Source organism: Paenibacillus sp. RS8 (assembly GCF_041956825.1).
In the GTDB taxonomy this organism is placed as follows: Bacteria; Bacillota; Bacilli; order Paenibacillales; family Paenibacillaceae; genus Paenibacillus_AQ.
This window is the reverse complement of record NZ_CP168131.1, coordinates 1,146,507-1,204,177: the sequence shown is the minus strand read 5'-3', so window position 1 is coordinate 1,204,177 and position 57,671 is coordinate 1,146,507. Positions and strand designations below refer to the sequence as shown.

Sequence of the window (57,671 nt, the reverse complement as noted above, 5' to 3'; positions counted from 1 at the left end):
CTTATCCATATACCGGATACGGGCGGTGAGAGCTCTCTTTCCAGTGGCTATCATAGCGCTGGTGTATTGGGAGGGACAGCATGAGCTGAAGCAGGTCCATTTAGGACTTATCATGCGTGAATTAAGAAGATTACCTACGTCCGCTGTCTTGCAAATGATCGGATTCGCACTTCTCGCAGTAGCTGTCATGAGTGCCTATGATTATTTGATTCGGGCACATTTCCGTTTAAAAGTAGGGCTCTGGGACACCTTCCGTTATGGCTGGATTGCTAATACGTTTAATAATTTGATTGGTTTTGCGGGTCTGGCTGGAGTAGGTTTACGGACGTTGATGTATAAAAAAAGCGGTGTGCCAACTTCCGTCCTAACGCCGGCAATCGTATTTCTTTCGCCGCTAATGATAACCGGGTTATCTTTACTTTCTTGGGCAAATATCTTTGGCCTGCTGCCGGCAACGGCATTGCTCGAAGAGCATCATTGGTTAGTATTTGCGGTATGGGGTATGGCGCTTTATTTGCCGTTTTTCGTGTTTGTACAGCGCTCGTCGCTTTATGCAAAGTGGATTAACCGGGGAAAGGGCAGAACGCCATGGCTTACAGTTGTTGCCTCTGTGGGTGCTTCCTTTCTAGAATGGAGTTTTGCCGGGGTAACCTTTTGGACAATCAGTAGCCATCTCTTGCACGATGTGCATTTTCCAGTCATATTCGGCATCTTTACAATAGCGGCTATTGCGGGCATCTTGAGTATGGCACCTGGCGGTATCGGTGCTTTTGACCTTATCGCATTGCTGGGTCTTACGCAGCTTGGATTCAAAAGTGATCAGGCTATGGCAGTGCTTGTCGTTTTTAGATTGTTCTATTATCTCATTCCGTGGTTGATCGGATTGGTGCTTGCTGCATTGGAGTTTGGTTTGCAAGGAAAAAAGGGACAAGATCGTTCAGCCCCCGGGTTTGAACCCTCTCTTAACATATGGCAAAAGATATGGGGTTGGCCAGGGCAGTATACTTTTCTGAGCGATCTTGGTGTGTGGGCTCTAGGCAAGCTTGTACTAGCTAGCGGGCTTATTCTCTTACTATCAACAGCTACACCTGGATTGTTGTATAGGCTGAAGATTACAGAGGAAATATTGTCATTCCCGATCATGCAGCTTTCACATCATTTATCTGTACTTATTGGTTTTATGCTCATTTTGTTGTCGCGAGGTATTACATTAAGGGTCCGTAGCGCATACATTTGGACCAGTGCTCTACTATTTTCTGGGTCTATATTTGCGGTAGCTAAAGGCTTTGATTATGAAGAGGCGCTGTTTCTGCTTCTCGTTGCACTCATTCTTTGGATCTCCAGATCCCGGTTCTACCGGATTAGTGCTCCCGTTAGCAGACAGAGTACGATCTGGTGGCTTGCTCTTACTTCGGTAATTGCCCTAAGCTACTATCTATTGGGAAGCCATGTACATCGCGGTTTTCTGAAGCATCTCCCACCCGGTGTGCAGCCAGAGTGGCTGCAACGGCATAGTGATGTTGCATTTACGGCTGTAGGGGGGCTGGCTTTCTCTTGGATCATTCTTACTTTACTGATCACTCTCAGACCTCACCGTAAGCCAGAGGAGCTATTCGGAAACTTTGATATGGCAAGGCTGGAACGTTTTCTAGGGGAGTTTCAAGGCAATCCCTTAACTCATATGTTATTTTTGGGTGATAAAAGCTTCTTCTGGGCACAAGACGGCAAAGTGCTGCTCGCTTTCGCCAGAGTTAGGGATAAACTTGTCGTCCTTGGTGATCCATTGGGAGATAGAAGCCTCATGAATGAGGCGATCAGTGAATTTAGGCAAGCTGCGGATAAATACGGTCTGGTAGTAGTTTTTTATCAGGCTACACCTGAATTTTTATCGATCTATCATGAGCAGGGATATCACTTTTTCAAGCTGGGGGAAGAGGCGTTGGTAACGCTCGATACCTTCACGCTCAGTGGCAAGAAGAACAGTGATTTGCGCAGCGTATGCAACCGGTTTGAACGGGAAGGATATACTTTTGAAGTTGCAGAGGTACCGCACAATGAAGATTTATTTAAAGAGCTGAGATCCGTTTCAGATGAATGGCTGAATGGGCGCACCGAAAAAGGGTATTCGCTGGGCTGGTTTAACAAGCCCTATCTACAGCTGGCTCCGATCGCGCTGCTGCGGAATACCAAAGGGACGATACTGGCATTTGCCTCTATTGCATATGGGTATGATCAGGGCATGACCCTATCGATTGATCTGATGCGCCATCGAAAGAATGTGCCGAACGGAACGATGGATTACTTATTTGTCCGTTTGCTAGAATGGGCGAAATCTAAGGGATATCATCGATTTAATCTAGGTAATGCGCCTCTGTCTAGTGTAGGCGAGAATGCTGGGGCCTTGAAAGAGGAGAAGCTGGCTCATCTCGTATTTAAAAGAGGGGGGCATTGGTACGGCTTTGTCGGACTTCGCCGATACAAAGAAAAGTTCAGTCCGGAGTGGGAACCGCGTTACCTGGCTTATCCGGCTTCCATTGCGTTGCCGATCTTGACGCTGGATCTGGTGAGATTAGTATCCCGCCATCCAAAGGCGGAGGAATAGAGGGAGACGAGGGTGAAGTCTCTGTGTACATTGAAGCCACTAAAGAAGAGGAGGGCGTCTCAAAGTAGTTTTAGCTACTTGGGGACGGCCCTTTTTTTGTGTTGAAGGTTAATTGAAGTTTCAAATGATGGTTTGAGTGAAACACCAATTCAATAATTAGGGAATTCCTCCCTGAAATTCTTAGATTACTGGTCATTAGATTTACAATTAGGGAAAATATACCTAAAATTCATCTGATTTGGTGGAATTTCAAGCAATCACCCTAATTTTCAGGGAGGAATTCCCTAATTTCGTTAATTATAAGCGAATATCGAATATTATCAGGGAGCTTTTCCCTAATTAGTGGCTAAACCCACTCCGCTCACCGCAAAAACGCCTACTGCACATCCCCGCGGTCATTTTACGTCCCCGCAGCACATTTCCAACGCACATTCCTGCTCCATATCCTCATCATCGTCTGCCATCATCACCCAATCTGAAGAGGTTTAATGGCTAAGTGAGATCCTTACTTGGACTATTCCATAAAATAGATGAGGCTGCCCCGTAAGCAGCATTCACTACTTTCGAGAGCAGCCTCATCTATTTTGAGCAGCACAACCTTTATTTTTCGTCGACTTCTGCATCAGGCAGGGCCCAGACAGATACGCTGCCACCGTTGACCGGGAAGGTCGCCCAGCCCTCTTTTTCAATCGTTATGGTCGCCTTGTGATTATGAGTAAAGTCTACCCATACTTCACCGGCGCGTTGTTCCCCTACGAACATTCTTTTCTGACCGTTCTCACCGTTACTGATCACAACCGCGCATCCAGAGTTTTCAATCTCCTTCACGCCTAGACGTGTCCAACCAATCGTGTTCGGGTGATCGAAATAATCCTTCTGTTCCCCATAAGCCTTGTGATAGCGGGTGTACAGAAGTGGATCAATCGCCGCTTTTTTGCCTGCCACAGGTGTAGGTCCCTCGATCCCATAATAATCTCCATAAAAGACCACAGGATATCCATCGCGTCGCAGCAGGATAAGCGCATAAGCACTTTGCTTGAACCAATCATCTACCCACGATTCGAGAGCCTCATGGGGCTGAGAATCATGATTGTCCACGAACGTTACGGCATTGGTAGGATGGGTCTGCACTAGTGTGTCGTCTAGGATTTTGGTTAAATCAAAGTTTCTACCCCCCAAGGAAGCTGAATGCAGCTTGTAGTGAAGGGAGACATCGAAGAGGTCGATCTTATAGTCGACGGTATTTAGAAATTGCCGGCAGGATTCTAAATCCGAATTCCAGAATTCGCCCACGATATAGAAATCCTTCTCACATTTATTAAACATTTCGACCGCGAATTCTTTCACAAACTCATGGTTGATATGCTTGATGGCATCTAAACGAAAGCCGCTGCAGTGGAGCGTGTCCACCAGCCATTTTCCCCATTGGATCATTTCTTTTTTGACTTCTGGATGACTGTAATCAATATTTGCGAACATTAGATAATCGTAGTTGCCGAACTCGTCGTCAACATTCTGGTTCCATGTTTTATTCTCGCCTACGATACGGAATACACCTGTTCGCCCCGATTTGGCGTCAAAGTCAGTGCCGTTAAAATGATTGTGATTCCATTTAAAGGAAGAGTGTTCATCACCGCGGCCGGGGAAGGTGAATTTAGTCCAGCCCTCTATCTCGAAAGGCTTGGAGATTTCTTTCATCCGGTCATTAGGGTCGACCTCGATCACCTGGAAGACTTCCTTTTCGTCCGCTCCTGCCTTGTGATTCATGACCAAATCAACGTACACGGAAATCCCATTTTTTTGACATTCTGAAATGGCTTCAATTAGGGCTTGTTTGGTGCCATATTTGGTGCGTACCGTACCTTTTTGGTCATATTCACCCAGATCGTATAGATCATACACGCCATAGCCTGTATCGTCGGCGGAGACGGCCTTTGTCACAGGAGGTACCCAAACAGAATCAATGCCTACGGCTTTTAGTGCGGAAGCTGTTTCTTTCAGGCGATCCCAGTGTTTCCCATCCGCAGCAACATGCCATTCAAAAAATTGCATCATTGTATGGTTCCTCATTATTTCTTGCGCCTCCATATCCATAAAGCGAATTTTTTCTTCACTCTGATTAGATTTTCAGATAACTCTTATTAAACTTAAAAACAGACTATGAAAAATAAGGCAGGCTGATGAATGCGGCGGGGAGGTAAAAAGATGCGATTTATATAGGTTTGAAAAGTGTAATTTCTGATCTCTGGGAAAGATGGACGGCGTTACGCCCGTTTCGTTTGGCACTGTACAGGGCATGGTCGGCCTCTGACAGCAGCTCTTCCAGAGTATCTTCTGGGCTTAAGGCCTCTACGACTCCGAAACTGGCGGTCACATGAATAGGGCCGATCATGGTATGTAATGTACTATACTCGATATCCGCACGGATGGTATCACAGAGCAATGCGGCTTGCTTTAAGGATGTGCCCGGAAGACAGATCACAAATTCCTCACCGCCATAACGGCCGAAGATGTCACCTTCCCGCAGATGTCTGCTGCATACCTCAACAATGTGCTGAAGGGCTTGATCTCCATATTGATGTCCGAATCGATCATTAATACTTTTGAAGAAGTCTACATCCAGCAGAATAATTGATAATGAACTCCGATCGCTTGCGGACTGAATTAGAAGCCCTCGACTCAGCTCCAAAAAATAGGTACGGTTATAAATCCCCGTCAGACTGTCCATCGTTGCCAATTGACGCAGCTTATCTTGAAGCAGTATTCGTTCAGTTACGTCAATCAGCATGATCATTTGTCCTGCTAAGTATCCCCCTTGTTTCTGTACGGGAGAGGATCGAATTTGATAGTAACAAATCTCGTCTCCTTTGTTCCAAGCTACTTCCCGTTCTTCGCGTAGCAGCGGCTCTGCATCCATAACATAGGACAAGGCATCTTTACCTGCATTGAGAAACAGTTGTGCCAGCGGTTTGCCAATCGCTGAGGAATTAAGTCCTTCTATCATATCCGCGGCTGCGCGATTGTAATCGACGAGCATGTCCGAACGATCGGTGACAAGCACCCCGTCTCGCATACTTTCGAACAAATTCTCACGAGCAATAGGTGCGGCTGTTAACATGCCTCTTGATAGGATAGCCCAGATATATAGGGTGGAGGTGATGCTCATAATGATCGGAACGGGATCCATGCCGTAAGGAGTCAGGCCCATCAAATATAAAAAAGAGCCTAACGTTGGGAGGCTTAGTCCAATTAGAATGGTAACGATTTGTCTGCGGTATACCCGTTTCATCCGATTCCACTGCCATAACATGAGGCAGATGGCTGCCAGTAGACAGCCAAAGGTAAAGCTGCCGTGAACGATATACCAAGGACCCATTACTACATCAACGAGTGGGGAGGGGGTGTTGTCTCGCAAATAAATGGACTTATAGAAGAGATGGTGATAATCATTGGTCCACACCATCAGTGTTGTGATGAACGGTATGATGTACAGCGCTGCTCGCATGCCCTTTTTAAATAGACTTTCCAGTCCCACGAAATGCATTACCATGATAAGGCTAGCCGGCGCTATAAAAGGCATCCCCAGATACTCTACCTTAATCCAAAAACTCATTTCCTCCAGTGTTTTTCCCGACAGCTCTAGCGCGAAGCCGAAGGTATAAATCGCGGAAGTGCAGGAGCTTATAACAAAGGCTCTGATTCCTAAGAAATCAGTTTTCTTATAATAGGCGAAAAGGGCTAGTAAGACACTCAGAACACCTGATATAGCCACAATAACAATATAATTCGAAATTACAGATCCCATGGGTCTATTGTCTCCTACTGAGGAAAGATATGGATAAATATTACCACATATCTACAAATATTTAAAAATCACTTTAATGCAAAACTTTAAAAATGTCCCCTAGACAAAATGACGTAATTTAGCGGGAGCTATTTTACTAATTGTCTAGTGTGAGTCTAGTGAACAGCGTGTAACATGTTAGTTAATACTACGTGAGAGAAGATTTAGACTCAAAAATCTCTGTTATGAGTAAGGTTAATTAACATTCAGTGCATAGCTTATTTTGATAAGGGGGGCTGGGGATGTCATTGCTCGCGACAAATATTCCTGAGATTCAGCTGGAAAATGTTGAAATGCGTTATAGGACGGAAGCTGCGGAAGTGCTTGCGCTGCATCAGGTGAGTCTTGATATTGCAAAGGGGGAATTCGTCTCACTGCTCGGACCTTCCGGATGCGGTAAAACAACGCTTTTAAGACTGATGGCCGATCTGATCGCGCCAACAGGTGGGAATATTGTAGTAGCTGGGAAAAGCGCTAGAGAAGCAAGGCTGGCGCAGAAATATGGGATTGTTTTTCAAAGTCCTGTGCTATATGACTGGCGGAAGGTGAAGCATAACATCACATTACCGCTGGAGTTGATGGGAGTCAAAAAGTCGATCCGTGAGGAGAAGGCGTTAGAGCTTCTTGACCTAGTGGGCTTACAGAGCTTCGCAGATAAATACCCTTGGCAGCTTAGTGGGGGGATGCAGCAACGTGTAGCGATTGCCAGAGCCCTATCGATGGAGCCGGAAATTCTGCTTATGGATGAACCGTTCTCTGCACTGGATGAGTTTACACGTGAGCGTCTGAACGAAGAGCTGTTATCCGTCTGGAGCAAGGTGCAGAACACAATTGTCTTCGTAACCCATAGTATTCCTGAATCGATATTCCTCTCTGATCGGGTGTTCGTTCTGTCCCCACATCCGGGTCGCTTGTCCGCCGTGGTTGATATTCCCCTGCCGCGTCCGCGTACAGCGGAAATGAGAAACAGCCCCGAATTTTTCGAACTGATCGCGCGTATTCGCGACAGCTTCGAAGGGGTGTAGGGATGAAAGGGGGCAGTATCTTTGTACGAGGTCGCCTGCTGCCGTTGTTTGTCTGGATATTTGGTTTGCTGCTGGTCTGGGAAGGAACTTCATGGATGTTGCTCCATGTGGTGGAGACGCCGCTAGCTCAGTCCAAGTTGCCTTACGTTCATGAGGTGCTGTCCACGCTGTGGAAGTATAGTGGCACACTTCTGAAGGAGGGGGCTGCCACCTTTGGAAATGCGGGTGTTGGCTTCCTGATAGGTGCGGTGGCTGGTGCCTCGCTGGCAGTTCTGATGAGCTTATCGAAGACGATAGAGCAGTTAACATTTCCTTACGCTATCGCCTCGCAGATGATTCCGATCCTGGGGTTGGCACCGATCATCTATGGGATTGTGAGAGATGAGCAGACTTCGCGGATTATTATCTCGGGTTATATTACATTCTTTCCGGTGGCTCTCAATATGCTGCGTGGCTTGCGAAGTGTAGACCCTTCCGCGCTGGAATTAATGCATTCTTATGCTGCGAAGCCTTGGGCTGTGTACTGGAAGCTAAAATTTCCGGCAGCTTTGCCTGGGTTGTTCGGAGGACTCAAGATTGCTGCTCCACTTGCTGTTACGGGTGCGATTCTTGTGGAGCTTATGGGTGCTCAGCATGGCATTGGCGTGATTATGCTACGTAATCTCTATTATGGAAGCTCTCATACCTACATGTTCTGGTCTACGGTGATTGTAGGCGCCTTGCTTGGAATCGTGAGCTACTGGTTGATCAATCTGATCGAGCGTTTGGTGGCGCCGTGGCAACCTGAATTTCGACCGAAAGGGGGGGACCGCTAATGGAAACGGGCTCCGTTCGGGAGGCTTCATTTATTGGCTCTACTAGTACAGAGATAACCCAACCGGCATTAACGGCTACACAGAAAAATGCTGCGACAAGCTCGCACCCTATGGTGGTTGCGAAACATAAAGGTGGCTCGCGTGGGCTAAAGAAGGCGTTTAGTGCAGGGGTGTTACTGCCTGTATTGGCGGGTGTGTTGTTTCTTGGGCTATGGGAGTTTGAATTTTTTCATAAGATCTTTGATTTGAAAAAATATCAGCTGCCGCTACCCACAGCAATTGCCGAGACGATGAAGGATAATTTCAGCTTGTTGTTGTCCTATACCGGATACACCCTTGCTGAGGCGGTGCTGGGAATGTTGGTTGGTTCAGCTATCGGTTTCTTGATTGCTTTAGCAGCTACAGCTTGGCCGCGTTGGGGTAGTGGAAGCTTAACGCTAGTTGCTGCACTGAACGCTGTGCCTATCGTCGCCCTCGCGCCCATTATGAATCTTTGGTTCGGAGATGGGATTGGTTCAAGAATTGCCATTGTTACGGCAACGACGATGGCTGCGATGGCAATTAACGCCTATAAGGGCATGGCTGCGATTGATCCGCTGGCGCTGGATCTGATGCATTCCTATGCGGCTGGTAAACCTGCAGTGTTCCGTTATCTGCGGATTCAGAACAGTCTACCTTATGTGTTTACGGCGCTGAAGATCAACGCAACGGCTAGTATGATTGGGGCGATTGTTGGAGAATTCTTTTTCTCCTCCAAAGGGCTTGGGTATTTGCTCTCCAATTCCATTAAAGTCGCCAAAATGCCGCTGGGCTGGTCGTGTATCGTTCTGGCCGCAATTGCCGGCGTGCTTTTCTATTTAGTGGTTGAGCGGCTTGAGAAAGTGTTCATTAAGTGGCATCCTTCGCAACGTAAATGAGCTCTATAACATCATTACATCCGGTCCTAGTGGGAAGGGAAAAGAGAAACCGCCCACGGCTGTATGCATAAAACGCACCACGATGATTGTCCATACTGTGCCGTCTTGAGATATAAGGAGCTATAAGTTTCACACTATACATCTTCCTTATATTTCTCGCTTAAACGCTCATCGTCCTTGTAAGGACGCCGAAGGTGTTTATGCTTGTTACAAACAAAATTACGGTAGGGGGAGTTCGATTGATGAACGGGAAAAAACGCAAATTTCGTGGTGGATTGTTGGCGGTAGTGATGATGTTGGTAGTTTCTTTAATGGCAGGGTGTGGGGGCAACAATAATAATTCGGCCACTGAGGCAACTACTGCACCTGAGGCTTCAACAGCTCCTGAGGCAAGTGCAACTACCGAACCGGCGGCTGATCCGGTTACAGTGAAATTGCAGTTGAAATGGGTGCCGCAGGCACAGTTTGCAGGGTATTTTGTGGCGCAGGATAAAGGATATTACAAGGAGGAAGGACTGGATGTAGAGATCATGCCTGGTGGCCCGGATATTGTTCCGGAGCAGCAAGTGGCAGGCGGCTCTGCGGATATCGGTGTTGGCTGGGTAGCCAGCTTGCTTCCGAGTCTTGAACAGGGGATGCCACTCGTGCAAATCGCCCAGATCTACCAAAAGAGTGGACTTGTCCTAGTCTCCAAGAAATCTGCAGGCATCAACTCCCCGGCTGATCTTAAGGGTAAAAAGGTCGGCAACTGGATGGGGGGGAACGAATTTGAATTATTGGCCCTATTTGATAAATACAAGTTTGATCCGAACAAAGATCTAAGCTTTACGAAGCAAGGGTTCACAATGGATCAGTTCTTAGGTGACCAAATCGATGCAGCCTCGGCAATGACTTACAACGAGTATCAAGTTGTGCTGGAGTCGGGCATAAAAGCGGAAGATCTGAATGTCATCGATATGAACACGGAAGGTGTTGCGATGCTTGAGGATAACTTGTTCGCCAATAAAGAATGGCTTGCGGAGAACAAAGAGACTGCGGCGAAGTTTGTTCGTGCCTCATTGAAAGGCTGGAAGGATGCCATTGCCGATCCTGCGGCGGCAGTAGACAGTGTAATGAAGCAAGCGGAAGACGGCAGTACAACGAAGGAGCATCAGTTGACGATGATGACTGAGGTTGCCAAACTGATTCTCCCTGAGGGCTTCGATAGCTCCAAGATGGGGTATACCGATGCGGTTGCATTCCAGCAAACGGCTGATATTTCGCAGAAGTTCGGTGTCATTAAAGAGCCTGCTAAAGTGGATGAAGCTTACACGAACGAAATCGTAGAAATGGCAGCAAAATAACCAGTTGAGCTCAAGTGTTATAGTAGATGACCGCCTGATTTGGCGGTCATCTATTGTAATCAGCAGTCCATCAGTGCATCTGAAGCAGAGAAAGAGGTGCGAGCTATGTCTCTCCTAGTAACGCAGGTTGAAAGAGTTAAGAATTATGTGAATGGAGCTTGGGTAGAATCTTTATCCGGACTGGAAGAAGAGGTATACAATCCCGCGACTGGTGAAGTGATTGCCTATGTGCCTATATCAAGCAAAGAAGAGCTTAGTATGGCGGTCGAGGCTGCGGCTACGGCATTTCAAACGTGGAAAAGAGTCGCTGTGCCGCGTCGTGCACGTTACTTTTTTCAATATCAACAGCTATTGGTAGAACATTGGAATGAGCTGGCGGAGCTGATTACGCTGGAGAACGGCAAGAGTCTGGAAGAGGCGCAAGGCGAGGTGCAGCGCGGCATTGAATGTGTGGAATTTGCCGCAGGCATCCCCACGTTGATGATGGGCAGCCAGCTTCCGGATATCGCTACGGGAATTGAATCCGGGATGTACCGCTATCCGCTAGGCGTTATCGGTGGGATTGCTCCTTTCAATTTTCCGATGATGGTCCCTTGCTGGATGTTTCCGCTCGCCATTGCTTGCGGCAATACCTTTGTGTTGAAGCCTTCTGAGCGTACGCCGCTGCTGGTTAATCGGTTAGCTGAACTGTTTGCTGAAGCGGGCTTTCCGCCAGGCGTGCTGAATGTCGTTCATGGGGCGCATGAGGTTGTGAACGGGCTGCTGGCGCATGAAGAAGTGAAGGGGATTTCGTTCGTGGGTTCCCAGCCGGTAGCGGAATATGTGTACAAAACTGGGACGGCGCAGGGAAAGCGGGTGCAGGCACTGGCTGGAGCCAAGAATCATTCGATTGTGCTACCTGATGCGGAGCTGGATAATGCGGTGAAGAATATTATCGCGGCAGCCTTTGGTTCTGCAGGTGAGCGGTGTATGGCTTGCTCGGTTGTGGTAGTTCATGAGGATATCGCTGAAGAACTGGTTAGTCGTCTAGTGGCAGCTTCGGATGAATTAAAGATCGGCAATGGCGCCGAGGCTGGAGTGTTTCTAGGTCCTGTGATCCGTCAATCCAATAAGGATCGAACGCTACATTATATTGAGACTGGCGAGGCTGAACAAGCTGAGCTTGTGCGGGATGGGCGGAAAGATGCTGCGACCGGCGATGCTGGTTATTTTATCGGACCCACAATATTTGATCATGTGCAGCCGGGAATGACCATCTGGAAGGATGAAATTTTTGCGCCGGTATTGTCAGTGATCCGTGTAAAGAGTCTAAGTGAGGCTATTTCAGTAACGAATCTATCTCCGTTTGCGAACGGGGCATGTATTTACACAGATAGTGCAAAAGCGATCCGCGAGTTCCGGGAAGAAATTGATGCAGGGATGCTAGGCGTCAATCTGGGTGTGCCTGCGCCGATGGCCTTTTTCCCCTTCTCGGGTTATAAGAAATCGTTCTATGGAGACCTGCATGCCAATGGGCGTGATGGGGTGGAATTCTATACGCGCAAAAAGATGATTACTGCCCGTTATTAATGAGAATGGAATGTTGAGAGGAGAAGAGTTATGCAGAGTCTGGGGAATGATAGCGAGCTTGCGGTGAACAAGGATCAGAAATATTTGTGGCACAATATTACACCTTATAGTGAGAAGAACCCGCCTATGATAGCCGCTTCGGCGAGTGGGTCATGGATTACGGATATTCAGGGCAATCGATTTTTGGATGGAATGTCTGGTCTGTGGTGCGTAAATGTTGGGTATGGCCGCAAGGAATTGGCAGAAGCTGCATACAACCAATTGCTGACCCTGCCCTATTTTCCTCTGACACAAAGTCATCTCCCGGCGATTGCGCTGGCGGAGAAGCTAAATGAGTGGCTTGGAGACGAGTACGTGATCTTCTTTTCCAATAGTGGGTCAGAGGCCAACGAGGCTGCTTTCAAAATGGCCCGCCAATATCAGCAGCAAATCGGCCAGCATTATCGCCATAAATTCATTGCGCGTTATCGTGGATATCATGGCAGTTCGCTTGGCGCGTTGTCCGCAACAGGTCAGGCGCAGCGCAAATATAAATATGAACCGCTGACGGGTGGGTTCTTACATGTAGCTCCCCCGGACAGCTACCGCCGCCCGGCAGGGAGGTCTGTAGAAGAATTTAACCTCCAGTGTGCACAGTCCATTGAGGACATGATTATTTGGGAAGGTGTGGAGACAGTAGCGGCGGTAATCATGGAGCCAGTGATTACTGGTGGCGGTGTAATTGTGCCGCATCAGGTCTATCTGGATCGAGTGCAGGAAATTTGTCGTGAGCATGGAGTGCTGCTCATTATCGATGAGGTCATATGCGGATTTGGCCGTTCCGGACAGAAATTCGGACACCACAATTACAACGTGAAGCCGGACATTGTTACGATGGCTAAGGGGCTGACTAGTGCTTACCTTCCCTTATCTGCCACTGCTGTGCGTAAAGAGATCTACGAGGCGTTCAAAGATAATAGTGATGATTACGGTCATTTTCGTCATGTGAATACCTTTGGTGGTAATCCTGCCTCTTGTGCACTGGCGCTTCGTAATCTAGAGATTATTGAGCAGGAGATGCTGGTGGAGCGTGCAGAGCTTTTGGGCAAAAGACTTAACGCTGCATTCAGCGATTTGCTGGATCACAAGCTTGTGGGTGATGTCCGCAGTTTTGGTTTGGTGACAGGGATTGAACTGGTTGAAGACAAAATTAGCAAGAAGCCGGTTGAGCTGAATATCGTTAAAGGCATCATTGCTGAATGCAAATCCAAGGGACTTATTATCGGTAAGAATGGCGATACAGTAGCCGGGTTCAATAATGTGCTTACCTTCGCTCCTCCGTTATCCTCGACGGATGAAGATGTAGCGTTCATTATCGATACGTTTAAATCTGTACTGAACGGGGGCTGGGCAAAGTAATTTTGTCCGGGTACAGGAATTGATAGGCGCGTAGAGCGACCTGAATGGAGATTCGGTTCTCTGGCTGCATGAAGTCCTCCCCTAACAACTCTGTTATTTTGTCGAGACGATAATACAGTGACTGCCTGACGATAAATAAATTTCGCGCGGCAATCTGTTTGGAACCATCATGATCCAGATAGACACGCAGAGTGAGGAGTAGTTCACTGCCCTTAGTTTGGTCGTGGTCAATCAGCGGACCCAGATAGCTGCGGATGAAATTTTGTAATGTCTTTCCGTCATTTAGGCTAAGCAGTAGCTGGAATACGCCAAGTTCTTCGTAGAAGAGCAGTGACTTTTGGTAACAAGAGTATAACGACAAAGCCTGCAGCGCTTCTTGATATCCGGTAAAGGCTTGTTTTAGGCGCTTATGCGATTTGCTGACTCCGATGACCAGCTGTAAATCCTTTAGCTTCTCGTCGGAGCGGATGTGTTGAAGGGATTCGAGTGCTTGTTGAAGTCGCATTTTTCCAGGCATTTTCGATTGAATGTCGAGTGCGATGACGGTGAGGCGATTGTTCTTGAGTGTGATCAGCGGACGTAGGGAATATTTTTCGAAAATGGAACGCAGGATGAGCGAAAGGTGGAAGGTGATGGATTCCCATTCGTTCTCTGAGCTGTTCCATTTTACGTCTCTGGGGTTCTTGATCTCGATAAGGCATACGCGGTAAGGGAGCTCATTGACTACGTTGAAGCTCGTTCCGATCAGTCCCTTTAGGCGGTTATCATCCTCTATACGTCCGTTGATCAGCTCGTCGACCCATAGATTTTCTGAAAAAAGCTTACGCTCCTCCATATACCGAGTACGCAGCAGCTCCTGGGCGATGGACAGAGAGGCGGAATCCAGCAGCAGGCAGTCAAATTCCTGTGGCTTGTGATTGCATACCATCAGGATGTAAGCCCAGGTCTGATCCAGCGCGCCCACAGGTTTAACGGCGATCGTCTTTTGCCCGTATTCTCGGGTGTAAGGAGCGGTGTCTGGTTGAATGCCTTCCATTTCGTCACTGAAGGCGGTGAAGAAATCCAGCAGAGGTGCTTGCTCTTCGGGAGAAAGCGCCGGGAAGAATAAGGGCTTGCCTTGCAGCTGCATATAGACGATTTGTGTGCGGGTGCTTTTACATAATAATTGCAGCACCTTCACTGTTCCTTGTGAGGTCAATGTCAGACGATGAAATTCACGAGAGATGCTTTCGAGTTCTTGCAGCATCCGGTGATGCCGATTGATGATGATGGAGTGGAGGTCCAGAGTGATATCTACGAAGCGGACCGTTCGGGTGAAAATGATCAGCGGGAAGTCATTTGTGTTGGCTAAGTCGATCATTTCTTGCGGGATGGTGCTGAAGTAAGTGCCTAGTTCAATACATAGGCAAGCTGCATTCTTATCAATTAAATTCTGCATAAATTCCAAGGAGGAGGACAGATCGACACTTGCACCAATCCCCGTAGTCAAAATCATTTCTTCTCCATGAATCAGGGTATCGAAATTGGCACTTTCCAGTACATGTACCCAACGAATCGCACGGCTTAAGCCGCTCTTACCGCCGATGACTTCGGCTTCTCCGAATAGTGGTCTTTTTAAAGCGTCACGAATGGTTAATACAAGCTCCCAATCCATAGTTATTCCCCCTCGCGGTTCTGTGCGCCACCCTCTGTTTAGGTCTTGCTATTCTCAGCCTATTCTCACACGTAAAAAATACGGTTTTGAAATTAGACAAAGTGTCTAATGCAACAAAAATTCGAAATGACTATAGTTTGATTAACAGATGTTAGTATATATAACTCGATCAGGGAGAAAGTGAAGGTTTTTTTTCTGTTAATGCTTATATTACTACATTAATTCTAGGATGTAAGTAAAATATTCAGACAAAAGTTGAATTAATGTTATATTATATAACACAAATAAGAAAAAATATCCATAAGGAGGGACTAGTGATGGAGCATTCTTCTCCGTTAACAGCATTTACACCTGATATGTTCATGCGCAATTTCGCCGAGGCTGAGCCGCCTCTGACCCATAAGGGTGCCATGGATGAGGCCAATCGCTGTCTATATTGCTACGATGCCCCTTGTATAAAAGCTTGTCCGACCAGTATTAATATTCCCTCTTTTATTAAACGGATCGCTACTGACAATTTGAAGGGCTCAGCACAGACGATTATGGATTCCAATCCTGTGGGTGCCAGCTGTGCTCGTGTTTGTCCTACGGATGAACTGTGCGAAGGAGCTTGTGTGTTAAATGATGCTTCGGCACCGATCCAAATTGGACTGTTGCAGCGTTATGCGACAGATTGGGCGATGAATAGCGGAGTTCAATTATTTAAAGCAGGTATTCCTAATGGGAAAAAAGTAGCTGTAATCGGCGGTGGTCCTGCCGGATTGTCAGCGGCTAGGGAGCTTGCTCGTGAAGGTTGTGCTGTAGTGATTTACGAGGCGAAAGAGCTGGCAGGTGGACTGGATACGCATGGGATTGTGTCGTTTCGGCTTCCGCAGGCTATATCGCTTTGGGAAGTGGAGCAGGTAGAGAAGCTGGGTGTGGAAATACGTACAGGTGTAAAAGTTGGAGTAGATGTCTCTGTAGAAGAGTTGAAGTCGAACTATGATGCCATCGTTTTGGCAGCGGGTATGGGTTATGTACCTCCGATAGGGATTGAAGGTGAAAAATTGGCTGGCGTATATGATGCCATTGCACTTGTAGAATCGACTAAGACCGGCATCCCTCTGCTAGAGCTGATGGGTCAGCGGGTTGCTGTCATTGGTGCAGGCAATACAGCTATTGATGCAGCTACATGCTCAGTACGACTTGGAGCCGCTAATGTAAAAATGGTCTACCGCCGGACTCGCGAAGAGATGACGGCTTATGACTTTGAATATGAATTTGCGAAGCAGGAAGGTGTAGAGTTTAGCTGGCTCACCTTACCGAAACGTATCGTGGGGGATGAGCTTGGGAATGTAACCGCACTGGAATGTGTGCAGATGAAGCTGACGGATGAGCTAGGCAAGGATGGACGTCCAGTGCCTATCCCTATAGCGGGTTCTGAATTCTTGATTCCTGTAGATGCGGTTGTAATTGCTATTGGTCAAAAGCGTCGCCTGGATCTAATAGATTCCTTAGGCCTTGTGCATGACCGCGGCGTTGTGAGGGTAGATGAGGCTACTTGCCAAACCTCCGATCCGCAAATTTATGCCGCTGGTGATATCATATTTGGCTCAGGTAAAGGTGAGGCGATGGTGGTATCTGCTGCGCAGCAGGGGAAGGACGCAGCCTATGCAATTGTGAAACAGTTCTCAGACCAGCAGGAGGTTGTCGTTAGATCTGCGGGTTGAGCTTAGAAATCAAATTGGATTTTTACAAGACAGGGAGGGAACATCAATGGCAGATTTAAGTATTAATCTCGCAGGAATCCAATCACCCAATCCGTTCTGGCTGGCCTCTGCGCCGCCTACGAATACAGGCTATCAAGTGCAAAGGGCCTTCGAAGCAGGTTGGGGCGGGGCAGTGTGGAAGACGCTCGGTGATCCGATTATTAATACCTCTTCGCGTTTTGCGGCAGTGAATTTCAACGGGCAACGTGTTGCGGGCTTTAATAATATCGAATTGATCACCGACCGTCCGCTTGAGGTCAATCTGAAGGAGATTTATGAAACGAAGAAGAGATTTCCGAATCACGCTATTATTGCCTCCCTGATGGTAGAACCTTCGCAGCATAAGTGGCATGAGATTGTTAAGCGGGTAGAAGATGTCGGCGTAGACGGTCTGGAGCTTAACTTTGGTTGTCCACACGGGATGGCTGAGCGTGGGATGGGCGCGGCTTCGGGGCAGCAGCCTGATCTGGTGCAGGCGCAGACCACTTGGGTAAAAGAGGTGGCGACCACTCCGGTGATTGTGAAGCTGACGCCCAACATTACGGATATCACTGTCGTTGCCCGTCATGCGGTTAAGGGTGGGGCGGATGCGATTAGTATGATCAACACCATCAACAGTCTTGCAGGGGTAGATATTCATAGCTGGAATACGATTCCGAACGTTGGGGGCCAGGGTGCGCATGGCGGCTATTGCGGTCCGGCTGTGAAGCCAATTGCGCTTAGTATGGTGGCTGAGTGCGCTCGTGACCGTGGGGTAGGTATTCCTATTTCAGGCATTGGGGGGATTTCAACCTGGCAGGATGTTGTTGAATTTATGCTAATGGGCGCTACGGGCATTCAAGTGTGTACAGCGGTCATGCATCATGGCTTCCGGATTGTGGAAGAAATGATCGATGGGCTGAACAACTATTTAGATGACAAAGGGTTGGCTTCCGTAACAGAGCTAATCGGAAAATCGGTATCCAGATACTCCAACTGGGGAGATCTGGATCTCAATTATAAGGTCGTTGCACGCATTAATGAAGAGAATTGTATTAACTGTAATAAATGCCATATTGCCTGCGAGGATGCTTCACATCAATGTATTGATATGTTAACGAATGCAGATGGGAAAGCTATTCTACAGGTGCGCGAGGAAGACTGTGTAGGCTGTAATCTTTGTTCTATTGTCTGTCCAGCAGACGGGGCGATTGATATGGTTCCAGTGGACACTGGGGCTGCGCCTTTAACCTGGAATCAACGCCAGAAAGTGATCAGTAGTTTGAACGGCTCCTATTCGGAAGCGGAGGTGGTGTAAGGATGAAGAAAATTATTAAGAATGGAATCATCGTTACCGCAGCGGATACTTATACAGGCGATGTGGCTATTGAAAATGGTGTTATTACAGCGATTGGTCTCCATTTGGAGTCTTCAGGTGCGGAGATTATAGATGCCTCTGGGTGTTATGTATTTCCTGGCGGTATTGATCCGCATACACATTTGGATATGCCTTTTGGCGGTACAGTTACAGCGGATGATTTCGAGACGGGAACCATTGCGGCTGCATATGGCGGAACGACTACAGTTATTGATTTTTGCTTAACGACCAAAGGACAACCGCTACAGCAAGCCGTAGATACATGGCATCATAAGTCGCAGGATAAAGCGGTTATTGATTATAGCTTCCACCTTATGGTTTCAGAATTAAACGATAAGGTGCTTGGTGAGCTTCCTGAAATTATTGAGAAAGAAGGCATTACCTCGCTCAAGGTATTTATGGCTTATAAGAATACTTTTCAGGCAGATGACGGCACACTTTTTAAGACGCTGCAAGCCGCGAAAAAAGAAGGTGCGCTTGTGATGGTGCATGCGGAGAATGGGGATGTCATTGAATACCTGGTGGAGCAGGCTTTAGCCGCTGGCAATACCGACCCGATCTTTCATGCGCTGACCCGCCCGCCGGAGCTGGAAGGTGAAGCCACAGGACGCGCGGCTTATTTAACCGAACTGACGGATTCACAGCTGTATGTTGTACATGTGACCTGTGCGGAAGCCGCTTGGAAGATTGCTGAAGCGCGTAAAAAGGGACTGCGTGTCTACGGCGAGACTTGTCCACAGTATTTAGTGCTGGATCAGACGGCGCTGGAAAAGCCTAATTTCGAAGGCGCTAAATACGTGTGGTCTCCGCCGCTGCGTGAGCAGTGGAATCAGGATGTGCTATGGGATGCGCTGTGGAGCGGCAGCTTGCAGACGATTGGCTCGGATCAATGCTCCTTTGATTTCAAAGGACAAAAGGATCTGGGACTTGGTGATTTCTCCAAAATCCCGAACGGTGGACCGACCATCGAGGACCGGTTTACGATTCTCTATTCGGAAGGGGTGCAGAAAGGCCGGATCTCGTTGAACAAATTCGTAGACATCATTTCGACCTCCAGTGCCAAGCTGTTTGGATTGTATCCGCAAAAAGGCACAGTAGCGGTAGGTAGCGACGCTGACTTAGTCATCTTTGATCCTTCTGTAGAAAGAATACTTTCTGCGGACACGCATCATATGAACGTCGATTATAATGCGTTTGAGGGGTTTGATGTAAAGGGAGAGCCTGTTTCCGTCCTCAGTCGAGGTGAGTTTGTAATTCGAGATAAGCAATTTGTCGGCAAGGCCGGTTCGGGAAAATATTTAAAACGCAAGCGTTTTGCAGCGGAGGCCGCTCTTCCGTCTAAGGCGGAAATTAGCGGAGGTGTAGTCTAATGTCTGCCTATGCGGAATATGCCAAAGAACAGCAAGAGATCGACGGGCTGCTCTTTAAAGGATATACAATTGCCAGTATCCAAGAGGACTTGGACGGCGCTCGAATAAAGTTTGTTAGAGGGGAACCGGCCAAGAGCTCGATAGAGCTATTGTTGCTGACGGCAGATGCCCGTAAGTATGTGACCACCGTTGTGGTTGCGGGTTTGATGGCGGCTGGTGAGCAGGCCAATTGTTACAGTGGAGAGGTTTGAGGTGGATGAATTGAAAGCCGAGTGGTAAGCTTCTAGATCGGGAGGCTTGGTGCTCGGCTTTTTATGTGTCCGTAGCTGCTTCGCGGCGCGTAATATACTTTTTAGGGAAATTCTCCCCAAAATTAGCCGATTACAGCCCCGAATTAGATGTTTTAGGGAAAATCTCCCTAAAAATCACTAAAATAAGGCCGATTTTGTTCCAAATCGCTAAAAATTAGGGGGATTTTCCCCAAAGTGCAATTTTTATCGTTTAAAAGACCAATAATTAGGGAGGGTTTCCCTAATCTATTTATCCTTCTGCTCACGCTCTGTACGCGCTATATACTCATGCCGTAAGATGGACATGATATGCAGAGATTCAAAGCGTTCACCTACTTTTATGCAATCACGTAGAGTGCCTTCCAGTGTAAAGCCGCAGCTTTCATAGACATGCCGTGCCCTGGTGTTGTGGTCTCTAACATCTAACCATAGACGATGCGTTTCAGTGCTGCGAAAGATCCAGTCGGTCACGAGACGAAGTGACAACTTGCCATACCCAAACCCCTTGGAATGGATGACTATTCTTTTAATGCAAACGGTAAGATGGGTGTCTTGAAGCCCTGTTACGATCATATAGCCGACTCTTTTCCCTGTGCTGTCCCAAATTGTAAGGTGTAGAATATCTGGATCTTGGAGAGCTGTAGTGTGCTCCTCCTTACTCCATTGACCGATGTAGACGCGGTTTAGTTCACTTTGTTCAATGGCTAGAACGAACGCTAAATCCTGCTTAGTGGTGCGTTGTAGATCCAAGGCTTCTGAATGGAGAATCATAACCATGCGCCCCTGTCTCATATGTATTTTCTATCTATGGTAACGGATGATTAGCTTGCTGTCATTCATGTAGTTCTAGCTTGTTTTCTTTATATTGGAAGGGCTGTAGGAATGATCGAAACTTCGTGTATAATTGAGACCAGGTGTTAAGAATTCCAATCGGATGAGGAGATCAGCTGGTTATGTACTATCTTGATATTATGTCTTGGCTGACAGAGGATAATCTGCGGCATCTGCTTGAACAATATCGTTCGTTTGGGCCCTTTCCGGGCATCGCATTAACGTTTATGAAATCATTTATACCACCACTACCAACTATTGCAATCGTAGGATTAAACGGGGCTGTATATGGTTTATGGTTAGGTTTTTTGTATTCTTGGCTCGGCTTGGTTGCGGGCTGTGTGACAACATTTTGGATTATTCGCAAAGTAGCTTCGCATCGGTATCTGCGAAAATGGGCAGAACGGCCAAAGGTAGCCAAAAGTATGACATGGGTGCGGCAAAGCGGATTCAGTTATGTGTTTCTGCTTAGTATATTCCCGGTAGGGCCCTTCGTTGTAATTAATATGGCTGCTGGTCTTGCTGGGATGAGATTTCGCTCATACCTCCTTGCACTGACTGTGGGAAAAGCAATCATGGTATTTGCGGTTTCATACATTGGCAATGACTTGGAACGCTTCATTCGCCAACCATGGGAGATCATCTATGTCTTAGTGTTTATTGGACTGTCGTTATGGGGAGTTAAAGCTATTGAGGCGCGATTCGCTAGAACGGTGCAAGATGGAAATAAGGTCGCTTAGTCCTGTGAATGAATTATTTTGATAGAACAAAGGAGGAAATGATGATGAAATATCGTAAACTTGGCAGTACAGGGATGAATGTATCGGTGATCGGCTTGGGTACTTGGCAGTTCGGTGGAGAATGGGGCAAGGATTTCACTCAAGCGGAAGTTGACGCTATGCTGGATAAGGCTGGAGAACTGGGCATTAACCTGATTGATACGGCAGAGTGTTATGGAGATCATTTGTCTGAGAAGTTCATCGGGGGCTATCTGGCTCGCCGGAAGCGTGAGGACTGGATTGTGGCTACGAAGTTCGGGCATCATTTTCAGGGTCATTTGCAGCGGGAACAGCTATGGCGTGCTGAGGATGTGCTGAAGCAGCTGGATGATTCACTGCGTGCACTCCAGACCGAGTATATCGACCTCTATCAATTCCATTCCGGAACCGATGAGCAATTCGATAATGACAAGCTGTGGAGTATGCTCGACAGACAGAAGCAGGCAGGCAAAATCCGTCACCTTGGTGTCTCGATCAGTGCATCGGGCTCGGGTGTACATCAGACCTCTGCGGCAGCGGATGTGCAGGCAGAGGCCATACAAGTAGTATATAATCGGCTGGATCGTCAACCGGAGGAAGAGATTCTTCCACTCTGCATCGAGAATCAATTAGGTGTGTTGGCGCGTGTTCCGTTAGCGAGTGGTTATTTAAGCGGCAAGTACAAGCCGGATGCGGTGTTCAGTCAGGGTGATGTGCGTGCTAACCATAAAGAGGATGTAAGACAAAAGCAGCTGCGGGCTGTAGCTGAAATTGCTGCCAACGAAGTGCCTTCGGGTCTCGATATGGCGCAGTGGGCTTTGGCGTGGTGCCTTCAGCATCCCGCAGTAACCAGTGTAATTCCGGGTTGTAAGAATGTAGAACAGGTTATTTCCAACGCCAGTGCTGCTGATCTGGACATGGTGAAGGATACTGCGCAATAAGCTGGAAACTACACCGAAAAAAGCGCTTTGACCTTCGCTTCAGCGGGATCCTCATTGTAGATATGAGTCCAGCTGTTCGTTGAAGCATCATAAAGATAATCCTGCTTCCATTGCTGGATATGGATCACGATATTTCGTATAGCGGATACAATTCTCTCTACCTCCTGATTCGTCATAATGGGGTGTAGAGAGATGCGGATCCAACCCGGTCTAAGCGACTGGTCTCCTACGGTAATTGCCTCAGCGATTTGAGCAGATTGCGCCCACCCTAATTCAAGAAGGTAATGCCCATAAGGACCTGCACAAGAGCAACCACCCCGGGCTTGTATACCGAAGCGATCATTCAGTAGTTGGACTGCTAAGTTATAATGGATATCACGTAGTGTAAAAGAGACAATCCCATGGCGTTCTGTATGATGCCCAGCCAGTAAAGAGCACTCGGGTATGCAGCGGAGTCCGTTCATTAATTGCTGGCACAGCTCGTGCTCTCTAATCGCCATATAATGACCGTTTCCATTCATTTGGTCCTTCAGTTTCACACATAATGCCGTTCGAAAGGCTTGCAGAAACCCCGGCGTTCCCCCGTCTTCCCGCATCTCAATTTCATTGGTGTAACGGCGTCCTCCCCAAGGATTGACCCAAGCCACTGTACCTCCACCCGGTTCGTCAGGAATACGCCCATTACTTAGTGCTTCATCAAAGATTAGAACTCCGTTCGTGCCCGGTCCACCCAGAAATTTATGCGGAGAAAAAAAGATCGCATCCAGCTTCTCCAGTGGTGAGACCGGATGCATATCGATAGGCTCATAGGGAGCACTAGCGGCAAAATCTACAAAACACAGGCCTCCGTGACGGTGCATCATCGCGGCAAGCTTTTGGTAGGGAGTCTGAATTCCGGTCACATTGGAGCAAGCCGTAAATGAACCGATTTTCCAGTGGCGATGCTGATATAACTTTAACTGCGCTTCAAGCTGCTGAAGATCTACATTCCCGTCCTCTCCGGGAGGAACAGTCACAACGTCACCAACTCCCTCCTGCCAGGGAAGAATATTGGAATGATGCTCCATATGGCTGGTGAAGATCACAGGACGCTCCTCCATCGAATGGGAACCATAGTCCTGAAGCCATTCAGGGAGCCTTAAGCCCATGATTCGCTGCAGCTTGTTTACAGCTCCCGTTGTTCCATTTCCGCAGAAGAGCAAGACGTCCTGAGGGCCGGCATTTACATGCTTTTTGATGATTTGTCGTGCTTCATGATAAGCCAGTGTCATGGTTAATCCGGTAGTGTTGGAGTCTGTATGCGGATTGCTGACATATGGACCGAAGTCTTCCTGCAGCTTCCGTTCGATCGGTTCATATAAACGTCCGCTTGCTGTCCAATCGGCATACAGCAGTGGCTGTCTACCATAGGGTGTGGTGATCTGATGCCGAATTCCAATGGTGTGCTCGCGAAAAGTCTCGAAATGGTTTTGTAGTGAAGCGGGCGTCTCTGCAGAAGAGTCGTGGATGATGTTTAGCACGGATTTCCCTCCAGCCCGTACACCGTCTATTCTAAAGTTATAGTGTGTTTTCGGCGTACCAGTAGTTTCTATGGCACCAGTATATGCTTGCTTGGAGAATTGGGTTAAAGCCTAGCGGTATCATTTAAATAAATAATTGGACGTCGCTTTCTAGTGCATCTTTTAAATACGCCGCAGCATCGATAATCTCGACCTCGGGCAGCAGTTCCTCTGTTTTAAAGCCCATGATCTCGACGGAGAGCTTGCAGGCATAGAATTTAATGTTTTTTTTACGAGCCCCTTTCAGAAAATGAATCAGCTTCGGCGCGCCTTGCTCCTCCATCATTTCTTCTAACATCATTCGGCCCAGCCCGCTGAAGTTCAAATGGGAGAGAGGTAGCTGTCCAGGCCCCTTTGGCGTAATAACATCCATCAGCTTCTCATAAATACTCTTATCCTCGAGTGTCATTTTTTCCGGATCACGCACCAGAAACAGGCCCCAGAAAGAGAAAAACATCGTAACCTCGACATCAATATCTCGCGCGGCATTCGCTAGGATCAGTCCCGCCATGGCTTTATCATATTCTCCGCTAAACATCAGCAGATTGATTTTTTTACTCACCTGCATAGTCCTCCCGTTACTTATTTTGAATTATAAGAAAGTATAAGTTTCACGATATACGATTTTCTTATAATTCTCGCATAGACGCTTACCGTCCTTAAGAGGACGCCGAAGGCGTTATAGCTTGGAATGTCATTAGTATGGTTATGGTGGGGAGAAGTATGCGAAGCGACCTTCCGAATTCACAAAAAAAGCCCCCTTACGGGAGCTTCATCACCTTTATTCTGTTGCCTTAGCTTCTACTAATGTACCTCAGAATCTTTAGTTTCCGGATCTAGAGTGCTGCGGATATCATGGTAACGGGCGGAAAGCCAAATGCTTCCGGTAAATAATACGATGAGTCCAAGCACGATAGAGAATCGCCAGTCGCCTGCTTTGAAGTTCAGCTGAAGTACCGTTAGTACAAGCGAAACCTGGGTCCAGACCATTGTTCTTTTGCGAAAAGCCGCAATATCTCCAGTCATCTTTGGGATATTCCGAATGATTAAATAGGCAATAACTGCGAGAATAAGCGCAAATATAGCGGTTACGGCTAATTCAGAAGAGGATAGGACATGCATGGTCTCAGGCATCCTTTCGGCTTGCAAAAGTTAGGGTTCAAAAAAGGTGAATTACTATTTCTTGAAGATACCTAGCGGAGCTCCGATCGGTAAGAAAGTGCGTCCAAAATGAGCGTTTAGCACAGAAGCGCCACATCCGTATAAGGACACGACACCAATTCCAAGTTCGGCACAAGCAGCAAGCTTATGGAAGAAATCAGGAGCAATGCCGAAGGAATCAAAAGTGAGTCCAAGAAAGAGGAAATCTATCAATACAAAAATGATAAGCAAAACTCTATTAGCCTCAACCGCGCCAATGGTCATAAAGATCGTGAAGATCAAGTAACCCAGAAATACAAATCCGAGCTGCTTAGGATCTACAGCCTCTGCAAGCGTTGGGCCGAATACGCCGAGCTTGATTAGCCAGCTGCTAGCCATGCCGAACCAAAAGAAAGCGTAGGCGCCAAAAGCGGTCATACCAAAGGTGTTGTTGTGCTTAGCATCTTGAATTGCGGCAAATAGTTGAGCGAATGCTCCCAGGAAGATAGCCCAAGGAATGACGTAGCTAAGTCCTGTTGTAAGTTCAAGCTTCTGTGAAGAAGCAACCAATGTGACAATAGCCAGTCCGAAAAGCCCGATGGCGCTAGGGTCTGCGGTGACGATTTTGACAGATTGGGTGTTAGGGGATTGCGCTGACATGACAGTAAAAGCCTCCAATATTATATATAGTTTTACGCTCTTAAAAACAGCACTCAAAGAGCGCTGTTCATAGGCTTGCCTATCATATCATATCGGTATGTGCTTGCCTATAAAACAACACTCATTTTTTTGTTGTAAAATGGTGGTCTAATGATAAATAAAGAAGTTATTGTCAGGTCCAGCTTCAATTATCAGGCTCCTAAGCCAAACAAACGGAGAAACTATGCCAAGATTAGACATTATATGCAGTGATATTCTTCACAATCTGTTGAAAATTGATGTATAATAGTCAGTGATAATTATTATCAAGTCATAAAGAAAAGGCGGTAAGCTTGAAGTGAACAAATGGACATTATTTACCAAGGCGACCCGGTTTTGGAGCTTTTCTGTTATGCTCATCCCGATTGTTTTGGGGACCGTTGGGGCATATGTATGGGAAGGGACTTTCCATCCGGTTTTATTTATTCTTACCTTAATAGGGGCGATTTCGGCGCATCTATTCTCCAATATGGTGAATGATCTGTGGGATTTCCGCAATGGAACGGATACAGAAGCAAAGAATTCCGCTGGTGAAATCAGCACAAACTCCGGGCTACTCACAGGTGGGATCCTCTCGGAGTCTTTTTATGCAAGGATGACCTGGAGTATGCTGGCGATTGCCCTAATCTGCGGTGGAATTCTAAGTATATATAGCGGTTGGAACATCCTCTGGTTTGTGCTTGTGGGTGCTTTAATTGCTTATTTCTATGTAGCCCCGCCACTGCGTTATGGATATCGCGGTAAGGGATACAGCGAGATGGCTATCTTTATAGCGTTTGGGATTATGCCTGTGTTAGGTTCCTTTTTCGTACAAACCGGTCATTTTAGTCTAAAGCCTGTAATTCTTTCATTGCCGGTTGGATTCTTGACTACATTACTGTTGTTTAATCACCATTTCCTACACTGGAAAGCAGACGAGCAGGCGGGTAAGCTTACGCTTGTTGTAGTATGGGGGGAACAAAAGGCACTTGTATTCTCACGTGTACTTCTTTTCACCGGTTACGCCTCTGTTGTGATCTGTGTACTGATGGGCGTACTTCCAGTTTATGCACTGTTGGCCTTGGTTACAGCCTTCTGGCCGATTCGTATTTATCGTGGACTGAAGCCACATAATGCTTCGCCAGCCTATATCCCGCTCATGGGTGCTTCACGAAAAGCCTCCGTTCGTTGCGGAGTAGTGATGGCAGCAGCATTACTAATTCAAGGATTATTCTGAAAATATAAGAATATATAGGTTTCACGCTATACATTATCCTTATATTTCTCGCATAAACGCTTACCGTCCATTAGGGACGCTGAAGGCGTTTTTGCTTGTACTAATAATTAACATACAGAAGGAGTGAGCTTTCATGGAAAAGAAGGACAAGGAATTAATGAAGGAAGAACAAAACGCTAAAGGCAGCCAAATGGTTCTTGGAGATTTCCACTCTATTTTAGAAGAAGGAAAGGTTTGGAAGACAGGTGGATTTACACTGCCTGATGGATCGTTCTGGGCTTATCGTGAACCGGAAGCGGTAGTTATTGTTCGTAATGACACGCTCTATGTACGGGCGAAATTATCCCGTGAGAACCATCAAGTACAAATTCTAGACAATGCTAAGCATATGTATTACTCCGCGGAGCCAGTGGTAATTCCTGAGGCGGGAGAGATCAGCTTTGAGCTGCAAATTCGCAGCCGTACACAAGGAACAGCACCTGGAGATTTGTACGACGGTTATGTATCGCTGAATCTGCTTGATTTTACGACAGGTGCGGCGCTTGACTTTTTTGCGGGAAATGATAAATACGCTAGTGTGTATGGTATTCTGCCGTTCCCGGGGGTACAAGTACCAGAGAGCACAGGCACGAAATATTTCTGCATTTTTAAAGAAGATACGGATTTCAAACCGCGTGAATTTAATACCTACCGCATTACGTACCACCGTGGCAACGATGAGGCTGTATTCTATTTGAATGGTAAAGAAGTACGCCGTGAGAAAAATATCCCGATCAAATTCAACAACTTTACAGTAGCGCTCGGAATTATGACAGAGAAGGATCTGAGTCCTGAAGGCAGCGTGTCTGTGCATGGACAAACGGTTATTGCAGAATGGTCCCCAGTGAAGATCACAACGACTGAACAGTAATGCCTTGCAGGCTCATTTGATAAATAAGGGTGTATGGTGTGAATATTAAAAGCTTTCTAAGATTTGTGGAGCTGCCGACAAAAGTAGCCAGTATGATTCCCTTTCTAATGGGAACGCTGTATGCCCTGTATCGGTTTGAGGATTTCTATGTGTTACGTTTTGCGTTGATGTTCGTTTCTTTGCTTAGTTTTGATATGGCGACAACGGCGATTAACAACTATTACGATTTCAAAAAAGCTTCCAAAACCCACGGCTATGGCTATGAGACACATAATGCGATTGTACATTTTAAGCTAAAAGAGAGCACCGTTGTGGCGACGATTGTTATTTTGCTAGTTCTGGCTGCAGGGGGCGGGATTGCGCTTGTTACGCAGACGGGTTTGCTGGTCTTTTTGCTGGGTGGGCTGTCGTTCTTAATAGGTATCCTTTATTCGTTCGGGCCGATTCCGATCTCGCGGATGCCGTTAGGTGAGCTGTTCTCAGGTTTGTTTATGGGCTTTGTCATTATTTTTATCTCTGCCTATATTCATACAGATAATCATGTGGTAGCGCTGGTGCTTCAGAACGGTTGGGCCAGTCTGAATATCAACATTGTGGAAGTGCTGTACCTGTTCTGGTTCTCTGTTCCCGCCATTCTGGGGATTGCAGGGATTATGCTCGCTAATAATATTTGTGATATTGATGAAGATGTGGAGAACCGCAGGTATACGCTTCCGGTCTATATTGGCCGCCGCAATGCGCTCGTGCTGTTTAAATATCTCTACTATGTCTCTTATCTGGATCTTGTAGTGCTGCTGATCTTGGGGATTAACCCTATTCTTGTCTTGGCAATTCTACTTACACTGATTCCACTGCACCGAAATATTGATTTATTCACACGGAAGCAGGAGAAGGCGAGTACCTTTATTCTTGCCGTCAAAAATTTCGTGCTGATGAACGCGGCGCGTATTGCTGTGCTTGGTGCGGCGGTGCTGTTAAATAGGATAATGTAATTTTTGCCCTGAATTAAAAAGCAGTATCCATCGGAGTCTAAGCTCCTTTGGCTGCTGCTTTTTTGCTTTGTAACAGTTCTTTTCTATTAGTGATGAGTTTCATTCTATGATAAGGTGTCTTAAAGTATAGTAACTAATCCAAGGGAAGAGGTGTGTAGCCATCATGGTACAAAAACTTCGGTGGGGAATCATAGGCTGTGCGCAGATTGCGATAGGTTCAGTGATGCCAGCTATCATGAATTCAGATTCAGGAGTGATTACAGCGGTAGCAAGTCGTGGTTTTGAAAAAAGCAGCGCTGTAGCCGCAGAGTTCGGAATAGAGAAGGCATATGGGAGTTATGAAGAGTTACTTGCGGATAAAGAAATTGATGCGGTGTATGTTCCGCTCCCTAATCATCTTCATCGAGAATGGGTGATCCGTGCGGCAGAAGCGGGTAAGCATGTGTTGTGTGAGAAACCGATCGCGCTGAACAGTGCAGAGGCCGCAGAGATGGTGAAAGCATGCAACGATGCAGGCGTTCACTTAGCAGAAGCGTACATGTATCGGCATCATCCACGGATTGCTGAACTCCAGGACATTATCGCTAGCGGTGAAATCGGAGAATTACGCTCGATTCGAGGTACATTTACTTACAACGATGCTACAGACACTTCAAATATTCGTTTTAAATCGGCTTGGGGTGGCGGCTCGCTTTATGATGTTGGTTGTTATCCGTTAAGCGCGGCGCGACTGTTGTTTGGGACGGAGCCGGAAGCTGTGACTGTGCATGCGAAGTTCTCCCCTGAGCATGATAATGTAGATATGATGGCCTCAGGGCTGGTAGAGTTTCCAAATGGTTTAAGCTTGATCTTTGATTGCGGCATGTGGGCATATAACCGTCAGCTCTTGGAGATTCTTGGGACCGAGGGGCGAATTGAGGTGCCTATGCCTTTCAACGCTAGAGACGAGGATGCGGAATTCTTTGTGTACACTGGTGATGAGGTGAGACGGGTCGATGCCACAGGGGCTAATCCATACATTCGGCAGGTGGATGATTTTGCAACCGCTGTGTTCACAGGTAAGAGACTCATTGCACCGGAGGATCCGGTGCTAAGTATGCGGCTGGTTGAAACCTGCCTTGCTTCAGCAAAACAACGGCAAAGAATTAGCATGCTGTAACCGCTGAATCTAATATAGATGTACGCGAAAAAACCTCCGGCTTTCTGCTATAAGCAGATAGTCGAAGGTTTTTTATATTTCTCGCATAAACGCGCACCGTCCTTTGGGGACGCCGAAGGCGTTTTTGCTTGCATGTTCGGATTTTAAACTGTGCTCAAGAGAATATCATCTTCGTCATTATTGCTATTAAAGGCTTCGCGGTCGAATTCACCTTCTGAATTGGCGACCAACAGCGCGGTTACAGCTGTTCCTGTTGCATTTACAGCGGTACGACCCATATCGATGAGCGCTTCTACACCTGCAACGATAGCGATTCCTTCAAGCGGCAGACCAAGAGCGGTTAAGACTACCGTAGTGGAGATTACGGCTGGTCCAGGTACGCCAGCTACACCAATAGAAGAGATAATACTTACTAAGACCAGCGTAATGTAGTCAGTCCAGTTCAGATCAATACCGAATACTTGGGCGGTAAACACAGCCACAATTGCCGGCCAAATGCCACCGCACGCATTGAAGTTGACCGATGCTCCTAACGGCGCAATAAAGCTCGCGATCCGCGGGGAGACATGAAGGCGCTTCGTAATGACTTCAAGATTGACAGGAAGTGTTGCGTAGCTGCTTCTAGTCGTGAAGGCGACGGTAATGGTTGGATAGATTTTGCGGAAGAAACGAATTGGATTCACCTTCGCTACTAATAGAACCAACCCGCCAAAGATAAGAACAAAATGTATAATCATTGCGACATATGAGGTAATAATTACACTGCCCAGCTCCTGCAACGTTTCCCAGCCATAACGTGCGGTAATTCCTGCAATCAGTGCGAAGACACCGTAAGGCGTCAAGCGAATAATGAATTTCACGACCTGATGCAGTATCAGTGTCAGGGATTCAATAAGATCACGTACAGGTTTCACGGCTTCCGGTTTCTTGGAGCCAATCTTGATAATAGCTACTGCTAAGAAGATAGCAAAAATGAGCAGAGGCACAACCTTACCTGTAGCTGCTTCATTCACAGGGTTAGACGGCACAAGATCCAGAATAACCTGTGAGAAGGTGGGGATTTCCCGAGCGGCGAAATCTGCAGGTACGTCCTGTTGTATCCCTTGACCAGGATTGAACAGTAATGCAACAGATAGGCCAATAATAGAAGCGATACCCGTCGTTCCGAGGAACCAGGCGAAGGTTTTGATTCCTATTTTACGCAAATACTCCAGATTGGTTAAGGAAGAAATACTGTTCAATACGAGTACAAATACTAAAGGAATGACGAGCATGCGAATCAAGCTGACATAAATGCTGCCGAATGTGCTGATGGCTTTGGTCTCTAAATCGAAGTATTGAAAGAATATTCCGGCAATTAGTCCAATGCCAAGTCCGATGAGTACTCGAGTACCAAATCCAATGCGTTTACGTGCCAGTAGAAACAAAATTGCAAAAACAAATATGGAAGCTACAAATCCATACCAGTTCGTTTCGATGGCGGATAACAAGTTGTTATCTATGTTCACTACTAATACCCCCTTAAACCCAGTTTTTTAATATGATTAATCCTATTGAGATCAATCTATATAGAATTTATAGTAAAGTCAATGTAATAATATGTTAAAAATAATTAATCCCGACAAAAACCATGTGAAAAATAAAAATTGATTGACAAGAGATTCTTGCATGAATAATATGGAACTTAATCGTTAGACCAATTGGAATCGACTGGACAGCCGGAGATTCAACGAAAGACGCTTAGTTAGGCGTCTCGTTGAGTCTCTTTTTATTTTAGAGAAAGGAGAAATAAGGGGTTAAGGTACAACAATGGTAGTTAAGAAGCATGGATCTACTGGACAGCCAGAGATTCAACAGGTACGTATTACGTGCCGTGTTGGGTCTTATTTTAATTGAAAAGGATGATACACATATGAAAAAGCTTACGATATCTTTGGTTGCTGCTACTGTCGTCTTCTCCGCACTGACGTATGCCGCAGTATCCGCTAATAAAAAGACAGCAGAGGCAGCATCTATTGAAGCAAGCAGTAATACAGCAGTATCCGTTTCTGCAGCGGCTGCACCTGTAGCTACTGCAGCGGCCGCAGTCGTTGTTCAAGCAGAAGCCACATCGGCACCAGTTGTAGAAACGGTTCAGCCGGAATCTTCAGCTCCAGCAGTGGAGACTGTCTCGGCAGAAGCGACTGCTGCTCCAGATGCCACAGTAGATTCAAAGACTAAGACCGTTGCCTCAGCTGCTCCTGTAGTGGGTGAAGCTGCACCTAAAGCGACCGCAGCTCCAGCGGCGGACACCGCTAAGGTTGCAACAACTACAACCACGGTTGCTGCTACTGTCAAAACACAAACCCAGACAGCAACACCGGCTCCAACCGCTGCGCCTACGACGGCTCCCAAAGCAATCGTAACCGCCAAAGCGGCTCAACCAACGTCTGCTCCTGTTGTATCTGCTCAGCCAAAGGCAACTTCGGCTCCTGCAGTAACGGCAACGGAAGCACCTTCGAAATCGAAATCCATTACCTTCTCTACAACTGAGGTGGTTAAAGCGACGGCCGCTCCAGTGGCTGAGGTAGCTCAGCCAAAGACCTCTGCTAATGCACCATCATCCACCGTCAGCGCGCCAGCGGAACCGGCTCAAGCACCCGCACCTGCAGCTGAGGAAGAGGTTTGTCCTTGATGGGGCACGTGCTCATTCAGGATTCCTTTCAGCAAATTCATCACATAAATCGATATAAGGCGAGGTGCACATAAATGATAAAACCATTGCGATTCAAAAAAATTGTAACGCTGCTTCTAGCAGCTTCCCTACTTGTCCTGCCTTTTCAAGCGGGCAGAGCTAATGCCGAAACGGATAACGCAGAGGCACTAACCTCTTTGGCCTCAAATAGCGGTGTAAGCCACTTTGATTATTTCAGTCATGTTTATGACCGTTTGAATGATGCTAGCCATGTATTTAAAACGGCAACCTATGAGGATATCGTTCATCTTTTTGAGAGTGAAGGCACTTACGCTGTTCTGGTTGGCGGCGCTTGGAGCGAGAATACACAGGCCGATATCGGCTTTATCAATGAAGTAGCTAAAGAATATGGCATCTCTACGATTTATAACTTTGATACTAAGCTGGACGGTGACACGCTCCAGATTGCAGACAGCAATAATAAATTTGCTTACAAATACGTTGACCTGGTAAACAAATATTTAAAGAATTTGAATCTGTCCTCGAAGGACGTTCCAGAACGCAATGTTAGCTATACCAATAAAAACGGGGATGTCGTAACTGCTAATAAGATCGAATCTCCATTTCTCTTGGTATACAACAAGGATCACAAGGATGCACAAGGAAATATCGCTCCTGTTGTATCCTATCTGGATAAGAGCTACTCGTGGAATGAGTTCCTGACGAACGGAACACTTGATGCGACGAAGGTTAATGCGTATAAAGCATCAGTAAGAGAGGTACTTAGTGCCGCTTCTGGGTATAGCACGATCGATGAATCTGCTTATATCAAGGCCGCATTTAACAAGAACTATGAGGGCGAAAATGAGGGCAAATCTACGATCTTCAACGAATCGGACGGTACGCTCGTGTATGAACATGTGACCTATCATCAGCTGAAGCAAATTTTGGCGAGTGATGGCAACTATGCGATTTTGTTAGGCGGCTCATGGTGCCCCAACACACAAGCAGTTATCAAATATATTAACGAGTATGCCAAAAAACATAATATCGATAAGGTCTACTTCTTCGATACGAAGCTCGACTCTGGGGTGACGGTTGCTGAACCAAGCAACAACAGCGGCACTAAGGGCAACGCTAATCCGCATAATAATAATGAGCTTCAGATTAGAACAACCAATCATCCATATGCAAATTTGTATGTTGATCTGGTCCGTACTTATCTGACCAATATTAAGACCGAGAACAATACAGCAGCTAAACCATCTGTGATTAGTTATGTGAATGAGCTTGGAAACACTGTGATAGGAGATAGACTTCAGGTTCCATATCTGTTCACTTATAACAAGGACAACAAAGATGCAAGTGGTACTAATGCACCTATTCTAGGGCATATTGAGCTTATGTATAGCTGGACGAACATCCAACCGGATTACGTGCAGGCTAATTACCCAATTGGAGCCAGATACACTAACACTACAACAGCGCTGGATAAGCTATTCTCAAAACTTGAAGCTGTGCCTGCTGGACTTACAGGTGTAGCACCAACCGCAGCAGACAGTAAGGATGGGCAAATCTTGGGCACAAGTTCGGCCTTGGAATATAAGCTGGCTGGAGATACGGCATATACGCAAGTATCAGGTTCAGCGATTACAGGGCTTGCGCCTGGTGTTTATACAGTAAGATATGCGGCTACATCAGGATATCAAGGTCCAACGAACGCAGCGGGACCAACGATTATTCCTTATAATGCTGGAGAAGACGTAATTGTGGAGGTGCCTGCTTATATCCATCAACAAGCAGCTCCAACAGGTCTATTAGGGGTAGCTCCTACTTCTGAAGCTAACGATGATGGGCAAATTACGGGCTCAGTTGAGGGGCAGGAGTACAAGGGTGCTGGAGAAACTGATTATAAGCCTGTAACAGGCGTAGTCATCTCAGGTCTTACTCCGGGCTTTTATAAGGTGAGATTTGCGGCAAAAGAAGGATACAGCGTAGGTAAAGATGCTACTGTTGAAGTTCCGGCCTATGGCGAGCAAGCAGCTCCTACAGGGCTAGTGGGCGTAGCGCCGACTACCGCAGCCAATAATGACGGTAAAATTACCGGGACTACGAAAGCTTTGGAATATAAGCTATCAACGGTAACCGATTATGTCTATGCAACAGAAGTAGAGATCGTTGGATTGGTACCGGGGATATATCAAGTAAGATATGCAGCCAAAGAGGGATTTAATGCGGGCAGAGCAGCAGAAGTGATTGTTCCAGTATTCACTGCAGAGCAAGCAGCGCCATCCGGTTTGCAGGGGGTAGCACCTACCTCTACAGCGAACAATGATGGGAAAATTACAGGAACCACAACAGCCTTAGAATATAAGCTGTCCAGTGTGACTAATTATGTGTATGCACCAGATAAAGAGATTACAGGTCTAATACCAGGTACGTATCAAGTGCGATACGCAGCGAAAGAAGGTTATAAGGCAAGTCCAGTGACCGCTATCGTTGTTCCTGCTTATGTATCTATTTCAGACCCAGGAACAAGCGGGCCTGGCGGCAGCAATCCTGCGCCGAGCACGGCTACACCAACACCAACAGCAAGCCCTCAACTGGTTGCTGCAACAACAACCGGTAATACTGTGAATTTATCATCAACAGCAGCAACCAAAACGGATAAAACCACAGGAGTAACCACAGCTACAATAACGCAAGAAGCGGCTATCGAGCTATTGAACCTTGCTAAAAAAGCAGAAGCGGATGGGAAGAAAGCTGTACTGGAAATTAAAGTAGCAGCTACTTCTGATACCAAAACAGCCGAGCTTACCCTATCGAGAAGCATAATTAATGAGTTAGTCTCTGGTACGAAGGCCGAGATTACCATTCAATATGAGAATGTAGGTACGATTACACTCGATGCCAAATCTTTGGCAAGTATCAGCGCAGCCTCGGATGCGGGGGATATTGTCATAACGATCGCTAAGGTTTCGTTAACGGCAGAAGGTAAGGCTGTTCTCGGCGACAGACCGGTTTATGATTTATCGGTAAAGGCGGGCCAAAGCACCCTTTCTACCTTTGGCGGGGGCAGTGTCCACATCAGTGTGCCCTATACGCTCCAAGCAGGAGAACAGAAAGATGCGGTCATCGTATACCATATTAATACCACTGGAAGCTTGGAGAATGTACGCGGGAATTATAATGCTGCCAAGGGAACTGTAGATTTTGTTACCACACATTTCTCCCAATATATTATCGGATATAACAAGGTGCGCTTTGCGGATGTTTCGGACACCTCATGGTATAGCAGTGCAGTAGGTTATCTTGCAGCACGCAGTATCACATCCGGTACAGATGCAGAGCATTACAGTCCGAATGCTGAAATAACTAGAGGGCAATTTATTGTCTTACTCTTGAATGCTTACGGCATCACACCGGACGCTACCGCAACGGATAATTTCACGGATGCGGGCAATACGTATTACACGAACTATCTCGCGACTGCTAAGCGCCTTGGGGTAGCCACAGGTTCGGGGGATAATCAATTCCAGCCAGAGATTCAGATCACTAGACAGGAGCTATTTACACTCTTGTACCGCTCGCTCGTAGCGCTAGGTGAACTGCCATCCGAGAAGAAGGCTGCAAGTCTTTCTGATTTTAGTGATGCAGGGGAAATTGCTGGCTATGCACAGGAAGCCCTTCAGGCGCTGGTAGAAAGAGGTGTAGTGACAGGAGCAAATAGTAAGCTGAGTCCTAAAGAAGTCACTACAAGAGCGCAAGCGGCACAGGTCATTTATAATTTGCTGTCGAGATAATTAAGCAGCAGCTGTATATTACATTGGAACCCCCTGCAAAAAAAAGCAGGGGGTTTCTAATCTTAAAATTTAATGCAAATTTTTCCGAAGGTTGAACCCTTAGCTAAGTATTGCAATGCTTCAATAGAATGTTCAAATGGAAATACAGCATCAATGATCGGGCGAAGTCCATTTTGTTCGATCGCACGGTTCATCGTCTCAAACATGTCACGGCTTCCAACATTGATGGCTTGAAGGCGCGCTTTTCTCAGAATTGCAGGGATAATTTCAAAGCCTTCCACCTGGAACCCTGACAGACCGCCTATCAGACTGACCCTTCCACCCACCCGCAGCGCCCCGATTGATTTATTTAATGTGGAAGATCCACCGAGATCAACAATATGGTCTGCCCCGCGTCCCCCTGTCAGCTCAAGAACAGCCTTATCCCATTCAGGGGTCTTTAAATAATTGATACCGAAATCCGCTCCCAATCCCTTTGCACGCTTAAGCTTCTCATCGCTGCTTGATGTGATGATCACCTGTGCACCGTGAAGCTTGGCAAATTGAAGCGCGAATAGTGAAACTCCACCCGTTCCTTGTATCACTACAGTCTCTCCAGCCTTCACCTTTCCTTCTTCAACAATAGCATGCCAAGCTGTAACACCAGCACAAGGAAGTGTTGCCGCTTCTTCATCAGTTAATAGATCTGGAACACGAACCAATCCCTCCTCGGGAAGCACAACATATTCTGCAAGCAACCCATCAAGCGGACTTCCAAGTGAGCTCACCCAATTTTCTTGTGTAGGTTCTCCCGAAATCCAGCTTTGAGTAAAAATACCGCTTACCCGATCACCAATCTTGAATCTGGACGTATGCTCACCTAAAGCAACAACTTCACCAACACCGTCTGATACCGGAATTAAAGGAGCGTTCAAAATTGGGTTATAAAAACCATCAATCACACCTAAATCCCTAGCGTTAAGGGAAACTGCCCGCATTTTTATACGAACTTCACCAGGACCAGGATTAGGAATTGGACGTTCGGCTGTCTTCAGGTGATCTAGGCCAAATTCACTTTGAATTTCGTATAGTTTCATGAGCAATCTCTCCTTTTTGAAGTGCATAGACATACAATAATCCATAAACTACACTTAAGTAAGAAGGCACTTTATAGTGTCCAGGGAACCAAAAAGTGCATAGGAGGACTTCATATGAACCATCCATTTTCGACGAATGCCGTAGAGCCTGATATCTCGTTATCGATTTGTGGGTACAGTAAGGTCCTTGACATTATCTCTAATAAATGGACAGCTTTGGTCATCTATGCCATGGAAGATGGAATCATTCGTTACAGTGATATCAGAAGAAGAATTGAGGGCATCTCTAAAAAAATGCTCACTCAAACATTGCGGCAACTGGAACGAGATGGGCTGGTCCAGCGCGAGATCACACCATCCGTCCCGCCCATCGTAGAGTATTCTCTAACTCCTTTAGGGGAATCATTACTTGAACCTATGAGAGCGTTAAATCAGTGGACGAGTAAAAATTACGAATTGGTTCAACAGGCTAGAGCTTCATATGATCAAGTGGATCAAGCGGAATAATTCGCGGGGGATGATCGCTACACTTTAAGGGGGAACCAAGGGTTCTCCCTTTTGTGCTGAAAAGGGCATTAGCATTCATAGAAATAAGATTAGTGAGTTAAATTATGGAGTGGGATTCAGTTGAATGATACAATTATTGTAATTTTATAAAATAGTAATTTTTAACATCGTCAATTAGTCGCTAGAGAGGGGATTAGGATATGGGCCTTGCTGATGATCCAGTCATTGCGATTTCTGGTTTATGGATGAACTACACTGATCGAATGGTGCTAAAGGGCATTGACCTTAAGGTATACAGAGGACAAATCATTGGCTATATCGGTCCTAACGGTGCAGGAAAGAGTACAACTGTTAAGATTATGCTCGGTCTGGTAGAAGGCTATAACGGCAAAGTAGAGATTTTCGGTAGGGATATTGCTGATGGAGATGTCTCTTATAAGAAAAGAATAGGTTATGTGCCGGAGGTAGCCGAATTATATGATAGCCTCACCGCTAGGGAGTATCTAACTTTTGTAGGTGAGTTGTATGGATTGAAGCGTAGTGATGTCGACTATAAAGCTGGAAAGCTAATGGCTTTGCTAGGTCTTGAGAAAGCCTATGATTCGAGGATCGCAACCTTCTCCAAAGGGATGAAACAAAAGGTACTGCTGATCTCCAGCATGCTTCATGATCCCGATATTTTATTCCTAGATGAACCGCTGAGCGGTCTGGATGCTAACAGTGTAATGGTAGTAAAGGAGATTTTTGCATCTTTGGCAGCAAGGGGGAAGACCATCTTCTATTCTTCACACATCATGGATGTGGTGGAGAAGATCAGTAGCCGTATTGTTTTGATCGATGGTGGAGATATCGTGGCGGATGGGAGTTTTTCGGAGCTTCAAGAGAAAGGCCGTGAAGGTTCGCTGGAGGATATTTTTAATCAATTAACTGGATTTGATAAATACCGTGATATTGCTGGGGAATTTGTTGCGGTTATGCAAGAGGTATCCTCTCATGACTGATTTCTATGTGCTGAAGCTTCTGGATAAGCTGCGGGGTGGGTTTAGCCGAATCGGTGTTGATTATGACGTGATGCGAAGTATTCTACAGGTCAAATTAACGATGGACGGCAGAAGAACACCGACAGTGCTTGGTGGAATGCAGAAAAAGGAGGAGAAGAAAGAGGGCTCCCCGCTGCGTGTGCAATGGATTTATTTACTTTTTGGCGTCATGTTAATTCCTCTTATGATGTTAACGGGCAACTATATGCTGCAAATGAGCCTTGTGTTTGGTGTAGTGATGTTTATGATTACGACCACACTGATCTCTGATTTCTCTTCCGTAATGCTTGATCTTCGGGATAAAAATATACTGGCTTCCAAGCCAGTGAACCGCCGTACCTTGAACATGGCGAAGAGCATCCACATTCTCATTTATTTATTTTCAGTGACGCTGACCTTGACCGGACCTTCGCTGATTTTGTGCCTGTTCAAACAGGGAGTACTATTTTTTCTAATATATGCTGTTGAGATCATTCTGATGGACTGCTTTATTCTCGTCATTACGGCGCTGCTGTATTTACTGATCATGAAGTTTTTCGACGGGGAGAAGCTCAAAGATATTATTAATTATGTACAGATCATTTTGACTATAGGGATTACAGTAGGGTATCAGCTCGTTGTTAGACTGTTCGATATTGCTGAATTGAGCCTCTCTTTTAAGCCGGCATGGTGGCAGTATTTGATTTCTCCGGTTTGGTTTGCAGCTCCATTTGAGATGCTGATTGGCGGAGCGAGAGACACACACTTCGTGGTGCTTTCGGCGTTAGCTTTAGTAATTCCGGTTCTGCTGATTGCGGCTTATATTAAGCTGATGCCTTTATTCGAAAAGAGCTTACAGAAGCTTTCAGAGCAAGGCAACGTTGGTAAAAGTAACGCCCGAATGGTGGACTGGTTGTCGAAAGTAACTTGTAAGAACCCGGTAGAGGGCATGTTCTTTCGTTTTAGCTGGTCAATGATGAAGAATGAGCGTGACTTCAAGTTAAAGGTATATCCGGCAATCGGTTATTCCATTGTCTTCCCGTTCATTTTTATATTTGGGATCTTTTGGGATGGAAATGCATCGTCAATCAAGGATTCGAACACATACCTGATGATTTATTTCGGTGCGACGTTACTTCAGACGGTTGTTCTAATGCTAAGGTACTCTGCGGATTATAAAGGTTCTTGGATTTATAAGCTGATTCCTCTACCGAACACCGCACCTATATATCGTGGAATGCTTAAGGCAGCGATTGTTCGCTTACTAGTCCCTTTATTCGCTATAGAAGCGATAGTATATCTTTGGTTGTTTGGGTCGCGGATTGTGCCGGATTTAGTAGTAGTGCTGTTCGCAATGCTGATCTATGCGGTCATTTGCTTTCGTTCTTATCCCCCGGTATTACCTTTCTCAGAGCGTTATGAGGCAGCTAAACAGAAGGATTATACCGCAAACTCCTTTGGGTTGTTATTCTTGTTGATGGGGATGGCAGGTATACATTATGTTTTCACTTTGTTTACGGGTGGAGTTTATATTTACTTGTTAGTTCTGGTAGTTTTGAATCTATGGATATGGCGAATTACCTTTCCAAAAAACGTATCGCCAACAAGTCATAGTTCAAATTTTCCGGCCTGAGTGGTTGTGTCAAATATGGACATTTTTTGCGTAATAAAAAAGGGTATAAATTCCAGTATTTACTTAGACAATCTTCTGAATACAGAGTAGAATACATCTAAAGTTTCTTTTTTGGGGATCACCTATAATCTTTACGCACTCTTCCATATTTGATATTCGTGTACGGATTGTTTACTTGAGAAATACGCTGGGCGATTACGGGATTCAAAACCGGTGAAGAGGTTAACTAATGGATAAAATGGGAATCCACTTTAATGTTTGGGTTGTTTTACTATCATTGGCGTTAGTGGCGACAGCTGCTTATTCCGCACTGAATCTGATTGCGCAAGTTTCCGGTTCTAACGGCAAAGTTCGACGCTTATGGCTGATTTCGGGGGCTTTTGTGCTTGGTAGTGGTATTTGGGTGCTACATTATGTTGGGATCATGGCGAGTTATTTACCCTTTGAAGTTAATTACTATCCGGGTAGATCTATACTATCGCTATTGGTTGGTGTGTTGTTCTGTTATTTGGCATTCCATATAACGTCTGATACACGTTTGGGAGTATGGCGCTTAATAGTAGGCGGTATTCTTTTGGGTAGCGGAATTTCGGCCATGCATTACATCGGGTTGTTTTCTTTAAGGATCGGGGCAAAGGTTTATTATGATGTGTGGACTCAAGGTGCAGCCATAGCTCTTGTTGTAGTATCCGCTTATCTTGGATTATTGATGTTTTATAAGTTTAAGGCATGCGCGGGGAGAATGGACTATCAAGATTCATTAACAGAGCTGCCGAATCGACATGGATTGGAACACTATTTTAAAAATGAATTTTTCGGAAGTAGATCGGGTGCTGTTTTTTTTGTGGATCTGGATCGCTTTAAATCGATTAACGATACGCTTGGACATGATATAGGGGATATGCTACTACAGGAGGTTGCTGTAAGATTAATTCGTTCTGTAAGAGATAAGGGGAAGGTCTTCCGTTTAGGCGGCGATGAATTCTTGATTGCTCTCCCAGATTGCACGCTGGAAAATGCGCAGTTAGAGGCAGAACGTATTATGCATGAACTTAAGAGATTCTATCGTATTCAGGGCAACGAGCTCTATGTTACTGCAAGCATTGGAATCAGTATGACACCTTTGCATGGGACTGATCGCTCAACGCTAATGAAAGCTGCGGATACGGCTCTTTATACTTCTAAGGATTCGGGTAAGAACAAGTTCAGTGTGTTTGATCAGGAAGCTAATCGCCATCAGCTGCGACGGATGTCGCTAGAAAAAGATCTTCGTAAAGCGTTAGCTCGTTCTGAGTTTATGGTGGTGTATCAGCCCAAATGGGATTCCTATATGAATGTTACTGTAGGTCTTGAAGCATTGCTGCGCTGGAGACACCCAGAGCATGGGATCATTTCACCAGCTGAATTCATTCCTATTGCAGAGGAAACCGGACTAATCGTTCCGATTACCTATTGGATGCTGCATGATGTGTGCAGCCAGAACAAGTTCTGGCATAAGGAAGAGATAGCTAACGTACCGGTATCAATTAATATGTCCGCAAGGATGTTTGAGGATGGAAGTCTATACGATGTTGTATCGGAAGCACTCACATGTTCAGAATTAGAACCACACTTCCTCGAACTGGAGATTACAGAGTCCATTGCGATGCATAACATGAAAGAGACGGTTGCGCAGTTGTCCAGACTTCGGATGCTTGGAGTAAGAGTATCATTGGATGACTTTGGGACAGGCTTCTCCTCCCTTGGTAATTTGGATGAGATCCCAGTCAACACACTCAAGATTGATCAAGTATTTATTCGTAACAGCAAGATGCACTCCAAGAAAGCTATTATCAGCAATATTATTTCGATTGCGACCCATCTGAATATGGAAGTCGTGGCGGAAGGTGTGGAGACACCAGAGCAGATTGAATTGCTGAAATCACTGGGTTGTAGAGTCATGCAGGGTTATTATTACGGCCGGCCGATGCCTGTACATGAGCTGGGTGAGTGGTTTATAGCGAATACGGCAGCGTCGTAATCTCAATACATAGAAGAGGGGCTAGCGACCAAGCAGAATTTCTCTGCTTGGTCGCTAGCCCCTTTAAGGTTAAGAACTTACATGAATAAAGATTATACTTTGAAACGTTCGATAAGAATCTGCAGCTTCTCCGCTAACGAAGACAAGAAACCAGCAGCCGATTCCACTTCTTCCATTGCTGCGAGCTGCTCTTGTGAGGATGCGGATAAGGTTTCTGCACCGCTTGCTGTCTGATTAGCGACGTCTACAATATTCTGTAGAGTAGTAACGAGACCATCGGAGATGGAGGCTAGCTCGCGGACTGTTCCGGAAATCTGCTGACTTTGTGAAGCCATCCCAGAGACAGACATCTCAATCTCGGAGAAGGATTGACCTGCTGTTACGATTAATTCCCGGCCTTGATCCATCTCTTCTGTAGAGCGCTTCATGGTTTCTCCTGCTTGGTCCATCTGATTTACGATGATGCTTACGAGTTGTCCGATTTGAGCAGCTGATTGGGCGGATCGCTCGGCAAGCTTGCGTACGGATTGTGCAACTACTGCAAAGCCTCTTCCCTCTTCTCCGGCTCTTGCGGCTTCAATGGCTGCATTCAGCGACAGCAGGTTGGTTTCTTCTGCGATGCTCGCAATCGTGCCCACAATATTCTCAATTTCCTTGGAGTAGCCGCCCAAGGTTTCAATAATGACAGCTAAATCAGTGATGCTGTCACTGACGATGCCCATCTGTTGTGTAGTAGAATCCATTGCTTCTCGACCTGTACGAGCCTTTTCGGCGTTACTGGTAGCATTATTCATTGCGTTATCAGCATTTCCTGCAATCTCTGTAATGAAGTGTGACAAGTCTTGTACAGACTTATATCCACCCTCCAAATTTTGCAATTGTGTATTAGCTCCATCGGCAAGTTCAATCGAAACGTTGACACTGTACTCACCAGCACGGTTAGTTTCCTGTGCACTGGCAGAGAGCTCTTCGGATGAAGACGCCACCTGCATGGAGGTTTCATTAACTTCGGTAATGAGCATGCGCAAGCTCTGCGTCATGCCGTTGAAATTTCGAGCTAGTGTACCAATCTCATCCTTGCTGTTGAATGAAATAGGATCATGAGTAAGATCACCCTGTGCAACAAGATTTACGCCTCTGGATAGCTTCGTTAGTGGACTTACCATTCGGCGGATTAAGAGATATGCTGCCACAATAGCAATAACTAGAATGGAAGTCCCGATAATAAAAGGCTGAACAATGATGTCTCGGGTCCGTTCTTGAATTAACGGGCCATCGAAGTTAATAGCCATTAGAGCGACTATAGGCTTGGAGGGGTCATGATCTTGATAGATGGGGCCGTAGCCCGTCTTGAGTGAGGTACCTTCGTATGTATAAACCTTGGAGTATGCGGAATGCTTAGACTTAGTAATCATTTGCTTCTCTTCATCTGAGAAATAAAAAGTGTCGCCTGCTTTATAACCTCTTGCTTTGAAGCTTGAATCTGCGGCGAGGATCTTTCCATCTAGCGATAAAATGAACGCCTCTTTAAAAATAGCCTTATGTGCCACAATCCAACCGATCCGGTCCTCGACAGCCTCCAGTTTGCTTTGATCTCCTGCAATTAATGCGGTAATGTCTGATGGGTCAATCAGCCCGGTTGTAATATTGGCGCATCCTACCAATTCAATACCTGCAGCTTCGTCTACTTGCTTGTACGCAGTACGGTATCCGAAGAACCCGATGGATGATCCAACAAGAAGTAACACGATGAACATCATCCAAGTTAATTTAGTTGCCAATTTCATTCTTTGCACCAACCTTGACAAATTATGTTTTCGGTGACAATCGCTCTCACTGCTACGATTATAGCGTATCGTTAGGCCTAGAACCTTACATGGAATATAGTATTTTTGTGTCGGATATTGTAAATTGGTGGTAAAATTATGGAAATAAACGTGATTATGAAATCTTTAGTAGACAAAAGCATTGAATCCTAACCAGTTCTAGTGGTACGCTTGAGTTATTAAAAACGGATTGGGAGTTGAATTAAGGATGCCGCATCAATTAGATCCGTTAATAGAGCGTCTTGGATTATCTATGTGGAGAGTACAGCGTAAGATAATGTCTCAAATGTCATTGCATAAAGAACTTGGACTTACCGTACCTCAGATGGGTCTGTTAAATATAGTAGCGAAAGAGAAAAAGTCGCGGGTGGTACAACTGGCGGAGTCTATGGAGGTCAAATCCAGTGCCATTACTGTGATGCTCGATCGCCTGGAAGCGCTGGGTTTTATTAAGCGTGAGACGGATGGATCGGACCGGAGAGCGGTTGTGGTGACCATCACCGAGCAAGGTCAGCAAATACTTGAAGAAGGACATTTCCGTTCAAAACAGTTGCTTGCTGAGCATTTATCTATACTGAAGCCGGAAGAGCTGCAAAAGTTTGCGGAATACTACCGTATGATCGAGGATCAGAAACGGTAAATCTCTGGCTCTATAGATACAGAAAGAAGGCCACCTTCTCCGGAGAGAAGGTGGCCTTCTTTTGTAATACGTATCTTATGATGGCTTAGGGTTTAATTGGTTTGTCTGGCAGCTGCGTAATGTAGCTATGGGAAAGTTGAAGAAGTCTCAATGCTCGATTGTATTCATCCTCAGTGGCAGTCGGTGCTTTTCCATTGTAAATAGGATATTGGGTATTATCTTCAAAGCTGTTACCCGGAATAAGCAGACCCGAGTTGGAGATGAAAGAACCAGAAGGTAAATAATATCGCTCTGGTAGCAAATTATAAGTCTGACTGAGTAGATCTTGACCGAAGACTAGGTTGTTCTCTAATGAAATTCCAAGAAGACCGGCAGCAGTTGGCATGATATCCACTTCGCCACCGACTTGTTCTAAGGTCTGTGGTGCTGTGTTGTCTCCTGCATGAATGAGCAGCGGAATGTTTAACATATCCGCATAGGTATATTCATGACCATAGATTTCAGTCATTAATTGTTTATCATCATGATCGAGAGAATAAATTGGCAATCCCATATGATCACCATAAATCATGATCACGCTGTTGTCCCATACGCCGTTTGCTTTAAGCTTTTCTACGAAATGTCCAAAAGCATCATCGGCATAGTTCTGGGAACGGATATAATCACCTACAAAAGTACCTTCGTAACGCTCTGGTAGCTTCATGCGGTATTTTTCCTCAGGGATCGTGAATGGATGATGCGCTGACATCGAAATGATCTGAGCATAGAAAGGTTGACCCTCGCTATTCATCTCTTTTAGCTTGTCGGCTGTTTTACTATATAGCGTATCATCAGAAGCCCCAAAGAAGAAAACATCATCTTCACCGAAAAACTTACGATCATAATAATGGTCGAAGCCCAGCGAGTCATACAGCTCACCACGGTTCCAGAACTCTACGACATTGGTGTGGAAGGTTGCGGTCTGATAGCCATTGTCTTTAAGCAAGCGCGGCAGACTTGGAAGCACCTTATCCACATAAGACATGGTTGCCGCTCCACGTGGAGGGATGTAGGCGGAAGTGTTCACTACGAACTCCGCATCTGACGTATTCCCTTGACCAACCATTTGATAGAAATTAGGGAAGTAGAGACTATCCTTCATCACCTTGTTCAAGTTCGGTGTGATCTCTTGCCCGTCTAGCTTAAGGCCCAGCAAAAAGTTCTGGAAGGATTCCAATTGAATGATAATTAGATTCTTGCCTTTAGCCGTGCCATGAAGTGGAGAACTAGCCGCAGTATCAATCCCCTTCACTTGGTTGATGGCATCCTGTGTAATATCACTTGATTGCACAAGCTCCGGTTCTTCTTTCGCAAAAATCGTATAGGCTTCATAATTAAGAATACCCATCTCCTGAGCTTTCTTAATTTCGTTCATACTAGCCTTATTAGGCAAAATGTTGAACAAGCATATACCAAGTGAGACTGCGAATAGAACACTATATTTTATTTTTCCGTTACGACGGTTGATATTTTCTTTCTTATAGACCCGGCCTTTCTTATTAAAGAAGAAATAGCCTCCTAGGACAATGATATCTGTAAAAATCAGCAGGTAGTAAGGATCCATTAGTGAGAATACGCTGTTGCTGACGGCGGTGACTTGATTCACTTGCTCCGCCGCATGGTAAGTTACAATGACCCCATAATATTTAAAATACATGATAGCTGCGAAAAAGATAGCTGTTACTAATAAATTGACTGTCATGTAATATCCAAGCTTTCGTTTGGATGCGAACCGCTCAATAATACAGAAGAGTGCCCAGGCAAAAGGGATTTCTGTCAATAATGACTTCCAAGGCAGTACATCATCAAAAATGACGCCCCAAGCCAAAAATGCTTTTAGAATAAAAAGTATTGTGAAAAACACAAAAGGTTTAATGATCCAACGTTTAATATTAAAGGATGACACAGCTTCCCCCTCTTTCTACATGATAAAACGCCATTTCCCAAATAGGACGAAACAGCGTCAAGACAAAGTGACTCCATAGTAATAAAATTTATTATGCAGGGCTAGCTGGAGAAAGTCAAAAAACGAAAATACAAGTATAAGCTTTGTGGAGCGCGTAAACTTGAATAGACATGGGTGAAAGATCATGTTTATGCTATCACATGGAGTTATATAACGATTAAAGGACCAAAATAGACATTGGGAATAAAAAGAATATATAGCTAATTAAGGGAGGCGAGGATTGATGGATCATACAGTCACTCTATCCGTTAGAACTCTCGTTGAGTATGTCTTCCGCAGCGGTAGTATTGAGTCTGGATTTCATGGCACTGCCTCTATGGTTGAAGGTACACGAATTCATCAGAAGATTCAAAAGCAATATAAAGAAGGCGACCGCAAGGAGGTCTATCTGAGAACAGAAATCCCTTATGGTAGCTTACTCTATATAGTAGATGGGCGCTGTGATGGTTTGCTTATTTCGGAGGATGGGAGTCTTACGGTAGAAGAAATCAAATCAACCTCCGGACCGCTGGATATGCTGGACGAAGGACATGAGGTACATTGGGCACAGGCACTGATGTACGCATATATGGTGTCACTGGAGCAGGAGCATTCCTCTATACAGGTAAAGCTTACCTATGTCCACCGGGCAACGGATGAGAAAAAAAGCTTGTACCGAACGTTGTCTTTAGAAGAATTGACCTCATTCGCTAATGAGACTGTGGCCAGATATGCTCCATATGCCGAGATGATGGTTCGTCATGATACAAAAAAAGAGCAGAGCCTTCGTGAGTTGAGTTTTCCGTTTCCTTCCTATCGAAAGGGTCAACGGCATTTTGCCGGAGCGGTGTACAAATCCATTGTGGAAAAGGTCAGTCTGTTCGCTCAGGCGCCCACTGGTATCGGAAAAACTATGTCGACCTTATTCCCTGTCCTAAAAGCAATGGGCGAAGGACAAGCTAAAGGATTGTTCTATTTAACGGCTAAGACGGTTACCCGTTTTGCCGCGCAGGAAGCTATATCGCTGCTGCTGAAGCAGGGACTTCAGCTGCATGTCATCACACTTACCGCTAAAGAGAAGGCCTGTTTCCGAGAGGAAGGGATTTGCGGTAAGGATTCCTGTCCGTATTCGGATGGCTATTATGATCGGATTAACGATGCGGTAATGGATTTGCTAGAGCATGAGACATTGATGAGCAAAGACACCATAGCAATGTATGCTCACAAACATAAAGTGTGCCCGTTTGAGTTCTCGTTGGATGCTGCCTATGCCTGCGATGCGGTGATCTGTGATTACAATTATATATATGATCCTCGGATCAGCCTGAAACGGCTAACGGAAGAAAGAAAGAGAGAAACGGTGCTTCTAGTAGATGAAGCACATAATCTGGTAGACCGAGGAAGGGAGATGTTCTCCGCCTCTTTGCTGAAGGCGCCTTTTCTAGAGCTCCAGCGTCAGTACAAGGGTGTTAACGGAAATTTGAGTGCTGCAGCTAAATCGGTGAATGCCTTTTTCATCTCCCTTCGTAAAATATGTAATGATGAGGGGCAGGGACAATGGGCTGCGTTCCCAGAGGAGTTACCCACTTTGCTTGAGACGTTCTCCTTGGAAGCGGAACAGGAGCTTATACATCCAAGCACCAGCATTGTTCCCCTGAATGGGGAAGCAGAAGGTGAGAATGTTCTCCTGGATACGTATTTTTCAGTGCAAGGGATGCTTCGCACCTTTAAAACTTACGATGAACGCTACATAACCTATGCTGAGGTACGGCGCGGTGATGTGTATCTCAAGCTATTCAATTTGGACCCTTCGCATTTGCTCCGGCAAATGTCCAAGAGCTTTCGAAGTCAGATTCTGTTCTCTGCTACGCTCTCTCCATTATCGTACTATCGGGATATGATTGGTGCAGTGGAGGAAGATTATAGTTTAACCGTCTCATCTCCTTTTCAGAAGGAGCAGTGGGAGGTGACTGTGCTGCCCGTCTCGACACGTTATCATGACCGGGAAGCGTCCCTCCTTCCGTTGACTCGGGCGTTGAACCAAATGGTTTCTAAGAAGGGTAATTATCTGGTGTTTTTTCCATCGTACCTTTATTTGCAAAATGTATATCAAGCCTTTACGGAGAATTACCCTGAAATACGGACTTTGATACAGGACACGGGCATGAGTGAGCAGGCTAGAGAAAGCTTTTTAGCTTCATTTCGTCCGGATAATGACGAGACGCTGTTAGGATTTGCTGTACTAGGTGGGATTTTTTCAGAAGGTGTGGATCTGCCGGGAGACCGTCTTAACGGGGTAATGGTTGTCGGTGTGGGTCTGCCACAGCTAGGTCTTGAGCGTAATCTACTGCGTCAGTATTTTAATGGCAAAGGTAAGAATGGCTTTGATTATGCCTATGTCTACCCGGGAATGTGCAAGGTATTGCAAGCCGGAGGCAGGTTGATTCGCAGCGAGACGGACACAGGCATTATTGTGCTTGCAGATGATCGCTTTTTGCAGAGTCCTTATATGCATTTGCTTCCCGAGGAATGGAGAGATTATCTTATCCGCTCATAAGAGGGTATAATCTATGAAAAGGTATTCATAATCAATCGGCAGGAGGAAAAAGAATGACATTAAAAGTGGGTATTGTGGGTACGGGCTGGTTCTCTAAGGTACATGCTGATTTGCTGGCAGAGATGGATGATGTCCGTTTGCAGGCGGTCTGCGGAAGCAGTAAGGCTAAAGGCGAAGATATGGCACGCCCATACGATGCTGCTGGATATGGTGATATTACGGAGATGCTGGATGCGGAGAATCTCGATGCTGTTTATATTTGTGTGCCTCCACAATCTCATGGCGCGATCGAACGATCATTAATCAAGAGGGATATTCCCTTTTTTATAGAAAAACCGCTTAGTATGACTACTGAAATTCCCGCAAGCCTACTTCAGGATATCAAAGAACATAATTTGTTAACCTCGGTAGGCTATCATTTTCGCTATCAGGAGAACATTAAACGTCTGAAAGAAACTTTGCGTGGTGACAAGGTCGGTATGATTATGGGGCAATGGATGGGCGGCATGCCAGGCGTAGCTTGGTGGCGTGATCAGAAGCAATCCGGAGGACAATTCACAGAGCAGACTACACATATCGTCGATTTGGTGCGCTATCTAGCCGGAGAAGTAAAGGAAGTCTACGGCATGTTCGGAAACCGGATTATGCATGAGCAGCATGAAGGTGTGAGCGTGGCAGATGTAGGCACCGTATCCTTGAAGCTTGAAAATGGAATTATTGCTAATATTTCAAATACATGCGTTTTACCTGATGAGGTGGGAAGTGTAGGTCTTAGCTTCTATAATGATCGGGGACTTTTGGACTGGAACCCGGATCGTCTCTTGGAAGTGCGAAGCGGCAATAGTACCGAATTTGAGAATACAGGAAACCCATATTTAGTAGAAAGTGAAGCCTTCATACATGCTGTACGGACGGGCGATCGCTCGCGCATTTTATGCGACTATGAGGATGGATACAAAACCCTCAAAGTCACCTGTGCAGCCTACGATTCAGCGCAAAGCGGATTGCCTGTTAAGTTCTAAGGTTCAATTCATAGAAAAAGGACATGCTACTTTAGATGTACTAAAGAGACATGCCCTTGGCCCAAGCTGGGTTAGCCTAGTGGAGGAATATCGCGAGCAAAGCTGGCGCCACGCCGATAGATAACAGCGCAGACAGAATCATCGCAATACTGGAGATGGTTCCGGTCAGTGAACTAAGCTCGAAGGCTTTGGATGTTCCTGTACCATGTGCAGCGGTTCCCAGCGATACACCGCGCGCAATTTCATTCTCAATGCGGAAGATACGAAGTACAGTAGGGCCCATCATTGTGCCAAGTATCCCGGTAATAATGACGAAGACTGCCGTAATACTTGGTACACCGCCGATACTTTGCGAGATGCTCATAGCGATCGGTGTAGTTACCGAACGTGGTACCAGACTAGCTGCCAGATCGCCGCTAACATGCAGCCATTTGGCGAGCAGAATGGAAGAGATCACCGCAACTATCGTCCCTGATAGCACGCCTGCCGCAATTTCGGCGGCGTGCTTTTTGAGTACCTTGAAGTTCTTATGCAAAGGGATGGCGAAGGCCATGGTTGCCGGTTGCAGCAAATCCGTCAGCCATTTTCCTCCCGCATTGTAAGAGTCATAAGTAATGCCGGTTATGAGCAGGATGACGATCATAATCACCGGTGTGATGATTAATGGAGAGGTGTAGACTTTACCAGTAGAAGCATAGATACGTTTCGCGAGTAAATATACCGCGACCGTGAGACCAAAGAACAGCAGAGCGTTTAACATGATCCTTTCCGCTCCTTCGCTTTATAAATTCTACTGGTAAGTAATCCGGAACTGGCCATTACAACAAAAGTGCCCAAGACGACAACGGCAAGAATGCGTAATCCATCCGTTTCCAGAATATTAGCGTATTTCATTACACCTATAGCCGATGGAATGAAGAACAGTAGGAGCTCGGCGAGTAACCAAGAAGCGCCAACCTCTACCCAATTCAGACGAATAACACCGAACTCAAGCAGGAGAAACAATATAATCATTCCGAGTATGCTTCCGGGAATAGGGATATGCAATAATGGGGTCACAGCATTGATAAGTAAAGAGAATAATGTAAGTCCCGCTACCTGCAGCAAGCCTATAACAATCTTTTTCATAAGGCTTCGCTCCTTTCATGATAATGAAAGTTTACATCAATTGTTTTCATAGGTAAAATGAATAGATCGAATAAGTGACATTCCTTTTGTCTATGGATTAGGAGGCGAAATAATGGATATCCGGCAATTAGAATATTTCGTTCAAGCAGCAAGAATGAGAAGTTTCACAAGAGCTGCTGAATCACTATATATAACACAGCCTACAATCAGTAAAATGATCCGGAATATGGAGACCGAACTAGAGGCAGACTTGTTTTACCGTGAAGGAAAAAGTATAAGACTTACAGACGCGGGGGAAATTCTGTTCACCAAAGCGCAAAATATCGTGGAGTCTTTCGCTAGCTTGTCTTCCGAACTGGATAACTTACGAAATCTGGAGCAGGGTCACATCCGCATAGGCTTACCTCCAATGGTAGGGGCGAGCTTTTTTCCATCGGTGATTGGTCAATTTCATAAACGTTATCCACAGGTTACGATTCGTCTCCATGAAGATGGGGCCAAAAAAGTGGAGGAAGATGTAGAAACGGGACTGCTGGATATTGGAATGGTCGTGTTGCCTGTGGATACAGCCAAACTTCATTGTTTCACCTTTGTTGAAGAGAAGCTGAATCTTATTTTGCCTATGGGACATCGACTGGCCGAGGCGGAGCTTGTTCCGCTAAGTGAGCTGGCAGAAGAGGAGTTCGTGCTATTTCGAGAGGATTTCACGCTGCATGATCGGATTATTACGGAATGTGTGAAGGCTGGATTTCAGCCGAAGGTGATATATGAGAGTTCACAATGGGATTTAATCAGCAAGATGGTAGCCGCGGGAATGGGGATCGCATTATTACCGGAAACCATTTGCCGTGACATGGACCGCTCGCGATTGGTAGTCATTCCTTTGACAGATCCGGTAATTCCATGGCAGATTGCTATGGCATGGCGTAGAGACCGTTACTTATCTTTTGCAGCACGTGAATGGATTTCCTTTGCAAAGGGACTACTGAGAGAACAGTACCCTAATGAACTTCCCTGAGATTCAATGGATCACTCTAAATAAATAGCGATTTTATTATTGTAGATACAATGCATTTTTTTCTTTTTTTTTGAAAATATGTTTTTTGGTATCATGGATTATGATAGGTGGAGAAGTTGATAGAGAGAAGGAGAGAGTTGTGACATTATATCAAGGTTCTTCCGAGAATATTTATAGAAGAGACTACAGAGAAGATGAACTGTTTGTGACTATAGAGAGCCTTAGATGTGAATTGCTGGAAGTTGCGGAGCAACGGAGTCTTAGTGACCATGCAGTATTAGAGCTAAGCGAGCGATTGGACAGTTATATTTTGCTGGCACAACATAAGATGATGGAGAATTTGCGTAGTCGCAAGTCAGGCGCAACGCCCTACGGCAGAAGCTCAAAAGCCGCTATTACAATAAGTTAAACTTCGATACATCCATAGAATTACACTATTACGAAGATCCAACCGATAAAGAGGAGAGAAATACGCTCCTCTTTTTGTCGTACAATCTATTGGTTGTACAATCCATAACTTTCACCTATAATGTCAATTAATAGAATCTTTTCAAGTCGAACTTTGGGGGTGCCGAGTGGAGGGAAAGTTAACAACTATACGCTCAGAAATTGAGAAAAATCTGTCCCGCTCCGGCCATAATCTCGCCTCTTTCTCAAAAATTTGTGGCCTGAATCGAGGAAGTCTCAGTGCAATTCTGCATGGGAATCCGCCGAAGCCTATGTCCTTGGGACAAATAGATGCAATCATTAAAGCCTTTGGTTTTCCTGATGGTTGGTTGTATCCGTTGTATGTTGATGAATGTTTCAATGAGGAGAAGGTCTCCCGCCGCAGGGTGGAGCCTTTTTTAATACGTTGCGCTGAACTAGGTAAGCAGCAATGCATTGATGAAACATTAAGCAAGTTATTGGAATATCCTAAATCGCTAGATATCGTTTATTCGATAGCCGAAAAATTGTTTAATAAAGGTAGAATAGATGAATCCATGTTTTTCTACAAGGTTGTAGCAGAAAATGAATCTGATAGTTACTCTGAACGCCTTGCAATCAGTCATTTTCGTATTTTTATGTCAGTTAAGGCAATTGTCGATACAGATGAGAAGTTACGCGGAGTAATTACTTTCGGGCCTTTTAGAGGCCGTCTGCCAGAAAACATGCAATTAGATGGATTGTTAAGGCTGACACAATTATGTTTCGATCTACGCAGATGGAAGCAGATGGAAGGATTTGCGGATGAGCTGAGATCCTTGGCTAACGCTGTTTATCGTGGACAACTTCGAATAAAGGAAGACAGACGTCGCGAAGAACTTAGTACTGAGCGTCCCCTCGTTGTGTATTATGGTCATGGATATCTACTCAAAGCGATTTCACTAACCAAGCAAGGTCAATATGAAGAGGCTAAGAAGTATACAGCAGGTTATGCGGAACTTGGCTGGTTCGAAATGCTGGATGAGAAAGGTCTAGAAGCTGTAGAGCATTTTCGGTTATTTGCAAAAGCGAATAGTTTTACACTGGAGATGCTGGTGGGAAATGTAAATGTCTTGCCTTCATATACTGCTTTTTTAGCAGATAATCCGGGTGAGATACTTGCAGGACTTATTACTATTATGGATTCTGCCAATCGTTACGGCTTCTCTGCTGAAAGTGTGCTCACACGGTTCTCGCGGGAGATGCAGAGGTTTGAGCAATACCAGGAACCAAATAATGTAGATCGCTTGTATCGATTGTACTATCAAGTGGCCATGTATCGTATAAACCTTAAACAATATAATATAGGTGTGGATTATATTATTCAGTGTTTGGAGTTGGCCATAAGACAGAACAACGGAAAAGACTTTATTAATTGTGTTACTTTGTTCGAGACAAACAGAGATTATGCCACTGTTACTCAACAGGATAGATATAGAGAATTAGTAAAGGGGGTGAGAAAAAATGAAAAAATCACTATTGATGATGGTCAGCGTGTTAGCATTGTTTAGCTTCATTATTGTTGGACCAGTTGGCTCTGGAAACAACGGAGGTATCACCACTTACGAGCACGGAGCACTGTACTAGGATTAAATCAATCTATTCAGTATTTTTATAATAAAGAGTAATACATATACGAAACTGGACTCCCTTGCCCTTGAGCTTGGGAGTTTTCTTTTTCGTAATAATTGATAGCGTATTCAAAGTTTGACAAAGCGTTGCACCGGAAATATAATTAGGTAGCCTAAATAATATAGTATTTAATAATTAGTTGACCTAACTAAATTAGAGGTGAAGGAAATTGGGATAAACGGAGGAAATACAGAAGATACTGAAAATTCAGTCGCACACAAGCTTTTTGCGGCGATGAAAAGGCTGCATAAAGGCCAATGGCACAAGGGTGTTGAAGGCCATAAGCCGAGTGAGATGACTTTAATGATATGCATTGAAAAATGGAATCATTCTGATGATGAGGGTCTAAAGATATCTGAGATCAGCCGACTTCTCGGATTCACACCTCCAACTATTACGCAGTTGATTAATAGTCTTGAGGCGAAACAAATGGTGGAAAGACACGCAGATCCTTCGGACCGGAGAGTCGTACGCGTGAAATTGACGGAGAGCGGAAAAAAACTCACACGAAGAGCAGAGCAATATAGAGATGCAATGCTTGATGAGCTCGTACAGTACTTAGGTGAAAAAGAGACTAAGCAGCTCACAGAACTGTTGCTGAAAGTACATGCATTCGTTGAGGATAATCCGCCACCTAATTGGGATAGGCTACAAATGAACGGAGATGAGAAGCTTGATTAAATTATTTAAACAACTGAAGCCATTTCGAGTAGCTATTGGTGCTGTATTAATTCTTGTGTTCTTGCAGTCCATGGGCGACTTATACCTCCCTACGCTGATGTCCGACATCGTGGACAAAGGGATTGTTCAAGGGGACCGTACTTATATTTGGAAAATAGGTAGCTTCATGCTTCTAGTTGCAGGGGGCGGGGCGTTATGTTCAGTCATTGCCAGTTACTTATCGGCAAAAGTGGCAGCGGGGTTCGGTAAACTTACCCGTGCTCGTGTGTTTAACCATGTAGAGAATTTTACGCTGCATGAGTTCGATAAGCTCGGAACTGCATCCTTAATTACACGTACAACGAATGATATTACGCAGGTGCAGACTGTACTTACCATGATGCTGCGTATGATGATTGGTGCACCGATGATGATGATTGGTGGTATCATCATGGCGGTTTCTGAAGATGCGAAATTATCCTTGATCTTCGTAGTAGTAATTCCGGTACTCGTAGGCGCAATTTTCTTCATCGGGATGAAGGGATTACCGTTGTTTAAAGCGATACAGGTTAAGCTGGATAAATTAAATCTGGTGCTGCGTGAACATTTGACAGGTATCCGTGTTATCCGTTCATTTAACCGAATTGATCATGAGAATAAGCGCTTCTCCGAGGCTAACCGTGATCTGACAGACACAGCGATCAAAGTAAATAAAATTATGGCCGGTTTAATGCCGCTTATGATGATTGTTATGAACTTTTCCATGATCGCAATTCTTTACTTTGGTGGGATCCGGATTGGTGACGGCGATTTACAAGTCGGCTCACTGATGGCATTTATTCAATATGCGATGCAAATTATGTTCTCCCTGATTATGGTATCGATGATGTTCGTGTTGATTCCTCGTGCTTCAGCTTCTGCCTTGCGTATCAATGAAGTGCTCGATATGCGGCCGGAGTTCACAGATCCTTCAGAGAGTGAATTGCAAACAACGGCTCAAGCTACTAAAAAAGATGGCCGTGATCATATGCGTGGTTTTGTTGAATTTGATAATGTTTCCTTTTCTTATCCTGGTGCGGAACAACCTGCACTTTCGAAAATTAGCTTCAGTGCTCGTCCGGGTGAAGTTACTGCCATTATCGGCGGTACAGGTTCGGGTAAATCTACGCTGCTTAGCTTGATTCCAAGGTTCTATGATGTCAATGAAGGTGCGGTTCGTGTGAACGGGGTAGATGTACGTGAAATGACACAAGAAGAGCTACGGAGCAAAATTGGTTACATTCCTCAAAAAGCGGTATTGTTCTCAGGTACGATTAACGAAAACATTCGCTACGGTAAAGAGGATGCTACCGATGAAGAAATTATTCATGCAGCCAAGGTAGCTCAGGCCTACGATTTCGTGTCAGCCATGAAAGATGGGTTTGATTCTGAAATTGCTCAAGGCGGAAGTAATGTCTCCGGTGGTCAGAAACAGCGGTTGTCCATTGCACGTGCTCTTGTGAGAAAACCTCAAGTTTATCTGTTTGACGACAGCTTCTCTGCACTTGATTTCAAAACAGATGCTAAGCTTCGCGCGGCACTCAAAGATGAAACCACGGAATCCACTGTTCTAATCGTAGCTCAACGGGTTAGTACCGTTATGGATGCCGACCGGATTATTGTTATTGATGAGGGTGAAATCGCCGGAATGGGCACTCACCGTGAACTGCTCGCGAGCAGTGATGTGTACCGCGAGATCGTATCCTCGCAGCTGTCAGAGGAGGAAATAGCATGAGCGAACAAAACAATAAACCTGCTGCTCCGCGCGCCCATAAAGGTCCTGGACCTGGTGGCGGCCCTGGCATGCGGATGCCTGCAGAAAAGGCTAAAG

The 57,671-nt window shown here is 45.6% G+C and carries 46 protein-coding genes (2 of these 46 cut by a window edge); 32 read left to right on the top strand and 14 right to left on the bottom strand.

What is annotated here, in order from left to right; translation table 11 throughout:
- On the top strand, positions 1-2,602 hold the 3' portion of the coding sequence (mprF, locus tag ACDZ28_RS06640) for a bifunctional lysylphosphatidylglycerol flippase/synthetase MprF (RefSeq protein WP_375105314.1). 50 nt of this gene lie to the left of the window's left edge; only the last 2,602 of its 2,652 coding nucleotides appear in the window; its start codon lies off the left edge, out of view; its stop codon occupies positions 2,600-2,602.
- A gap of 600 nt (positions 2,603-3,202) precedes the next feature.
- Here mprF and ACDZ28_RS06635 read toward each other — a convergent pair.
- Together ACDZ28_RS06635 and ACDZ28_RS06630 are read right to left on the bottom strand one after the other, a co-directional pair.
- The gene (locus ACDZ28_RS06635) at positions 3,203-4,675 is read right to left on the bottom strand and encodes an alpha-amylase (protein ID WP_375105313.1); all 1,473 of its coding nucleotides are present in this window, start codon (positions 4,673-4,675) and stop codon (positions 3,203-3,205) included.
- A gap of 139 nt (positions 4,676-4,814) precedes the next feature.
- Entirely contained in the window at positions 4,815-6,407 is a 1,593-nt protein-coding gene (locus ACDZ28_RS06630; protein ID WP_375104271.1) for a histidine kinase N-terminal 7TM domain-containing protein, read from the bottom strand.
- Between the two features lie 281 nt (positions 6,408-6,688).
- Between ACDZ28_RS06630 and ACDZ28_RS06625 the strand changes: the two genes are divergently transcribed.
- From ACDZ28_RS06625 to ACDZ28_RS06600, 6 genes are all read left to right on the top strand, one after another.
- A complete protein-coding gene (locus ACDZ28_RS06625) occupies positions 6,689-7,471 on the top strand; it encodes an ABC transporter ATP-binding protein (protein WP_339288475.1) in 783 nt (260 codons plus the stop codon).
- 2 nt (positions 7,472-7,473) lie between these two features.
- Complete coding sequence (locus ACDZ28_RS06620) at positions 7,474-8,286, top strand: ABC transporter permease (protein WP_375104270.1); 813 nt, start codon at positions 7,474-7,476, stop codon at positions 8,284-8,286.
- Positions 8,286-9,203, top strand: coding sequence for an ABC transporter permease (locus ACDZ28_RS06615; protein WP_339288471.1), 918 nt, complete (start codon positions 8,286-8,288; stop codon positions 9,201-9,203). Before ACDZ28_RS06620 ends, ACDZ28_RS06615 begins: the two co-directional genes overlap by 1 nt.
- 242 nt (positions 9,204-9,445) lie before the next feature.
- Positions 9,446-10,546 (top strand): ABC transporter substrate-binding protein, encoded by a 1,101-nt coding sequence (locus ACDZ28_RS06610; protein WP_375104269.1) that lies wholly within the window; start codon positions 9,446-9,448, stop codon positions 10,544-10,546.
- 105 nt (positions 10,547-10,651) lie between these two features.
- The gene (locus ACDZ28_RS06605) at positions 10,652-12,115 is read left to right on the top strand and encodes a CoA-acylating methylmalonate-semialdehyde dehydrogenase (RefSeq protein ID WP_375104268.1); all 1,464 of its coding nucleotides are present in this window, start codon (positions 10,652-10,654) and stop codon (positions 12,113-12,115) included.
- A 30-nt stretch (positions 12,116-12,145) separates the two neighbouring features.
- Complete coding sequence (locus tag ACDZ28_RS06600; RefSeq protein ID WP_375104267.1) at positions 12,146-13,513, top strand: aspartate aminotransferase family protein; 1,368 nt, start codon at positions 12,146-12,148, stop codon at positions 13,511-13,513.
- On the opposite strand, the gene ACDZ28_RS06595 is transcribed toward ACDZ28_RS06600, so the two are convergent.
- On the bottom strand, positions 13,479-15,167 hold the full coding sequence (locus ACDZ28_RS06595) for a PucR family transcriptional regulator (protein WP_375104266.1): 1,689 nt from the start codon (positions 15,165-15,167) through the stop codon (positions 13,479-13,481). The genes ACDZ28_RS06600 and ACDZ28_RS06595 overlap by 35 nt on opposite strands.
- A 317-nt stretch (positions 15,168-15,484) precedes the next feature.
- Here ACDZ28_RS06595 and ACDZ28_RS06590 point away from each other — a divergent pair, with 317 nt between their 5' ends.
- From ACDZ28_RS06590 to ACDZ28_RS06575, 4 genes are read left to right on the top strand one after another with little or no spacing between them, the layout of a single operon-like run.
- Positions 15,485-16,876, top strand: coding sequence for an NAD(P)-dependent oxidoreductase (locus tag ACDZ28_RS06590; protein WP_375104265.1), 1,392 nt, complete (start codon positions 15,485-15,487; stop codon positions 16,874-16,876).
- A 46-nt stretch (positions 16,877-16,922) separates the two neighbouring features.
- A complete protein-coding gene (gene preA / locus ACDZ28_RS06585) occupies positions 16,923-18,212 on the top strand; it encodes an NAD-dependent dihydropyrimidine dehydrogenase subunit PreA (protein ID WP_375104264.1) in 1,290 nt (429 codons plus the stop codon).
- Between the two features lie 2 nt (positions 18,213-18,214).
- Positions 18,215-19,642 (top strand): dihydropyrimidinase, encoded by a 1,428-nt coding sequence (gene hydA / locus ACDZ28_RS06580; RefSeq protein WP_375104263.1) that lies wholly within the window; start codon positions 18,215-18,217, stop codon positions 19,640-19,642.
- The gene (locus ACDZ28_RS06575) at positions 19,642-19,893 is read left to right on the top strand and encodes a hypothetical protein (RefSeq protein ID WP_076120218.1); all 252 of its coding nucleotides are present in this window, start codon (positions 19,642-19,644) and stop codon (positions 19,891-19,893) included. Before hydA ends, ACDZ28_RS06575 begins: the two co-directional genes overlap by 1 nt.
- Positions 19,894-20,178: 285 nt before the next feature.
- On the opposite strand, the gene ACDZ28_RS06570 is transcribed toward ACDZ28_RS06575, so the two are convergent.
- Entirely contained in the window at positions 20,179-20,703 is a 525-nt protein-coding gene (locus ACDZ28_RS06570; protein WP_042131462.1) for a GNAT family N-acetyltransferase, read from the bottom strand.
- A gap of 182 nt (positions 20,704-20,885) precedes the next feature.
- Here ACDZ28_RS06570 and ACDZ28_RS06565 point away from each other — a divergent pair, with 182 nt between their 5' ends.
- Complete coding sequence (locus tag ACDZ28_RS06565; protein ID WP_042131461.1) at positions 20,886-21,503, top strand: TVP38/TMEM64 family protein; 618 nt, start codon at positions 20,886-20,888, stop codon at positions 21,501-21,503.
- A 44-nt stretch (positions 21,504-21,547) separates the two neighbouring features.
- A complete protein-coding gene (locus tag ACDZ28_RS06560; protein WP_375104262.1) occupies positions 21,548-22,462 on the top strand; it encodes an aldo/keto reductase in 915 nt (304 codons plus the stop codon).
- An 8-nt stretch (positions 22,463-22,470) separates the two neighbouring features.
- Here ACDZ28_RS06560 and ACDZ28_RS06555 read toward each other — a convergent pair whose 3' ends face one another.
- The 4 genes from ACDZ28_RS06555 to ACDZ28_RS06540 all read right to left on the bottom strand — a co-directional run bounded on the left by ACDZ28_RS06555 (position 22,471) and on the right by ACDZ28_RS06540 (position 25,821).
- Entirely contained in the window at positions 22,471-23,982 is a 1,512-nt protein-coding gene (locus ACDZ28_RS06555) for an aminotransferase class V-fold PLP-dependent enzyme (protein ID WP_375104261.1), read from the bottom strand.
- Positions 23,983-24,106: 124 nt separating this feature from the next.
- On the bottom strand, positions 24,107-24,583 hold the full coding sequence (locus ACDZ28_RS06550) for a DsrE/DsrF/DrsH-like family protein (RefSeq protein WP_042131456.1): 477 nt from the start codon (positions 24,581-24,583) through the stop codon (positions 24,107-24,109).
- 242 nt (positions 24,584-24,825) lie between these two features.
- On the bottom strand, positions 24,826-25,143 hold the full coding sequence (locus tag ACDZ28_RS06545; RefSeq protein ID WP_042131455.1) for a hypothetical protein: 318 nt from the start codon (positions 25,141-25,143) through the stop codon (positions 24,826-24,828).
- Positions 25,144-25,197: 54 nt separating this feature from the next.
- Positions 25,198-25,821 carry an acetate uptake transporter gene (locus tag ACDZ28_RS06540; RefSeq protein ID WP_375104260.1) on the bottom strand — a complete coding sequence of 208 codons (624 nt, stop codon included), beginning with the start codon at positions 25,819-25,821 and terminating at the stop codon, positions 25,198-25,200.
- Between the two features lie 337 nt (positions 25,822-26,158).
- On the opposite strand from ACDZ28_RS06540, the gene ACDZ28_RS06535 reads away from it, so the two are divergent.
- From ACDZ28_RS06535 to ACDZ28_RS06520, 4 genes are all read left to right on the top strand, one after another.
- The gene (locus ACDZ28_RS06535; protein WP_375104259.1) at positions 26,159-27,076 is read left to right on the top strand and encodes a prenyltransferase; all 918 of its coding nucleotides are present in this window, start codon (positions 26,159-26,161) and stop codon (positions 27,074-27,076) included.
- Between the two features lie 133 nt (positions 27,077-27,209).
- Positions 27,210-27,986, top strand: coding sequence for a DUF6081 family protein (locus ACDZ28_RS06530; protein ID WP_249923585.1), 777 nt, complete (start codon positions 27,210-27,212; stop codon positions 27,984-27,986).
- 38 nt (positions 27,987-28,024) lie between these two features.
- Complete coding sequence (menA, locus tag ACDZ28_RS06525) at positions 28,025-28,978, top strand: 1,4-dihydroxy-2-naphthoate polyprenyltransferase (RefSeq protein WP_375104258.1); 954 nt, start codon at positions 28,025-28,027, stop codon at positions 28,976-28,978.
- A gap of 163 nt (positions 28,979-29,141) precedes the next feature.
- Positions 29,142-30,137 (top strand): Gfo/Idh/MocA family protein, encoded by a 996-nt coding sequence (locus tag ACDZ28_RS06520; RefSeq protein ID WP_375104257.1) that lies wholly within the window; start codon positions 29,142-29,144, stop codon positions 30,135-30,137.
- 143 nt (positions 30,138-30,280) lie between these two features.
- Here ACDZ28_RS06520 and ACDZ28_RS06515 read toward each other — a convergent pair whose 3' ends face one another.
- Positions 30,281-31,639: a dicarboxylate/amino acid:cation symporter gene (locus ACDZ28_RS06515; protein ID WP_042132548.1), complete on the bottom strand. Its 1,359-nt coding sequence runs from the start codon at positions 31,637-31,639 to the stop codon at positions 30,281-30,283.
- A gap of 410 nt (positions 31,640-32,049) precedes the next feature.
- Between ACDZ28_RS06515 and ACDZ28_RS06510 the strand changes: the two genes are divergently transcribed.
- Positions 32,050-32,811: a hypothetical protein gene (locus ACDZ28_RS06510; protein ID WP_375104256.1), complete on the top strand. Its 762-nt coding sequence runs from the start codon at positions 32,050-32,052 to the stop codon at positions 32,809-32,811.
- A 74-nt stretch (positions 32,812-32,885) separates the two neighbouring features.
- On the top strand, positions 32,886-36,614 hold the full coding sequence (locus tag ACDZ28_RS06505) for an S-layer homology domain-containing protein (protein WP_375104255.1): 3,729 nt from the start codon (positions 32,886-32,888) through the stop codon (positions 36,612-36,614).
- Between the two features lie 62 nt (positions 36,615-36,676).
- Here the strand turns inward: ACDZ28_RS06505 and ACDZ28_RS06500 are convergent, their stop codons facing one another.
- Positions 36,677-37,690 (bottom strand): NAD(P)-dependent alcohol dehydrogenase, encoded by a 1,014-nt coding sequence (locus tag ACDZ28_RS06500; protein ID WP_375104254.1) that lies wholly within the window; start codon positions 37,688-37,690, stop codon positions 36,677-36,679.
- A gap of 114 nt (positions 37,691-37,804) precedes the next feature.
- Here ACDZ28_RS06500 and ACDZ28_RS06495 point away from each other — a divergent pair, with 114 nt between their 5' ends.
- The 4 genes from ACDZ28_RS06495 to ACDZ28_RS06480 all read left to right on the top strand — a co-directional run bounded on the left by ACDZ28_RS06495 (position 37,805) and on the right by ACDZ28_RS06480 (position 42,869).
- The gene (locus ACDZ28_RS06495; protein WP_042131445.1) at positions 37,805-38,197 is read left to right on the top strand and encodes a helix-turn-helix domain-containing protein; all 393 of its coding nucleotides are present in this window, start codon (positions 37,805-37,807) and stop codon (positions 38,195-38,197) included.
- A 200-nt stretch (positions 38,198-38,397) separates the two neighbouring features.
- Positions 38,398-39,198: an ABC transporter ATP-binding protein gene (locus tag ACDZ28_RS06490; protein WP_375104253.1), complete on the top strand. Its 801-nt coding sequence runs from the start codon at positions 38,398-38,400 to the stop codon at positions 39,196-39,198.
- Complete coding sequence (locus tag ACDZ28_RS06485; protein WP_375104252.1) at positions 39,191-40,849, top strand: hypothetical protein; 1,659 nt, start codon at positions 39,191-39,193, stop codon at positions 40,847-40,849. The genes ACDZ28_RS06490 and ACDZ28_RS06485 overlap by 8 nt, the downstream gene beginning before the upstream one ends.
- A 229-nt stretch (positions 40,850-41,078) precedes the next feature.
- The gene (locus ACDZ28_RS06480) at positions 41,079-42,869 is read left to right on the top strand and encodes a putative bifunctional diguanylate cyclase/phosphodiesterase (protein ID WP_375104251.1); all 1,791 of its coding nucleotides are present in this window, start codon (positions 41,079-41,081) and stop codon (positions 42,867-42,869) included.
- 92 nt (positions 42,870-42,961) lie between these two features.
- Here ACDZ28_RS06480 and ACDZ28_RS06475 read toward each other — a convergent pair whose 3' ends face one another.
- Positions 42,962-44,656 (bottom strand): methyl-accepting chemotaxis protein, encoded by a 1,695-nt coding sequence (locus tag ACDZ28_RS06475; RefSeq protein WP_042131441.1) that lies wholly within the window; start codon positions 44,654-44,656, stop codon positions 42,962-42,964.
- A gap of 247 nt (positions 44,657-44,903) precedes the next feature.
- Here ACDZ28_RS06475 and ACDZ28_RS06470 point away from each other — a divergent pair, with 247 nt between their 5' ends.
- The gene (locus tag ACDZ28_RS06470) at positions 44,904-45,335 is read left to right on the top strand and encodes a MarR family winged helix-turn-helix transcriptional regulator (protein WP_081389929.1); all 432 of its coding nucleotides are present in this window, start codon (positions 44,904-44,906) and stop codon (positions 45,333-45,335) included.
- A gap of 85 nt (positions 45,336-45,420) precedes the next feature.
- On the opposite strand, the gene ACDZ28_RS06465 is transcribed toward ACDZ28_RS06470, so the two are convergent.
- Positions 45,421-47,280 (bottom strand): LTA synthase family protein, encoded by a 1,860-nt coding sequence (locus ACDZ28_RS06465; RefSeq protein WP_375104250.1) that lies wholly within the window; start codon positions 47,278-47,280, stop codon positions 45,421-45,423.
- A gap of 283 nt (positions 47,281-47,563) precedes the next feature.
- Between ACDZ28_RS06465 and ACDZ28_RS06460 the strand changes: the two genes are divergently transcribed.
- Both ACDZ28_RS06460 and ACDZ28_RS06455 read left to right on the top strand, forming a co-directional pair.
- A complete protein-coding gene (locus ACDZ28_RS06460; RefSeq protein WP_375104249.1) occupies positions 47,564-49,876 on the top strand; it encodes a helicase C-terminal domain-containing protein in 2,313 nt (770 codons plus the stop codon).
- 53 nt (positions 49,877-49,929) lie between these two features.
- The gene (locus ACDZ28_RS06455) at positions 49,930-50,898 is read left to right on the top strand and encodes a Gfo/Idh/MocA family protein (RefSeq protein WP_375104248.1); all 969 of its coding nucleotides are present in this window, start codon (positions 49,930-49,932) and stop codon (positions 50,896-50,898) included.
- Between the two features lie 76 nt (positions 50,899-50,974).
- Here the strand turns inward: ACDZ28_RS06455 and ACDZ28_RS06450 are convergent, their stop codons facing one another.
- Both ACDZ28_RS06450 and ACDZ28_RS06445 read right to left on the bottom strand, forming a co-directional pair.
- Positions 50,975-51,658, bottom strand: coding sequence for a CidB/LrgB family autolysis modulator (locus ACDZ28_RS06450; protein ID WP_042131436.1), 684 nt, complete (start codon positions 51,656-51,658; stop codon positions 50,975-50,977).
- A complete protein-coding gene (locus ACDZ28_RS06445) occupies positions 51,652-52,026 on the bottom strand; it encodes a CidA/LrgA family protein (protein ID WP_042131435.1) in 375 nt (124 codons plus the stop codon). The genes ACDZ28_RS06450 and ACDZ28_RS06445 overlap by 7 nt, the downstream gene beginning before the upstream one ends.
- Positions 52,027-52,138: 112 nt before the next feature.
- Here ACDZ28_RS06445 and cidR point away from each other — a divergent pair, with 112 nt between their 5' ends.
- From cidR to ACDZ28_RS06415, 6 genes are all read left to right on the top strand, one after another.
- Positions 52,139-53,044, top strand: coding sequence for a cidABC operon transcriptional activator CidR (cidR, locus tag ACDZ28_RS06440; RefSeq protein WP_042131434.1), 906 nt, complete (start codon positions 52,139-52,141; stop codon positions 53,042-53,044).
- A 139-nt stretch (positions 53,045-53,183) separates the two neighbouring features.
- Positions 53,184-53,453: an aspartyl-phosphate phosphatase Spo0E family protein gene (locus ACDZ28_RS06435; RefSeq protein WP_042131433.1), complete on the top strand. Its 270-nt coding sequence runs from the start codon at positions 53,184-53,186 to the stop codon at positions 53,451-53,453.
- A gap of 166 nt (positions 53,454-53,619) precedes the next feature.
- Positions 53,620-55,020 (top strand): DNA-binding protein, encoded by a 1,401-nt coding sequence (locus tag ACDZ28_RS06430; RefSeq protein ID WP_375104247.1) that lies wholly within the window; start codon positions 53,620-53,622, stop codon positions 55,018-55,020.
- 355 nt (positions 55,021-55,375) lie between these two features.
- Positions 55,376-55,822, top strand: a complete 447-nt coding sequence (locus ACDZ28_RS06425; protein ID WP_042132546.1) for a MarR family winged helix-turn-helix transcriptional regulator — start codon at positions 55,376-55,378, stop codon at positions 55,820-55,822.
- Positions 55,815-57,575 carry an ABC transporter ATP-binding protein gene (locus tag ACDZ28_RS06420; protein ID WP_042131431.1) on the top strand — a complete coding sequence of 587 codons (1,761 nt, stop codon included), beginning with the start codon at positions 55,815-55,817 and terminating at the stop codon, positions 57,573-57,575. Before ACDZ28_RS06425 ends, ACDZ28_RS06420 begins: the two co-directional genes overlap by 8 nt.
- A protein-coding gene (locus tag ACDZ28_RS06415; protein ID WP_375104246.1) for an ABC transporter ATP-binding protein crosses the window boundary here: on the top strand, positions 57,572-57,671 show its beginning. 1,790 nt of this gene lie beyond the right edge of the window; only the first 100 of its 1,890 coding nucleotides appear in the window; it begins with the start codon at positions 57,572-57,574; its stop codon lies off the right edge, out of view. Before ACDZ28_RS06420 ends, ACDZ28_RS06415 begins: the two co-directional genes overlap by 4 nt.

Excerpts from the sequence above, each read along its gene's own strand:
- ACDZ28_RS06630 (WP_375104271.1), bottom strand. The coding sequence starts at position 6,407 with ATGGGATCTGTAATTTCGAATTATATTGTTATTGTGGCTATATCAGGT.
- ACDZ28_RS06625 (WP_339288475.1), top strand. The coding sequence starts at position 6,689 with ATGTCATTGCTCGCGACAAATATTCCTGAGATTCAGCTGGAAAATGTT.
- ACDZ28_RS06620 (WP_375104270.1), top strand. The coding sequence starts at position 7,474 with ATGAAAGGGGGCAGTATCTTTGTACGAGGTCGCCTGCTGCCGTTGTTT.
- ACDZ28_RS06615 (WP_339288471.1), top strand. The coding sequence starts at position 8,286 with ATGGAAACGGGCTCCGTTCGGGAGGCTTCATTTATTGGCTCTACTAGT.
- ACDZ28_RS06610 (WP_375104269.1), top strand. The coding sequence starts at position 9,446 with ATGAACGGGAAAAAACGCAAATTTCGTGGTGGATTGTTGGCGGTAGTG.
- ACDZ28_RS06605 (WP_375104268.1), top strand. The coding sequence starts at position 10,652 with ATGTCTCTCCTAGTAACGCAGGTTGAAAGAGTTAAGAATTATGTGAAT.
- ACDZ28_RS06600 (WP_375104267.1), top strand. The coding sequence starts at position 12,146 with ATGCAGAGTCTGGGGAATGATAGCGAGCTTGCGGTGAACAAGGATCAG.
- ACDZ28_RS06595 (WP_375104266.1), bottom strand. The coding sequence starts at position 15,167 with ATGGATTGGGAGCTTGTATTAACCATTCGTGACGCTTTAAAAAGACCA.
- ACDZ28_RS06590 (WP_375104265.1), top strand. The coding sequence starts at position 15,485 with ATGGAGCATTCTTCTCCGTTAACAGCATTTACACCTGATATGTTCATG.
- preA (WP_375104264.1), top strand. The coding sequence starts at position 16,923 with ATGGCAGATTTAAGTATTAATCTCGCAGGAATCCAATCACCCAATCCG.
- hydA (WP_375104263.1), top strand. The coding sequence starts at position 18,215 with ATGAAGAAAATTATTAAGAATGGAATCATCGTTACCGCAGCGGATACT.
- ACDZ28_RS06575 (WP_076120218.1), top strand. The coding sequence starts at position 19,642 with ATGTCTGCCTATGCGGAATATGCCAAAGAACAGCAAGAGATCGACGGG.
- ACDZ28_RS06570 (WP_042131462.1), bottom strand. The coding sequence starts at position 20,703 with ATGATTCTCCATTCAGAAGCCTTGGATCTACAACGCACCACTAAGCAG.
- ACDZ28_RS06565 (WP_042131461.1), top strand. The coding sequence starts at position 20,886 with ATGTACTATCTTGATATTATGTCTTGGCTGACAGAGGATAATCTGCGG.
- ACDZ28_RS06560 (WP_375104262.1), top strand. The coding sequence starts at position 21,548 with ATGAAATATCGTAAACTTGGCAGTACAGGGATGAATGTATCGGTGATC.
- ACDZ28_RS06545 (WP_042131455.1), bottom strand. The coding sequence starts at position 25,143 with ATGCATGTCCTATCCTCTTCTGAATTAGCCGTAACCGCTATATTTGCG.
- ACDZ28_RS06540 (WP_375104260.1), bottom strand. The coding sequence starts at position 25,821 with ATGTCAGCGCAATCCCCTAACACCCAATCTGTCAAAATCGTCACCGCA.
- ACDZ28_RS06530 (WP_249923585.1), top strand. The coding sequence starts at position 27,210 with ATGGAAAAGAAGGACAAGGAATTAATGAAGGAAGAACAAAACGCTAAA.
- ACDZ28_RS06520 (WP_375104257.1), top strand. The coding sequence starts at position 29,142 with ATGGTACAAAAACTTCGGTGGGGAATCATAGGCTGTGCGCAGATTGCG.
- ACDZ28_RS06510 (WP_375104256.1), top strand. The coding sequence starts at position 32,050 with ATGAAAAAGCTTACGATATCTTTGGTTGCTGCTACTGTCGTCTTCTCC.
- ACDZ28_RS06505 (WP_375104255.1), top strand. The coding sequence starts at position 32,886 with ATGATAAAACCATTGCGATTCAAAAAAATTGTAACGCTGCTTCTAGCA.
- ACDZ28_RS06500 (WP_375104254.1), bottom strand. The coding sequence starts at position 37,690 with ATGAAACTATACGAAATTCAAAGTGAATTTGGCCTAGATCACCTGAAG.
- ACDZ28_RS06495 (WP_042131445.1), top strand. The coding sequence starts at position 37,805 with ATGAACCATCCATTTTCGACGAATGCCGTAGAGCCTGATATCTCGTTA.
- ACDZ28_RS06490 (WP_375104253.1), top strand. The coding sequence starts at position 38,398 with ATGGGCCTTGCTGATGATCCAGTCATTGCGATTTCTGGTTTATGGATG.
- ACDZ28_RS06485 (WP_375104252.1), top strand. The coding sequence starts at position 39,191 with ATGACTGATTTCTATGTGCTGAAGCTTCTGGATAAGCTGCGGGGTGGG.
- ACDZ28_RS06480 (WP_375104251.1), top strand. The coding sequence starts at position 41,079 with ATGGATAAAATGGGAATCCACTTTAATGTTTGGGTTGTTTTACTATCA.
- ACDZ28_RS06475 (WP_042131441.1), bottom strand. The coding sequence starts at position 44,656 with ATGAAATTGGCAACTAAATTAACTTGGATGATGTTCATCGTGTTACTT.
- ACDZ28_RS06470 (WP_081389929.1), top strand. The coding sequence starts at position 44,904 with ATGCCGCATCAATTAGATCCGTTAATAGAGCGTCTTGGATTATCTATG.
- ACDZ28_RS06460 (WP_375104249.1), top strand. The coding sequence starts at position 47,564 with ATGGATCATACAGTCACTCTATCCGTTAGAACTCTCGTTGAGTATGTC.
- ACDZ28_RS06455 (WP_375104248.1), top strand. The coding sequence starts at position 49,930 with ATGACATTAAAAGTGGGTATTGTGGGTACGGGCTGGTTCTCTAAGGTA.
- ACDZ28_RS06450 (WP_042131436.1), bottom strand. The coding sequence starts at position 51,658 with ATGTTAAACGCTCTGCTGTTCTTTGGTCTCACGGTCGCGGTATATTTA.
- ACDZ28_RS06445 (WP_042131435.1), bottom strand. The coding sequence starts at position 52,026 with ATGAAAAAGATTGTTATAGGCTTGCTGCAGGTAGCGGGACTTACATTA.
- cidR (WP_042131434.1), top strand. The coding sequence starts at position 52,139 with ATGGATATCCGGCAATTAGAATATTTCGTTCAAGCAGCAAGAATGAGA.
- ACDZ28_RS06425 (WP_042132546.1), top strand. The coding sequence starts at position 55,376 with ATGAAAAGGCTGCATAAAGGCCAATGGCACAAGGGTGTTGAAGGCCAT.